This is a genomic window from Chryseobacterium sp. II3a, from assembly GCF_057815135.1.
Genome location: NZ_JBYPZJ010000006.1, coordinates 173,015 through 230,685, shown reverse-complemented (window position 1 = coordinate 230,685; position 57,671 = coordinate 173,015). Strand labels below are relative to the sequence as shown.

Here is a 57,671-nt window from a genome sequence, read left to right as displayed (position 1 = left end):
TATTCTCTTGGTATTTGCTGTAGGGATGGAAATGTATGCCGAAATTGAAAAAGGGATCCGTATACCACAGAAGTATGCCAGTTCAGGACTTATGGCTACCACTATATCGGAAAACTTTCACTTACTGGGATTATTGATCGCTGCTTATTTTCTTAATGATCTTTATTGGAGATCGAAATCATCAGGATTCTCACTCATTGAAAACAGTACTTTTTTTTCAAAAAATAAACTAATCGGCCATTTTATTTCAATAAGTGTTCTACTCTTCTTCTTTACAGGAATTTTAATTGGGGAAGGTCTTATTTTTCAAGCTGCTTATCAGTATTTTCATTTGGATTGGAATGCCTATTCTGCAGTTTTCCTTTTCAATACCTTTCCATTGATTTTGTTTTCAGGATTTATCCTGTTCATCAATGATAGAATTCCACACAAATTTATCGCATTAGGACTATCTGTTGCAGCTGTTTTTATATTTGCAGGTCCTGTTTCCGGAAAGATTCTTCCTTATCCGGTTTTAAGAATATTTTCAGACTTTAAAGGAAGTTACAGTGATTTTAATGGATATGGAATCTATGAAAAAGCTTTTGGACAAAGACTTTTATTTGGAACCGGAATTATTGCTTTATTGTGGTGGATTAATTCCTTTATCAAGTTAAAAAAAATATCTGTTCTACAATCTGTCTTTATTGTTATTCTACTTATTTCAGGCATGATTTCCGGAAACTATTTCATGAAAGGATATATTCCTAAAGATGATGAAAAAGAAATCTTAAGTTCTGCTCAATATGAAAAGAATTTCCGGAAGTATGAAAGCCTTCCACAGCCTGATATAAAGGATATTACAACTGAAATTAGGCTGTATCCATCAAAAAACACCTATGAAATCATTGGCCATTATACCCTTAAAAACCAGACGGATAAACCCATTGATAAAATTCTTGTCAATTTTAATGCAGATCTGAAGCTGGAAACTGCTGTTTTCAAATCGGATTCTGAAATCATAGCGGTTACCGGAAATACCACCGAAGTTTTATTAGAACATGCTTTAAAACCTAATGACACGGCTACTCTCGAGTTCAAAATATCCTATCAATGGTTCGCCGTAAACGGACATGAGTCTTTTAGTGCCATTATTGAGAACGGTTCTTTTATGAGAATCAGCAGGTATTATCCAACTATTGGGTATCAAAAAGATTTTGAAATTCAGGATGAAAAACTCCGCAGCCAATATCAATTGGGAGCACTAAGAAAAATAAAAAAACCTGAAGATCCTGAAGTCTTCAAAAAGGATTTTATCAATCTCAATATGACAATTTCAACCGAAAAAGATCAGACTGCAATAGGAACCGGGGATCTGGTAAAGAAATGGACAACATCAGACCGTAATTATTTCCACTATCAGGCAGAAAATATTCCTTTCCGTTTTGCGGTTTCTTCAGCTGAATATGAAGTAAAAAGTATTAATTATAAAGGTATTGATATCCATATTTTTTACCATAAAAATCATTTTGAAAATGTAGATCATCTTCTGAAAAACGCTCAGCTTACTTTGGATTACTGCCAGGAGAATTTTGGAAAATATCCATTCAAAACCATCAATTTTGCTGAAATATCATCTTTCACCAGAGGTTTTGCAGCAACAGCTTACCCGTCCACTATTTTTATGCCTGAAGACATGGTTTTCCACGCCAATATAAAAGCTGATCAAAAACAGGATGTCATTAATGAACTGGCAGGACATGAACTTTCCCATCTTTGGTGGGGAAACAGCCAGATTAATCCTGATGACAGAGAAGGTTCCGTAATGCTCACCGAAACTCTTGCCATGTACACCGAAATGATGCTCTATAAAAAAATGCACGGAAAAGCCAAAATGATGGAAAGATTACAGGTTCACCAGCAAATCTACGATAACGAAAAAGGGTTATCCGAAAACCCTCCTATTTACAGGGCAACCGGAGATGTCCCCCATATTTCCTACTCCAAAGGAGCGGTTGCTATGGTAACATTGAGTGATCTGATCGGAGAAGATAAAGTAAATACAGCATTGAAAAGCTTCCTTATCCATAATCCATATCCTAAAAAGCCAACTTCTTTAGATCTGCTAAAGGAATTCTATAAAGTATCTCCGAATGATGCTGTCCGAAAACAGATTGATAGGTTATTTAAACATCCTTGATTTTCTATTTGATAAGGATTGTCTTTCTAAGTCTTTATTATTGCTTTTCCTTGTGTTATAAATCCATTTTAACCAAGTGTGTTTTTCTGGTTAAAGTCTTTCAATTCAAAATAACAGTTTTCACAAATTAGTTTTATCGCAGCAAATTTTTCAGATTCTTCATTCCAGCCATTATATTCAATTCTGACTTTTTCACATTCACTACACCATGCTTGAAAGTCATCATCTTCATCCAGTTCCATTCCCTGATAAGTTTCAAATGCTTCTTCAAAACCTTTTGGGGTTTCAAGATTTAGATGATGGCAAACAAACGCAGGTCTTGAATAGCCATGACTACAACAATCAACTGTTTTTTGTTTTAACTTTTTTATTTCCGGTGAAAATTTATCAATAAAATTTGTAATCAACATAAATATTTTCAAGTTATCAGTATTGACTTTATAAACACCTATACCATTTACAAAATTTAAGCAGATTGAAGATAATTCCCAACCATCATATTCATCACTTGAAAAAGTTCCATTATAAAGTTTTTCATAATTATTTTCAGTGCCAAATTCTTTAACTATCAAAAGTTCTTTTTTATTTTTTTCAATGGAATGCTTATTAAACCAACTCCACATCCATGTTTCTGATTTTAAAGAATAAGTACCTACAGGAATGTATCTAAAATAGATCTCATCGTCATCATTGTTGTACAACCTTAAAAGTTCGGTTTCACTGTCATAAAACCAGTTTGCATAAGAATCAATTTCAAAAGTTTCTTTAAACTTCTCTTGAATCTGAATTAAATTATCAAAACTTTGCTTGTTGTATTGTTCGTAATTCATTTTGTGTTTATTATTCTTTTAATTATTGGGGAGAGTCTGGAACGTCATCACTCGATTTTGCCCAACGTATTGGATAGCCATTTTTAGTTTCTTTTAAATCGGTACGTTCCATTTTTATCAAATCACTTTTTATATAATACTTATCTTTCTCTTTGTAAATAACCGCTAAAGGATTTGTAGCTGTTTGATTATTATCAAAAATATATAACTTATTGTCTGTGGATTTGTAGTTAATTTTATGATTAAATTGAATATCTCCACTAAATCCAAATTCATTATTGTCCTTAGAAATATTTATGTAGTAGTTTCCTTGTTTTTCGCTGTCAATCTTATAAGGATAAAGCCAGTAAATACCATCCCAATTTATTTTTTGCGTTATCAATGAGTTCTTAGATAAGTCTTCTACTTTTTCTTTATCTTTTTTAAATACTACTACATAATTTTTTGAGGAATCAAGATCTTTAATATCAATAATTATAGATTTATAATCTGGAATCGTAATCAGATCTTTTTCTAAATCTAAGCTAAGTAGATGATTATTATCAATTTTTTTAATCTTGGAATAATTTTCATAGTCTGCAGGACAACAAGATTTCAAATCATTCTCTGTCATACTTCCGTAATATTTTATAAAAGTATTATATGATTGATTATAAATTTTTTGTTTATTCATTTTTACAAAATTTTGAAACCCAATATCATTGTAAATCTTTTCAAATAAGGGAAGAATTGATCCTGAATTTATTTTTTTTGAAATAATATAATTTATAGGTAAATAATTTGATTCTTTTTCATTTCCCATAAAATTAAAACCAGCATTATATTTTACATTAATATCAGTCTTATGATTACTTAGAACTTTTATGTTTTTTCCATCAATATTATCTGACTCTAAAAATTGCTTAGTAATATAGATTGTATCATGCTTGTTTATAACTTCATAGTCTTCATTAATGCTTTCATCTATGGATGTTAGTTCACCAATTGATACATTCAAATCATTATTAATTTTAATGTTTAAATAATTTTTTGACTCTGTTGGGAGTTTTCCAGATGATTGATTAATTTCTTTCTGATTATTTTTTTGGCAGCTAAATATTGAAAAAAAACCAATTAATAAGCCGATTAAATATTTCATTACTTTATTATTTTAACATTTAAAGATACAACTGTTTCTAATTTTATATTATTTAAGCCTAAATGACCGTGATCATTGTGAGCTGGTACAGCTGGATTTACACCGTATTTTTTATATTCCGACATTCCTGTTGCATAATTTTTTTGAAAACCATATTTATATGCTATAGCAAAAAAGGTTGCATTTTTATCTTTATCAAAAGTACTAGATGTATTGGTTCCATGAAAACTTTTCCCTGATTTATTTAAGTATCTAAAGTCAATATTTTGACCTGATTGTTTACCTAAGTGTCCGTGTCCTTTATGATGCTTTGAACCTTCTTCCCATGGATCGCTACCATTTGAAGAAGACATATCCCCAAGATGAATCTCCCATCCCTTATCATTAATTTCATTAATTACACCAAATAATGCAGCAGCAGTTTCTGGTTTAAGATAATGATCTCCTTCCCCGACTACTTCTATACTAGATTTACCACCTTTGTCAGCTGTTCCATATCTGTTAAATCCTTGGCCTGAATCAGGAAATCTAACTACTCCAGACTTATTTTTATTTAATGTACCAATTTTTTTAAATTCACTGCTTCCTTCTTTAGTTTGGACGTAATAATCTATGGTTGTGTTTGATTCTATATACTTAATACTGCCATCTCTATATGCATAATATCCCGCATTTGCCTTTTCATTTGTTGTTTTATTATCATTTATTTCTGCACATGAGAATGATTTAACTCTATTTTCTTTTCCTAATTCTTTCCAATATTTTAAGCGGGGGCGAAGTTCTCCTTTTGTGATCTCTCCGTTTGCTCTATTTGAATCTTTTTTTAATCGATTTATTGCTATTTTTTCATTCTCATCATAATACTCATATTCTGCACTTTTATTTTTATCATAAAAATCATTTTTATTTTTTTTGTCTCGGGCTAAACTATAACATACAAAACTATCAGCTTGCCCTACAGCGGCTGGACACCAAATTGTCATGTACATATCTAATGAATCTTTTATATTTTTTTTATATTTCTCCATCCACATTTTGAAATATAATTTGACATAGTCCAATTGTTTAACAGGTGTTAAATCTTTAAGATAGTCTTTAGTTATATTTTTACCGCCATTATATCCTGTCTCATTCATTGCTGTAATAGCTCCATATTTACCACTTGTGAATTGAACTAAGCCTGTTGCATTTGGATACCCCTTGTTTGATAAAAAAGAATGTTGGGTTTCAAGAGCCATACAAGTCATTAATTCATTAGCCATTTCAATTTTCCTACTTTCCCCCCATAAGTCAGAGCAAATTTGTACCACCTTTTTTCTAAACTCACAACTTACTTTTCCTCCCCAAACTAGATCTTTATATTGTTCTTTACAAATACATGTGGTTGTGGCTTTTCCTTGTTTGGGTTGATCTACAGCAGTTGCAGAATTACCACTTGGAACTTCTGTAGGTGTGGCATCAGCACTCACAGGCATGATGGCAGATTTTACAGAAGTATCATTGTGTATTACTTCTATAAAATAATCCTGTTTTGCGCTATCACTACCGCCATCATTGCCTTCGATAAACATTTTTTTTGTTAAAACAATCCAGATGAAATTTTTGTCATAAAGCAATTCATAATCTTTCTCAAAAATCGGATCATTAGTCCATCTGATATTGTCTTCCTCCCATATTTTCACCTTCACTTTTTTATTCTTCATATCCTTTGCCGTAATCTTCATGAATACGGTTGTCCCTACTTTCGAGGAATGAAGTTTGTTTCCAGCTTTATCCACAAATTCAGCACTCAGTATCTTTCCTTGTGGATCATCACTTTTTTTTCCGCCTGTGGTGACTGGGAATTTTGCTGAATTTCCATCAGGTTTAGGTTTGGGTTTCTCTGGAACCGGAGTTGTTTTAGGCTTTGCTGGTGAGGGAGTATGCCCTTTAGGAGCCTCTCTTTTTCTTGGAAGTTCTGGATTATAAGTAGGGTTAACTACATTAATATTAGGACTTGCTTTTTGTATATGTTTACTAACCACATCAGCCGTTACGTAATATTCATGAGTGGGTCCCTCACTTTTATCACCTGATGCAGTTCGTGCATTAGCAATCAGTACAGCCATTGTATAAAAAGGTAATCTGAAAACAGCTTCTGCCATTCCTTTTTCATTCACTCTGCTAAGAACAGGAACAGGGTTTATTTTATTCAGAGCATTTACTGTGGGATTGTGTCCTTCTCCCTGGGCATCATCTTCCCAAAGGGTAAAAGCAATATTCATCCCGAACATTTCTACACAATAGGCTCTTGCAATAATGGTATCTTTATAGCTTAACTTTTTACCTTTTGGAATAGGTTTATAATTGGCATCCAGAAGTTCCACCCTGGTTATTTTAGGTTCTTTAGCCCGTTGCGGATGGACAATAAGTTCTCCTTTATCGTTTCCTTGCTGTACGACAATTTTTATCCCTTTATGCAGCAAACTTTTCTGTCCAAAAATATAAGGAACCATTTGCCCCTCTTTATCACTTCCTCCTTTTCTCCAACCTGTTTTGGTCTGTACCATCACTTCCCAATGTGCTTTGGGTACTTGCAAAGTGTTTTTAATAGGTTGTAAAGGATTCAGCCAGCCATTTATTGCAGCAACAGAATACATTTCCTGTTTTCCGATCACAGGCTTGTCATTTCCGATAATTGTTAATTTTCCCATATTTGTGTGTAGTGTTTATTCGCAGATATTCAAATCTTCTTCCTGTTCCTCCTGAAATTCTTTGTAATCAAGCAGTGGATTAATATTTTGTTGTTGTTTTGGATCTGCATTTCTGACATTCTGCTGGGTTATCTCCGCAATTTGCCCATGTTCTTTTATCGTAATTTTCCCTCCCGTTGTACACATCAATTCAGAAAGTTCAGTAATACAACTTTTGTTCATGACTTTTGTCTTCTCATAAGGTTTTTGCCATTTTCCTGCGGGAGCAAAAGCACAAGGCAGATAACCTCCTGAACTGGGCTTCAGCTTACATTGTCCGAAGCTAGGGCCAGGTGGATTAAACTGTACGTCATCCTCTGTCACTGCTAAATAATCTGCTTGTCCTTCTTTATGATTCCAGTAATGTTTCTGGTGCGAGGTTACTTTAAACTGTGGAAACTGATTGCCTTGATTGCACTGGGCTTTTCCTTTTTGGATCACGAAATATTTACCATCGTGAGGGGAAGTATTTTCTGACATCGTATTGTGATTTTGGTGGTTATCAAATGTAATAATTATCTGTAATTCTTTCTAATAAAAAATCTTCTCTTTGGATATTTTCATGCTCGAAATATTGAAATCCTGCTTCAATTTTATAGAGTGACAAATTTTCCCGGTTAAAAAAATATTCAGCGAAATGTTCACAATCTATAGGCTCTTTTTCTATATCTGTCTTATCATCAAACCTGGAATCTCTAAAGTATAGATCTTCCAAATTTCGGTTATCAGAAGAAATTCCTTTTTGCTGAATCCTTACCCGTTCATCATCTAAAATATCTTTTGCCAACAAGGTATTTTGGAATTCAAACCTTATTGGCTGAGCATCAAAGATCCAGGGACAAAAATCATAATAAACATTCGAGTCCGTCCAGTTCCCTAATTTCGTCCTATAGAATATCCCAAACATAAAAAAGCTAAATAGTGTATTTCTAAACTTTTGAGAAAGGATTTCTGGATTTTCAATGATACCTTTCATCTTTTCAATATAATCAGAAGAATATGGATCTGGAAAAAAGTTCTTTATGGAATCCAATTCAGAAACAATATCTTCTGTTTTCTTTGTCAGTACAATATCAATAAGTTTTCCTTCTGGATTTATACGATATTGGATTGGATAGATAGCCTCTATGCACATTTTCGCAAGGGTATCCACTTTGGTATCTGAAGTATCCTCATTTTTTCTGAAATCAAACGTTGAAAAGAGAAAATGGTAGTGCTCATTTTTAATTCCTTCAAAATCTAGTCTTACTTTGTTTTCATACTTTGCAAGAATTGTCTCATCTGAATAGGTAGTCTGAGTAATTTGATAAGTTCCCTCACAGAGTTTAAAGTCAAAGGGAAATTTCCCTTTAACTGGCAAATCATAAAAGCTTTGATTATGGTCTCTGATTTTTTTGTTGAGCTCAAGGATTTCTGAAGATGATGGGATATACAATTTCATTCCTTGAACGATATCACCATCAAAGCGTTCTGAGAAAGAACAGTGCTGATTGTGATAGTACTTTAAATACTCCGGGTTCTCGAGTTGTATCTCATGACAAAGGTCAACAAGGGATTGCCCTTCTTTTACATAATAAATTATCATTTGAATCTGTGTTTTTATAATACAATGATAAGTAAAATCATTCAATAAAAACATAGGTATTTTCCCCATAGTTTGAATTAATATTTCTTCATTTCATTCCATTACAATACATTATGATATAAAAGTTGTAATCCAATCTATTTTCCTGATTGAATTAATTTCATTCCAATCAGGTGAACAAATGAAACTATACTCAATGGTTCCCTAGTGTTGTAATATCTTATGATTTGACAAAGAAAAGCAATCTGGAAGTAAACCTGAACAGAAGGATTACAAGACCAAGTTATAACCAATTGAATCCATTTAGAGTATCTAAATTTTTAGAGCTGTTGAGAAACGCTAAGATTTTTGAAATATTTTCTATGAATGCGCAAGATTCTATGTTAACCTGCAAGGATTTTATCTCTGATCCAATTGATTATGATTAAATTCTCTCGCAGATTGTGCAAATAACGCAGGTACTTTTAACAACCATGAATGCACGAGTTATTTGCTTGCAAATAAATTCTATATGGTTAAAATTAAAATGTTATTTAACCCATATTGAAACATATAAAAAACAAAAAACCCCTCAAATTGAGGGATTTCTTTATATCTAAGAATAATTCTTATGCTTCAGAAGAAGGTTCCTGATTTTCTACAGGTCTTTCACCTTGTGGTCTATCTTGTCCTTCCGGTCTTCTTTGTCCTTCCGGTCTTCTCTGTCCATCTGGTCTTCTTTGACCTTGTGGTCTATCTTGCCCTTCTGGTCTTCCTTGTCCTTCTGGTCTTGGAGGTCTTGGTAAAAGAACTTTACGGGAAAGCTTCATTTTCTTACGATCATCATACCCCATAAATTTAACTTCTACTTCATCACCTTCAGCATAAGGAACTTTATCTAAACGAGCCCATTCAATTTCTGAAATATGAAGTAATCCTTCTGTTCCTTTAGCAATCGCAACGAAAGCTCCGAAATCCATTACTTTCACTACTTTCCCTTTGTAAACTTCACCTACAACCGGTACGAAAGTAATTTCATTGATCTTCGCAATAGCAGCATTGATTTTCTCTCTGTCTGTTCCTGCAATTTCGATACGTCCGATTTCTCCGATTTCTTCAATCGCAATAACTGTATCAGTATCTTTTTGTAATTGTTGGATAATTTTTCCACCAGGCCCGATTACAGCACCAATGAAGTCTTTAGCGATCTCCATTACTACCATCTTCGGTGCGTGAGGTTTCACGTCTGTTCTAGGTGCAGCAATTGTTTCAGTGATTTTATTTAGGATGTGTAATCTGCCGTCTTTAGCCTGCATCAAAGCTTTCTCCATGATATCCATAGAAAGTCCCTGAATTTTGATATCCATCTGACAAGCAGTGATACCGTCTGCAGTACCTGTTACTTTAAAGTCCATGTCTCCAAGGTGATCTTCATCTCCTAAGATATCAGAAAGTACAGTAAATTTACCTGACTTTGTATCAGTAATTAATCCCATTGCAATACCAGAAACCGGTTTTGTAATCTGAACCCCTGCATCCATTAGTGCTAGTGTACCTGCACAAACAGTTGCCATTGAAGACGAACCGTTAGATTCAAGGATGTCAGAAACGATTCTGATTGTATATGGATTTTCTGCTGGAATAACAGCTGTTAAAGCTCTCTGTGCTAAGTTTCCGTGTCCTACTTCTCTTCTTGAAGTTCCTCTTAAAGGTCTTGCTTCACCTGTAGAGAATGGAGGGAAGTTATAGTGTAAGAAGAATCTTTCGTCGTGCTGCGTAATTACGCTGTCGATCATGTTAGCATCCTTTACAGAACCTAAAGTTACAGCAGTTAAAGACTGAGTCTCTCCTCTGGTGAAGATTGCTGAACCGTGAGCTCCCGGAAGGTAATCGATTTCTGACCAGATCGGACGGATCGTTTGCGGATCACGACCATCTAGACGGATATTGTCTTCAAGGATCATCTGACGCATAGCTTCTTTCTCTACGTCATGGTAATATACTTTTACGAAAGGAGTTACTCTTGCCAATTCTTCTTCGTTTTCAGCATATTGTGCTAAGAATTCTTCACGAATTGCTTTGAATTTATCTCCTCTTTCTTCTTTATTAGATGGAGTCTTTGCTACTTCATATACTTTGTCATAGCATTCTTTCCATACTTTTTCACGAATTTCCTCATCGTGATCTTCGTGGCTGTATTCTCTCTTAGGGAAAGCTTTTCCTACTTTTTCAGCTAATCTTTCCTGAGCTTCGATCTGCTTTTTGATCTCTGCATGAGCGAAATTGATAGCTTCAAGCATTTCCTGCTCAGAAATCTCTTTCATTTCACCTTCTACCATTACGATGGAGTCTTTAGTAGCTCCCACCATAATATCAATATCAGATTTTAATAGGTTTTCATAGCTTGGGTTAACGGCTAATTGTCCGTCAATTCTTACGACTCTTGCTTCAGACATTGGTCCGTTGAAAGGAATATCTGTAATTGCAATAGCTGCAGAAGCTGCCAAACCTGCTAAAGCTTCAGGCATTACTTCTTTATCGTAAGAAATTAATGAGATCATCACCTGTACTTCCGCGTGGAAATCTTCAGGGAAAAGAGGACGTAATACTCTGTCCACTAATCTCATCGTAAGCACTTCATCATCAGATGGTTTTGCTTCTCTACGGAAGAAATTTCCAGGAATTCTTCCACCTGCATAAAACTTTTCTCTATAATCTACTGTTAATGGTAAAAAGTCTACACCAGGATTTGCTTCTTTGTTGGCTACAACAGTTGCTAGTAGCATTGTTCCACCACATTTCACCACTACAGATCCGTCAGCCTGCTTAGCCAGCTTTCCCGTTTCAATAGTGATTTCCCTTCCGTCTGCAAGGGTAATCGTTTCTGTAAACGCTTGAGGTATACTCATATAATTTGCTTCTTTATACTCCGTATTGAGTATGATTAATATTTAAACTCTTTAAATTTTCGTTTGCAAAGGTACTATATAATAATGATATATTAAATTTTTCAATTGCATAAATAGACTGTCAAAATACAAAAATTTGGCTTTCAGTTTTATGAATGTCTCAAAAATTAACATTAATCATTCAAACACCTTTATTATTTATCAAAATAATACACATTTTTTCACGATATTGTATTGAAAAATCCTGCTGTTTTTGTATTATTGTCTCAAAAAATGAAAATAATAGTATACGATGATGAAAAGTATACATTTCATTATAAAAAACATTAAAATAATTGCAAAACCATAGGCTGATCCCTATATTTGCCCTACTTCGCCAAATACAATGCTGTAGGCAAAAAAGCGAAGGAAGATTTCTTCCTTACACAATAAATAAATGTTTATGAATAATAAAGAAGTACCATCTCAAAGCAGGAATTATACGGTTCCATTGATTACCATCACCCTGCTTTTTTTTATGTGGGGATTCATTACTTGTATGAATGACATCCTGATCCCTTACCTGAAACAACTATTCAATCTCACCTTTTTCGAATCTATGCTGGTACAGTTCTGCTTCTTTGGAGCTTACTTTATCGGATCTTTGATTTATTTTCTGATCTCTATTTCTCAAGGGGATCCCATTAATCAAGTCGGATATAAAAAAGGAATTCTTTTCGGAATTGGTTTAGCGGCATTAGGCTGCATCCTGTTTTATCCGGCAGCAACATTCTCTTACTATCCTTTATTCCTTGGAGCATTATTTATTTTAGGATTAGGATTTACTGTATTGCAAATTACGGCCAATGCATACGTTTCTTTGCTTGGTTCAGAAGATTCTGCATCCAGCCGTTTAAACATGACCCAAGCTTTCAACGCTTTTGGAACAACCATTGCGCCTGTATTGGGAGGACATTTAATTTTCGAACTTTTTTCTGAGCCAGACGGAACCTTCAGTGCAGTTGCTACCAGAATACCTTATTTAATCTTCGCTGCTATTCTTTTATTGGTAGGGTTATTAATTTCAAGAGTAAAACTCCCTTCCTTTCAGATGGAAACAGAAGAAACCGTACAGGGTTGGGGTGCATTACAATTCAACCACTTAAAATTCGGAGTTTTTGCTATGTTTTGCTATGTTGGTGGTGAAGTAGCGGTAGGAAGTTTCATTATCAGTTTTCTTGAAGAAACTATGAAATTCAACGAAGCAATCAGTAAAAATTACCTTTCTTTATATTGGGGCGGAGCCATGATCGGGCGTTTCCTAGGAGCAATTTCGTTAAATCATTCTATTAGCCAGGCTAAAAAAGCAATATTTATGCTGGGTGCCGCAGCATTAGTCTTCCTTGTGATCTTCAGTATTGTTGACCTTAGCTTTGAACAAATCAGCTTCTTCTTAGTATTTATATTACTCAATTTTGCTGCATTTTTTGTGGGTAAAGCAGCACCGGCAAGAACCCTTTCCATCTTTGCGGCTATCAATGTCATTTTATTGATCTCCACCATGGTTAACCACGGCGAAATGGCGATGTACAGTGTTTTAGGAATCGGAATTTTTAATTCTATTATGTTCTCGAACATTTATACACTGGCAATTTCAGGATTAGGAAAATATACAAGCCAGGGTTCATCCTTAGTTGTTATGGCGATTTTGGGCGGAGCAATTGTTCCTATTTTCCAGGGACTTTTAGCAGATCAGTTTGGAGTACAGCATTCATTTATCATTCCTGTTTTCTGTTATCTGATCATTTTAATTTTCGGAGCATATTGCACGAAATATCTTAGTCATGTAGAGAGTACTGAAGCAAAATCAGGACATTAATACAATATAAAAATAAATTAAAAACAGGCTGTTTCATTTTTTGGAGCAGCCTGTTTTTTCCAGCATCTTTCTGTGTGACTACGTGGTAAACAATAATCATTTTATTTTTAAACCCCATAGTTACATAGCATAAAATCATTATTTTATGCGGGTATTCGTGGCATTAAATATGCTATTTTAAAATTTTATCGTAGATAAAATCCTTATGCCTTAAAAACAATTCCAACTCAAAAATCCTGGCAAACTAGCATTCTCCAACATTATTTTTGCCACAAATTTATTGTATTATGTTCTTAACAAAGAACAATATTTCACCTTCAAATACTCTCCGCGTGTAACTTTGTTTCTAAAATTCCGACTTACTTTATAGATCATGTAAATTTTCTATTCCGATGAAGACCCAATTAAAACTTGAATACACCGCTTTCTTAGTCCTTGGAGTTTTTGCTTTTGCACAAACAGGGTATTCTTGGTGGTGGTTTGCTGCTTTATTTCTTGCTCCCGATCTTTCTATGCTGGGTTATACTATCAATAATAAAATAGGTGCATTTTGTTATAACCTATTTCATCATCTTGGAGTAGCTATTATTGTTTATCTTCTCGGAATAACCTTATCCCTGCCCTATTTACAAATGATTGGAGCTATCTTATTTTCACACTCCGCTTTTGATAGAATATTAGGATATGGATTGAAATATCCGGATAGTTTTCAGAATACGCATTTAGGTAAGATTGGGAAAAAGGCGGAATAAGATGAGATTGTGAGAGACCGGCCACCTCAAAAAAAATCTTTGAATTCTCACCCCCCTTTCCAAAAGATGTGAATATACAGTCTCTCAATTGAAAATATGATTTTTAATGATTAGTACTCACTTTAGAAACTAAAGCAGAAAAATTCACGGCTTTGTATTCAATATAATGACAACAAAAAAGCAACCTCTTTCGAAGTTGCTTTATTTTGAAAATCTTTATAGATTATTTTCTTAGTCCTAATGCAGCAATAATTGCTCTATATCTTGCGATATCTTTTTTCTTAAGGTAATCTAGTAAACTTTTTCTCTTACCTACTAATTTCACTAGAGATCTCTCTGTGTTGAAATCGTGACGGTTAGCCTTTAAGTGCTGAGATAAGTGATTAATTCTGAAAGTGAAAAGAGCGATTTGTCCTTCTGCGCTTCCTGTGTCCTGTGCAGATTTCCCGTGTTGTGCGAAAATTTCCTGCTTTTTGTCTGTTGTTAAGTACATTCCAATATTGTTTAATGATTATTATGTAACGGGTGCAAAATTACAACTATTTTTTGAATCTGCAAACATTATTGATTTCATGAATCAAATTTGATAGAAAAAAATGTTAAAAATTTCTTAATAAATTTTATACAATTCAACGAAAAGGCAGTAATTTTGCATTCGAATTACAAATGAGAAAATTTATATTCTTTACAGCAGTTACTACTTTTTTATTCATTGGCTTTACCTCAGTAAAGGCACAGAAAAACGCCGATGACAAAATAAAGAAAGTTCTATACTTCAATCCTGAGGTAGAGCCTGATATTGATGAAATAAAAGAGCCTACCAATAACGCCTTCTTTGATGTTGTTTCTGATAGCTTCAGCAGCAGAAGAAACAAAATGCTGCGTGCAGAAGTTCAGGTTTCCTACGACAGTATAGATAAGCAAACCATCCTAGATTACTGCTCAAATAACGATGCTGATTTTGCCATTGTTTCCAAAGTGCGTTACTTCAAAGTTGGTTTTGGAAAATATGTGTTCTCTAATCAGGTGGTAGTAAGCATGAAACTTTTTGGAGCCGATGGAAATCTTGTGACAGAAACAGATCATGATACTTATCGTAAAAACATGCGTCTTCTGGGCTCTACGGTTAATTCGGTGAAAATTGGTACAGAAGGTGCCATCAAAGGTATTATTAAAAAACTAAGAAAACTTAAGCCTACAGAAGCAGAACTATAGCCTTTAAAAGTTCTAAATTCAATGGTAGACTACTCTTCTAATATATTATTCTATTAAAGCATTGTTTATGAGCAATCTTGCTTCATAAGTGAATCATCAATGATGGATGTATTTTCTTTTTTCCTTTTATTTCGATTCTCAAAATGAATTTGCTGTCTTTTCAAAACCCAAAGACATTTGATGATATATGGATCTATTGCTAAATGGTAAGGATTCTACCTTCGATAGAATCATCATTATTTACTTTTTATAAAATCTATTCTAAACCCACAAAGCGTTTACATTTAATTGATTTTCAGTTAAATATTTTCACTAATAGATGAATAATAAAAAATTATTTACTATTTTAGTCTGACAATAAAATCTAAATTATATGAAAAACTTAAAGAAAATCAGTAGAGAAGCCGCCAAACAAATCAATGGTGGAGCTATTGCAAGATGCAGCAATACAAGACCATGCACAATAGGATGGTGCTGTGAGGGTGTTTGTAGTCCGTACATGTGTCCTATAATAGATTAGAAAGACAACTACATTTAGCATCTGCTTTGCAGATGCTTTTTTATGACAGGAATTAAAAAAAATAACATAATAAACTGATTACCAATACAATATTTTCACCAATAGATGAATAATTGAAAATTATTTACTATTTTAGTCTGACAATAAAATCTAAATTATATGAAAAATTTAAAGAAGATCAGTAGAGAAGCCGCTAAGCAAATCAATGGCGGATTAATAGGAAAATGCAGCAGAACCAATCCATGTACTGTGGGCTGGTGTTGTAATGGTGTTTGCTCACCCCGTGCTTGTATTGAAAATTAGAATCATAAAAAACAAATCACATGAAAAATCTAAAGAAAATCAGTAGAGAAACCGCAAAACAAATTAATGGCGGAAAGATGGATAGATGCAGTGATATCAATCCATGTGCTGCAGGATGGTGCTGTAATGGAATTTGTTCACCATTTATTTGTATCGAATTCTAACATTATTAAACTAATTATTTAAAACAAATCACATGAAAAATTTAAAGAAAATTAACAGACAAGAGCAAAAACAAATTCAAGGCAGCGGAATTATTAAAAGATGCACGGAACATTTTGAATGTCCGGGAGGAGCATGCTGCCGAAATGTATGTGTTCTCAACCCTTGTGCAATGGAATAACTAGAAACTTTCAACGCCTATTTTAAGGCGTTTTTCATTCACACAAAACAATAAAAATCAAATACTTATTCCCATATAATCATTTTCACCAACAAATGAATAATTGGAAAATATTTATTATTTTAGTATAACAATTAAATCTAAAAACTATGAAAAACCTAAAGAAGATCAGTAGAGAAACTGCAAAGCAAATTAAGGGAGCGGGTCTTACAAGATGTACAGAACACTCACAATGTATTTTCGGAATGTGCTGCAAAGGGGTTTGTATGGAATATATCTGTTTTGAAGAGTAATTTGGAGTTTTAATGTAAAACAATTCTCATGAAAAATTCAAATCTTAAAAAGCTCAGCAGAAAAGAACAAACAGCCATAAAAGGAAGCCTGCAGATAAAAAAATGCAGAAATACCTATCCTAAATGTGATTATGGAGAATGTTGTATTGGAGGCATGTGCACTCCCTCTCCTATTTTAGAATGTGAACCTATTCTTGATTAAAAGGATATTTTTAAATTTAATTTTTAACATCCACCCCGGTGGGTGTTTTTTAATGCTGTTTTCCAAGTTTTAGACTTTAATAAATCCTTAAATTTCCCAGTTTATTACTCAGTCTTAAAAATTTGAATTATTTTTGCATATCCTAAAAATTTCACGTTTTGAATTCTAGAGACGAACTTATCTTCAATCCTGCCGATATTGCCGAAACTCTCAGCGAACTTCCAGCTGACGAGCGACTGCTCGCATTTCTGAAGGTTCCGAAAGAATACAAAGCAGAGGTTTTTTCTCATCTTGATCCGGATTTTCAAGAAGATACGATCAGAAGTATCGGAAGCGACGAGGTTTCCGAAATTCTGAACGCCATGACTCCTGATGACAGGACTGCCCTTTTTGAAGACTTTCCTGATGAACTGATTAAGTACTCCATCAATCATCTTAATCCACAGGAAAGGAGAATTGCCTTGAAGCTATTAGGCTATAATTCTGATTCTATCGCCCGTCTGATGACCCCTTATTACATCCAGATCCGTAAAGAATGGAGCGTAAAACGATGTCTTCAACAGATCAAAAAGGTAGGAAAAAGGGTGGAAACCATGAACTACCTGTATGTAGTGGATGAAAGAAACCGCCTGATTGATGACCTTGCTATTGGTACATTATTACTAGAAGAAGAAGATACTTTGGTATCTGATATTACAGATAATCACTTTGTAGCGATTACCACCACCACCTCAAAAGAGGATGCAGTAACGTATTTCGAAAAATATGACCGCGGCGCGTTACCAATTATTACAGAAGCTGGAGTTTTAGTAGGAATTGTAACCATTGATGACATCCTTGACCAGATTGAACAACAAAACACCGAGGATATCCAGAAGTTTGGGGGACTGGAAGCATTAGATCTTCCCTATACTCAAACTTCATGGACTGAAATGATTAAAAAAAGAGCAACCTGGCTGATCATTTTATTTGTTTCTGAAATGCTGACTGCTTCTGCAATGGGATATTTCGATAAAGAAATTGAAAAAGCAGTAGTTCTTGCCCTATTTGTTCCGTTAATTATTTCCAGTGGAGGTAACTCAGGATCACAGGCTGCAACACTGATTATCCGTGCAATGGCCCTTCAGGAGATCAATCTTAAAGACTGGTGGTATGTCATGAGAAAGGAAATCATCTCCGGATTGTGTTTGGGTGCTATTCTGGGACTTATCGGTTTTATCAGAATTATGCTATGGCAGAAAGTTGGCCTTTTTGATTATGGCCAATATTGGGTATATGTAGGACTCAGTGTATCTGTTTCTTTGATTGCGATTGTTCTGTGGGGAACTTTATCAGGTTCTATGATTCCGTTTGTTTTAAAGAAGTTAAAACTAGACCCTGCAACATCCTCTGCTCCATTTGTAGCAACCTTAGTAGATGTTACCGGATTAATCATCTATTTTACAGTAGCCGGATTTTTCTTAACCGGAAAACTTTTGTAATTTTAGGCATCATCTAACATGCCAATATGAAAATCGTTTCACTTGTACCCTCTATTACAGAGGCACTATTCGACTTAGGTCTTACTGAAAATGAAATCGTAGGAAGGACCAAATTCTGTATTCACCCTGAAAATCAAGTAAAAAATGTAACCATTATTGGTGGAACGAAAAATATAAATATTGATAAAATCAAAGCGCTCCAACCTGACTTGATCCTAGCCAATAAAGAAGAAAATATCAAAGAACAGGTAGAAGCTCTCATGGATGACTTCAAAGTCATGGTAACCAATGTGGAAACGATTGAAGATAATTATTACCTGCTCAAAAACCTTGGAAAACTTCTGGGAAAAGAAGAAAGAGCCCAGCTTTTCAATCTAAAAATCTACGAAATCCTTCATCAAACTAAACTTGATGCTCCGGTGAAAGCAGCTTATCTCATCTGGAAAAATCCTTATATGACAGTAGGTTCAGATACATTTATCCATAAAATAATGACCGAAATAGGTTTCGAAAACATTTTCAAAGATAAAATGCGGTATCCGGAAATTACCACTGAAGACCTGAAGAAAGCGGATGTGATCATGCTGTCTTCTGAACCCTTTCCATTTAAAGAAAAACATATTGAAGAACTACGGGCTTTTTATCCTGATAAAAAAATCATAATTGTAGATGGAGAAGCATTTTCATGGTATGGAACACATATTGCAAAATGTGAAAATTATTTTAAAGAACTGCTGACTGAAATTCAAATGATGCAGCAAAGCATAAACTCTAAACTTTAAACATTGAACTTTATATGTCTGGTACTGTTATATTATCTGAAGGAGTAGAATTTGATCATATTATACAGGAAGTCTCAAAGTATATCCATCTTTATGTAATGCCGTTCGGAAAGAAAGAACGAGCCTTTACACGCATCGATAAACGTGAAAACATGTATGGTGGAAACGGAACGGTTCATATGATACAAATGTTTGATCAGAAAGAACTGGCTAATAACCGTTTGGCAGCCTATATGGTTTTATTAAATAAAGGTGATGAATCCGGGTTTCATACTCATCATGAAAGAAACGAAGAAGAATTATACGTTGTAATACATGGAACTGGGGAATATCGGGAAAGAACCGGGACAAAAGGACCGGTCCGTAAAAAAATACTTCAGAAAGGAGATATCACCGCTATCAGATCCATAGGCTATCATTCCATAGAAAATACAGGAAATGAGCCTTTGATTATGTTTGTTATTACCACCAATAATCCATAAAAAAACTCCGGCCATACAAGCCGGAGTCTATATTTTCATTGAAGTTTCAATTACAGAATTTTGGAAACTTCATTACAAAGCCATTCCAGCAATTCACGGTCTTCTGCCGTAAAAGGATTAATGGTGTGAGAATCAATATCAATCTGACCGATGTTTTTCCCGTCTTTAAAGATTGGAACAACAATTTCAGCCTTGGTATCAATTGAACAGCTCAGATAATTACTTTCTTCATGCACATCAGGCACTACAAATGTTTCATTGGAAACCGCTACCTGTCCACAGATACCTTTTCCGTAAGGGATAATGGTATGATCTGTTGGAGCTCCTACGTATGGTCCTAAGATCAATTCATCTTTATCACCATTTTTAAAGTAGAAACCTGTCCAGTTGAAATAAGAAATTTCCTGATCCAGCAGGTGACAAACCTTTTCAAGTTTCTCTTCTGTATTATGTTTTGGACTTTCAAGAATAGAGGAAAGTCTTTTCTTTAATTCTGACATTATATTAATTTTTAAGAGAATTGTTTTAAAGGAAGTTCTTCTTTATATCCGAACATTCCACGCTCTTTGATCATTTCTGCTACACCTTCGGGAACCTGAGATTCCCAACCTTTGATACAGCCTGCTATTTTTCTTAAAATTTCTCTGGAATAAATTTCCAAAAACTCAGGATTGTAGTTTGTAATATCTACAATACGGTTGTTACGCATGAAATATTTATACAATTCCTTAAGGTTTTCTTCTACTTTAAGGTTAGTAGAATCTAATAACTGGTGGGTTTCAGGATCTTTATAAGGATACAGGTATACTCTCATTCCGTTTCGGAAAAACTTACCGAACGCTTCAAGAATTCCTCCCGAAAGATTCTGATAGTATTTTTCATCAAATACCATTAATAGGTTGTTTACCCCCATAGCAACTCCGATATTTCCGCTTGTGTAAGACGCGAAATAATCAATCAGTCTATAATATTCTGAGAAGTTTGAAATAATAACAGTATATCCTAATTTGCCTAGAATATCTACTCTATCCAGGAAGTCTCTTTCATCAATATCTCCATCTGCTCTCAGATTGGAAATGGTAATTTCAATAAGGACTTCTGTTTCTTCATGGGTACAGATTGCATCTTTCAGGAACATATCCATTCCGTTCTGAAGCATATCAATGTTCACCTTTGTTACAGGTCTGAAACTTCCTCTTACCGCAAAGATATTTTTCTTGTACAATACATCTGCGGGAAGCATATTGTTCCCTTGAGAATTGAAGATCACCGCATCAGTCATTCCGTTCTTCACCAACTGAAGAGACATCAATCTATTATCAACGTAAGAAAAAGCAGGTCCGCTGAAATCGATCATATCAATTTCAAGGTTGTCTTTTGCTACATCGTCGTATAAAGATTCTACTAAAGTTCTTGGATTGTCAAAGTAATTAAAAGCTCCGAAAATAAGGTTTACCCCTAGATTACCCAGTGTTTCCTGCTGAAGAGTAGCATCATTCTCATTGAATTTCACGTGAATGACAATCTCGTTGTAATCTTCATTTTCTTTAGTCTGAAAACGGATTCCCACCCAACCGTGGCCTTTTACTGTCTTGTCGAAGTTGATGGTGGTTACTGTATTGGCATAGGAAAAGAACTTTCTGTCCGGATTGTTATCTCTTGAAATTCTCTCTTCGATCAATGCTACTTCATACCGGAGCATTTTGCGAAGTCTGTTCTGGGTAACATACCTGTTTTTTACTTCTTTTCCGTAGATGGCATCACTAAAATCTTTGTCATAAGCAGACATCGCTTTAGCAATCGTACCGGAAGCTCCCCCTGCTCTAAAAAAGTGACGAACAGTCTCCTGCCCTGCTCCAATTTCTGCGAAAGTACCATAAATAGTAGGATCTAGATTAATTGTTAATGCTTTTTGTTTAGGAGTTAGTTTCTGATACATTAGGACATTAAATTTTTTGTAAATTTACCAAAATTAAACCAACCTCAAAACAAAATGAAGTTGAAATTTTTAGGAACCGGTACTTCCCAGGGTGTGCCCGTTATTGGCTGCACCTGCGAGGTGTGTATTTCCGAAAATCCAAAAGACAAACGTCTGCGCTCTTCCGTCATGGTAACAACGGATGAAAATAAAAAAATACTTATCGACTGTGGTCCAGACTTTCGGCAGCAAATGCTTACCAACCACGAACATACTGTAGATCTGGCGTTGATTACCCATGAGCATAATGACCATGTCATCGGTCTTGATGATATGCGCCCGCTTATTTTTAAAAGTGGAAAAGATGTACCACTCTACTGTTATTCGAGGGTAGCCCACGAAATTAAGAACCGCTTTCCTTATGCTTTTGCCGATGTAAGGTATCCCGGCGCTCCTGCTTTTGAGCTGCATGAAATTGAAAACAAACCATTCCAGGTTTTGGATACGGAAGTCACCCCTATTGAAGTGATCCATTTTAAAATAAGTGTCTTCGGATATAAATTTAAAAATCTGGCCTATATTACCGATGCAGGTTTTATTTCTGATACGGAAAAGGAAAAATTAAAGAATCTTGATGTTCTGATTTTAAACTGTATCAGGAAATTTGATCCACATCCGGCTCATTTTATCCTTCCCGATGTGATCAAACTGTTTGAAGAGCTAAAACCTAAAAAATTATTTTTAACTCATATCAGTCATCATTTAGGTGTGCATGATATTGAAGATAAACTACTTCCAGCCGGAATGCACCTTGCCTACGATGGTTTGGAAATCAATTTTTAAAACTTTTTTTCCAAAAAGCTTTTGAACATTGAAAAAAGTTCCTATATTTGCACACCAATTTGAAACAAACAACATGTTTGAAGTAAACATCAAGCCCAGGTGGCGGAATTGGTAGACGCGCTGGTCTCAAACACCAGTTCTTAGGAGTACCGGTTCGATCCCGGTCCTGGGTACAAAAAACCTCTGAAATCATTTGATTTTCAGAGGTTTTTGATTTTTAGTATCAGGAAACTGTTAAGTTCAAAAAAAAGACTGCCCTTTTAAGACAGTCTCATTTCAATAATTATCTACTTATTTGTCATGAATTTTCTTCCTTAAAGTATCAATCCCAAATCCTGTACATCCCTGAAACAAAAACAAGGTTAAAAACATCAGGTATAATGCCTGAGGCAGATAAAGGAAGTAGCTCAGCCATGTAAAAGGGTCCATTTCATATATTCCTGTTTCCGGCTTAATAGGATTCAGATCTTTAGGAATTGAATTCAGATCATGCGTGAATAAGGCCACTAATATAATAATGATTAAAAACACGGAACTTATTCGTGTCCAAAAACCCAGCATTAAAAATAGACCGAATATGCATTCACAAAAAGCTGTAAAATTGGCAGTAAACTGCGGGAAAGGAAATCCTATATTACTAATCGTATTCAACATATATCCTTGGAAAATAGGATGAAACAGCTTATTAAATCCTGCAATAAAGAAGAACAGGCCAATTAAAATCCTGCATATGATATAGATATTGGTACTGTTTTTTTCAAAGTTTGATATTATTTTTTTCATTTTAAAATTCTTTTTTGATTTCCTCATCATGGATATATGACTTTACCATGATCTTTAGAAAGTCATGTATTCCTGAATGAGATGATTATTGTATTGTCTGGAAAAATTATACTGTATAAGATACTTGCAATGGTACCTTATAAACAAAGTTAAATTTTAGGGGGAATCCAGATAGAATTAAAAAATGAACAATAAGGTAGATCATTGTACAAAAAGAATCGATCTTTGGATTCTTTACCCATAAATTTTTCAAATCCAAAAGAAGGAAAAGAAGCCGTAAAGAGTGAAAAATTTGAACAATAATTATTATTGCATTTTATCGGAGTTTTATTATTTTCTTCAAGATAAATCCTGTTACATTTCTGCTGAGAACCTGTTTGAAAACGTTGAAAAATATTTAAATCTATTGTGAAGCGTTTACTATCATCTGCTTTAAGAATAAACAAATGGGATAGTATTAAAAATAGACCTGCTATTTTTATATAGTACGATAAATCAGTGTATTTATAGGTAACCCGTCTTTCCACTGACACAAATATAGTAAAATATTAATGCCTGGTTTTTACAGATCAAGGTGACTTTCATCGTATCCGTTATTTGATTTCTTTTGTCATCATCATATTATTGTATCTTTAGGATCGTTTTAACACCAACACAGATCATAGTATGAAATATTTCGTTTCATTTATTTTTCTTTTATTCGCCATTGTCTGCAACAGTCAGAAAAAAACAAATTCCAATCATTCTGTAGAAAAAATCATCATTACAAAGAATGACTGCATGACTGGGGACTGTCCTACATATACGATCATTATTCATAAAAATGGGAAAGTTGAGCTGAATGCCCGAAGAAATATACCCAAGAACATGAATGGCGATTACACCTCAACGTTAGGTTACCTAGACTGGGAAGTGATCACTCACATGGATTTTACTACGCTAAAGAAGACTTATGGAAACATTCAGTATGCTGACTTTCCTTCCACCGATCTTGAAATTTATTTTTCTAAAGGAAAACCTAAAAAAGTACACGATCATGATAATCACGGTACTCCTGAGCTGATAAAACTATATGAACATATAGACCTTCTCTTCATTAAACTGCGCTGGAAAAAAGTAAAAAGGTGAATACAATCTTAGCTTTTCCTAAAAATAATTATATAAAAAAATTCCTGAGAATTACATCAGGAATTTCAAAGTCTTGTCTCATTAAAAAATCATCATTTGTGTTTCAGATCTTTAAAAGCGCAGAGATTAAGAACAGGAAATAAAGCAAACAGTACCATTAACACCTTATCTACTCTATTAAAAAAACATTCCTATTCTTAAAACTCTGCTTGATACTACACTTCTAAAAAATCCTGTTAATGTTCTTATTTTATATCGTCATTTTAAGTATAAGGCGGGAACTGGGGTTAGAAAGTAAAGATTACTTATTCATTTTGTGTTTTTTTTTATTGTTCCCGCCTAGAACCAACTCATATTGTTTCTATAATTAAGGACAAGCGATTACTCCACTTGTATTAAGACCTCCATCATTACCTACTGTAATTCTATGACAACCTCCATTATTATCTTTGATAATAAGTCCATTAGAAGAATTACTGATGTAAATATCTCCATCTACATGAAGTTTAGATTTCGGGACGTGTACTCCAATTCCTACATTTCTGTTGGTTGTAGGATCTGTAATAATCATGACCTCCTTACTTCTGTCATCTATACCTGTAGGATGTCCTCCTGTGTAAAAAGAGATTCCTTTGACTTCAGCATCCAGGATATAACTCATTCCACCTGCTGATTTTCCAGCCTCTGCATCTTCTATACTTGCAGCAAAGGCATAGTTTCCCATTACACTCCCCGAGCCATTTATGTTCGTAATGACCATATTATTACTGAACGCTGCATTTCCGAATCCGGCCGAATGAGCAATAAATATGGAAGGATTGGAGCCATCTTTTTGCCCTGTTCCAACAAAAAACCTTGAAGTCTGAAGATTTTCCCCTTCTACTCTCACCTGACGTGGATTGGGAAGAATAGTCATCACTTTCTTATTATTGGTTCTGAAATTAAATGCGACATTATTATTAGTTCCGACGGTCATTACAGAGCTTCCTGTATCATTTCCCTTTGTTCCCCATGCATCAGAAGGCATAAATACTTCCTGCGTCCAGCTGACGCCATCATAACCAAAAAAGCCTTGTTGGTCTGTATTGTATATGATAAGTCCTACTGTAGGATTTTTAACCTCACTCATCTGTACATTACTCATTCTGGGGAATAAAACCCCTTTATTGGTACTGCTTATTTCCAACATAGCATTTGTATCTGGATTTTGAATGCCAATGCCTATCTGTCCTGCTGCCAAGCCACTCCAAAAGAGGCCTATCAGTAATACTATTGTTTTCATTGTTTATCTATTTTAAGGACATGTAACACTTGCGGTACCTAAAGTTCCAGTATTGCTAACCGTAACTTTATAACAGCTTCCATTCGGTGATTTCATAATAACTCCTGATCCTACATTTGAAATATAAATATCTCCGCCTGCTACATTAAGTTTGGCTTTAGGAAGTGCAGGTACTGAAGTGCTGGGAACAAAACTCGGATAGCCGATATAAACATTTCTATTACCATTCCCGCCAATAATCATTGCATCTTTTGAGGTATCAGATTGTATGGAAGGATGCCCGCCAGTATAAAAAACCAATCCTTCATCATAGCCGCTAGATGCTACTTTTATGTATGCCATCCCTCCTGCAGAATTACCGCTATCTGCATTTCCTGCATTTGCTGCAAATGAATAATTTCCTAAAACCCGGGAAGAACCTGCAGAAAAATTACCTGTTATAATATTGACAGGATAAGCTGCTCCGGGACCACTATCTATTGCAGTCACAATTCCGGGATTGGCTGTTCCGGCATTCGATCTGTTTACAAACAGCCTGGGAGCACTAAAATTAGTTCCGTCAAGCCTTACCTGGCCTGTTTTCGTAATATATACAGCTGTCTGACCATTGGCTCTAAGGGTAAAATCTTGGTTATTAATCGTTCCTAAAAAATCAGTTGAAGGATTGGTATTGGAATTCCCATTCAGAGTCCATTTCAAATTTCCGAAAACGTCTTGTCCCCACTGAGAGCCATTATAACCAGAAAACTTATTAATGGGAGCCGTTTCATAAATCAATAACCCGTTTGCAGGATTGCTTATTGTATTTCGTTGTACTGTTGTCAAACGTGGCAAAAGAACACCTTTAGCTGTAGAACTCACCTCTAGCATCGAAGAGGGATCAGGAGAAGCAGTATTAATACCAACCTGCGCATTTAAAGTTCCAGTCATCAGCAAACACCACCCGGCAACATTATATAGTATTTTTTGTGTTTTTATCATATCATTTATTATGTTTTTAGTTTTTGGAGTTATCCTTAAATATGTCTCGATGGCACTTCAGCTAACATTCAAATTAAGAATAACACATTCCCCATTGTTATGAAAAAAGTGATCAGGGTTATTGTTGTATATCATCAGATTGTATGTTTTTTTACACGTGATTATATCTAAAAAAGATATCATCTCATGCTGAAATTCCGATGAAAAGAAAATCTGTAAAATGATTCCTTAGAGAGAAAATTCTCCATAGGAAAAAAAGAAATCGTTCATAATTTTTTTTGTGTTTTTAAAGAAAATTAACTCAATCATTGTGATGACAAAATTATTGTTCGTAGACAGAAAAAAAAATGACAGATATCTGTCATTTTTCATTAAATTTATTTTATAAAAACATAAAAAATTCAAACTTATAGCCATTCAAGAGGGAAATTTTATGAACAAAAGAGATGCGTAATCACAAACAAAACTGATTATCAATCATTTATAAATACACTCATAAAATAGTGACCGTGGCTATTACTTTGTTAAAAATTAAAACACAATGGAAAATAAAATCGTCCCAATTGACCGAGATCAGTTTTATAATTATTTTTTTCTTAATAAAGACAAAGAAATTACTGATTACCTTTCCTTTTACTCAACTACCATTGAAAGCATTAAGAACCTCTCAATCAGTCCTTACTTTTGGTTTATTACGCATAATACAGAAATGAAAACCAAAATTTTAAGTGATAATATAGAACATTTCACCCCTTTTAACAAAGAAGAATGGCTGGATTCGGATACTGATTTTTTTATCAATCTTTTTCATCCTGAAGACCGGTTTCATCTTATGGGAGCTTTTGAATTTTCAGCTAGGATGATCTTTATGATGGATGAAGACAAGAAAAAACACATTCGTTTCAATTTCTATGGGAGAATGCTGGATAAAAATAACAATTACCGCTGGATACTTCTTCAATCCCCTCTACAATACAGAAATATTAATAACGAAATAGAAAGTTCGCTGGTTGTTATTTATGATCTTTCTCATTTCCATATTCATAATCAACCCTTATTATCCATTATGGACTTTAGTAATAATGAGGTGCAATATTTTAAACATATCGAACAAAATATTAAACAGATTGAAGTGGAAAAACCTGTTATCACAAAACGGGAAAAAGAAATTCTGAGATTAATGGCAACAGGACTTAATTCTCCTGAAATAGCCTCTTCACTTTTTATTTCTTATCATACAGTAGAGAATCATAAAAGAAATTTACGCAGAAAAACGAATACCAAAACGTCTTCAGAGCTTATTGCTTTTACGATGACACACAGCCTTTTACTTATTTAACGATGCCCTTGTTGGGATTGATACTTAAAAATGATTTTCGGTTCTCTAAAAATAACAGATATCTGTCATTTTATATCTGTTATTTTCTTTGGAAATTGCATCCATGATCTATTCAGCCAGAATAGATAGATAATAAACAACCTCAATTATAGTATGAAGTATATCGTTTCATTAATCTTTATTTTATTGATTAATGCTTGTAACAGTCATAAAAATATGAATTTCTCTTCTGCAGCAGAGAAAATAACCATCACTAAAAATCCATGTTATGGATATTGTCCGGAATACACCTTTGTTATTCAAAATAATAAAACAGTTCTGCTAAATGCCAGAGGTAATATGAAAAACAATTTAAAGGGTAGTTATAGTGCTGTCATAACAAAAGATAAACTAGATGCTATCAAGGCTTTAGATTTCACATCAATGAAAGATTCTTATGGAGATCATGGGATTTCCGACCTGCCATCTACTAATATTGAAGTTAGTTTTTCAGGTAAAAAACCAAAGAAAATATATGATTATGGCAACCATGGAACTCCTGAACTTGAAAAATTGTATCAGCAGATAGACCAACTTATTGATACGTTACCATGGGTAAAAATTAAATAACCTGGGCTCAGGATAAGGAAGATAAGGATGAATGACTAAAAGAATGAAGCTAGATGGACCATACCACTGCTGGAGAGAGTCATAAATACGGTCTAAAAACGTGAATACAAAGTAATTGTTATCCTTTATAACTTCCATATTCTAGCTTTTTCAAAGTGTACTGTTCAGGGATGAAGAAATATTGCATGTTTTTATGATCAAATTTTTTATATCGATTTTCTACTTTTCCCTAAAAAATATGGATATTCTGACCTGAAATCAAGCCCTTGACATTTAATAATATCAAGGGTTTATTTTTAAAATGGACTTTAGAATATACCATTATTCCAATCTGAATATCATTTTTCCTTCATAAAAGCTATTTTGATGAAATGATATTCGAAATGCTCTCAGAAGTGAGCATAAATTCTTTGGAAGGGAAATTCTTATAAGACATTTGTTCAGTTTCATACCTAGTTTCTTTGCCTAATCCTACCTGAAATGAAGTTACCTTTTCATCATATCTGTTTCTATTGGTATCGATAAGCATTTCACGATCTGTAATAAGCCGGCTTTCAACATTAGTATGTTTTGTATATTTAAAAATACCTTTATTGGCAGACACCAGTTTTTTTTCTATTTCCAGATCACCTTCTGTGGATTCTTTTAAAAGATTCTGTAATATCCCTGCTTTATTATAGGTGAATTTCACATTCCATTTGTCAAGATAATCACTGGCCTGGCTTCTGTAAGATTCCATATAGCCTTTGATTATGCTGAAATCCTTATGTTTATATTTTCCATAGGATGCAATGTATTTTAAATCCTCAAGGTTGTATCCTGTCAGAAAATCCTCCAGAAAATCGATCAGATCAGTAATATTCAGATCTTCACCAACATTTTTCCGCAAGTATTTATAGTAGGAGTCATTGAGATAAAAAATATCTTTGTTCCCAATTATTATTTTTCTTTCTTTATCATCAAAAGCAATGGTAAGTTTGGTATCGTAACCTTCATTTTTATAATTCAGCAAAAGTAATTTCTGATTTTTTGTTAAGGTACAGATATTGGGTATTTTCTTTTCTGACAGCTGGGAATCATTAAAATCATAAAAAGCTATGCTGTCTTTTTTAGGGTTTGAGATATAAATAAGATGGTTCAGACTTACCTGATCATCTTTACTGATTTTTCTGTCATCAACATATTCTCCCTTATCGATAGTTTTGTTGACAATCTGCGTTATTGAATAGGATTTAGGTACCTGGGCACAGGCATTGACGTGAAATATCCCAAGGATAAGCAATATATATGCTAAATTTCTCATTGATTAAACTTTTACTTTTTTCCAAAATATCGTATATCCGGCAACACGGGTTGCTTCTAAGCCAAAAGACTGCTTCGTGGCATTCTTATAGTAAAAATCCCCCGTCGTCCAATAATCTTCTTTTGCAAAATCTGCATTCGGAATAGCATATACGGCTTTATTTTTTTCTTTTACGGTTTTGTGGGTATGATTCCCTTTATCACACTTATCATCATGAATTGAGTTGTATGCCAAAGTTGAGCCTCTTCTTCCTGTTACTTTACCAACAAAAGAATCGTACAGACTTTTACTTATTTTAATAGAGTCATATTCATCAAATTTATTATGCCCGTATTTTGTTTTACTATCAGGCTTTAAATCTGTGTCAATTCCCCAAGCCAAGAAGTCCTCTCCATCCCATTGTGTAGCATTATCAGTAGGATCATTTTTCACCTCATCGACATCTCTCAGAAGAGCATCAATGGCACCTGCTCTTGAATATAGGGAAATGGTATCTTTTTCAGAGGTTTTCATTTCAACTTTATCTTTGGCATCCACACTGGAGTAACTTGAATTTAATAATTCAAACATTGTTTTTCCAACTCTTTTTGCTTCGTTGTAGTTGGTGTGTGCTATATAAAGATACTCTTCTTTTTCGGATGACAGTCCTTCATGTTTAATAATATTACATACCTTCTGGAACTCACTGTGTTCAATCTTCAGTTTTTTAGGGCTTTTGTAAACATCTTCCTCTGAGCCTTTTCCTTCACAGGCATAGACGTCTGTTTCTTTTCCTATTTTCTGTCCTTTTACGCTACCCTCAAAAGTTCCATTATAATTATAAAAGTTACCATTTATCTTTTCTTTTGATTCCGGTACCGGGGCTCCCACAGCATCTACACTTTCCGGCTGATGGATCTGTCCGCTATCCGTAATGGTAATATCCACGCCTCCATAGGTACAGGGTATGGTACTTTTCTGCAGTAACACTGGCTGTTCCTGAGACAGGTAGGTTCCCACATCTTTCCAGTCTCTTACATTCATAACAGCAGAACAGAGAGCAGCAGCATTGGGACTTTTTTTACAGTTTCCCAAAAAAACAAGGCTCTTGGGTCCCCTCTCTTTTATGGTAGCAGTTTTCTTGTCCTGTATGGTAGGGGTATCATAATTTACCTTCATGGTTCCCTTGGGATTGGTACATAATACACATTCCAAAGCAGCGGTATCTATGACCACTTTCAATCCGGCATCGGTGTTATCTTTTTTTTCGTTTTCTGCACGCTTCTCCTCCATCTTCTTGCTATTGGCCGCTCTCAGTTCCTCACTATCCTGTGGAGTACCCGGTGGCTGAGCTTGCGGAGCTGGAGTCTGGTTCTGAGCTTCCGGTGCAACGCCTTCTTTATCTAATATATCCATAGTAGTGAATGTTTTAAATGAACATTGTGCTTTTTAATTTCTATAAAACCTTCTTCATACTGATCTCCTTTGCAGGTAAATACACCTCTGAAGTCACTGATATCAGTATGTTCCAGATTTTGAGCAGAAATCTTTAAAACCATTTGATCTCCTACTTTCACAGGAGTCATTATTTCTGTAAACCCTTCTGCTGACTCTCTTTTTCTTTTTGTTTCAAAGGATTGTAACAAACCATTAAAAAGTAATCCAAACATTTTATAACTTCCAAGAAAGTCAATCAGGTTAGCCTCATCTTCAAGCAGACTGCCTACCTGACTGAAATAATTATCAATAGCCTCTCCTTTATGGTTTTTTGATAATTCATTTTGGATTTTAAGCCACCTCATCCGCAGGAAAAGTAAATTGTCAACTGCTGTAATATTCCCTTCCTCATCTACCCTGCATTCTATTTCATCAAACAGATAGCTTATTTTTTTAATAAATTTTCCCATTGCATCTTCATCATCAGAAAAATCAAATTCTACCACCAAAAGCTGAAACCGATATTCTTCCTTTACTTTTCCAAGGTAGTAGACCTCAACCTGCCTGGCATAGTTTTTTGTGATTTTGTAGGCAGGATTTTTCTGTTCGATTACAATGGTTTCCAACCTGTATGTTTTCTGATGGAAGTTCTGCAATATATTGGATATCATATTTAATATATTCTTCTTTGATAATCGTTGTTGGGATCCATTCCCATCCAGTCTCTGTTGGCCGACCAGTGAAGGTATTGCTTACGGATAATCCGTAATAATGTTTGCGGATGATAAGCAGTAACTGTCACTTCTTCCAATGTTGTCGTTTTTATTTTGTTCCCGTTTTCATCCAGCTTTTCTTCAGGAGATTCTTGCGGAGCAGGTTCCTGTACAGGCTCAGGATGTAACAGTCTTTGTAATGCTTTCTCCTGTTTTTCTTTTTCAACCTGTTCATCTGATTTGAAATCCCATTTAGCATCATTCTCAAATACATAGCCATGTAAAAGATTTTTTGCATGAGGCAAATATTTATCATTTTCTATGGAAAAAGCAGTCTCTGTTTTCGTCATTAACTGGTGATTGTACAGATTTTCACCATGTTCTTCCATAAAATGCAGAGGGATATAGCTGTATTCCTTCCTTAGAAATCGGGTTCCGGTTATTTTACGGTACACCGCTCCCCAGGTAATGACATTCAGGAAGCCATTATTGATTTCGATCTGATCATCATCAAACCAATATTCATCAATCAGTTGTTGTCTCCGTTTATTGAGGAACCATACGGGTTTGTGATTGGAAGTTTCTATTTCATCCACTTTCTCTGTTCCGTTTTCATAAGCACCACCAATATCACAGTGTACTCCGGGAAATTCTTTTTCAATACTTCCCGGAAATTTCGTTAATGAAAAATTTTCCCGGTGCTCATTGGCTGCTGTAAAATGAACAGCCTTAAAGTAAGGTCCCGGGTTTTTGAGCTGTAACTGTTCTACATCATCTCCAAAATTGTATTTAGGTCCTAAAGCAGAATGCTTCATCCCTTCCCATCCTATACGTCTGAGCCCTCCCATATCACCAAATTCTTCATAAGAAGATACTGTATCATACACCCCGATAAAACGAACATCAAGATCTAAGTCTTCAAGTTGTTGTTCAGATAAAACTTTTTTACTTAAAAGATAATATCCCAGAAAACCAAATTTTGGAAGTTTACCATCTTTGATATATTTCGGATCTACTTCAATATCATCTTTATCTATCCAGATATCTCCATATTCAGGAATCGCTGTCGGGCCATAAGGAGAATTAACCTGGGTATATCCTATTATCTTTCTCGATTTTTTGATCTCAACATCTTTGGGTCTTTTATTTCCATTGATTTCGTAAGCAAAATTTCTTGCTGCAGCAGCTCCACGGCTAAACCCAAAAGTATCAATGGTAATTTTCATTAATTTTACTTTACCATTTGTCTCAGCAATAAGTTTTTTAATGCGGTCCGCGGTCATTTCACATCCTTTCCTCACTTTTCCCCGCACTCCGGTTTTACCGGACCCATATTGAAATCCATCATCTACATCCCTGTTATTATCCAGTGTTCCGATTCCTTCTACATAGACTCCATATGTTGTCTGTTGACAACATTTATACATTCTGGCAACATTGGTATAATCGTTACTAAAACTATTATCAACCCCCTTTTTATCCAACCATCCCTGATGGCTAGATTTAAGATACTGATGATATTCAGAGTTATCATCCAGCATCTTTTTCTTTTTCAGTCTTTCATATTCTTTTTCCTGTAAGATTCTTGTCTCTTTAATTGCCTTTTCTTTTTCCCTGATCTGATCATCCGTATCAGTACTGTTCATTTTATTCTTTCCATCCCTATACTCCATCCTTAATTCGCTGTTTTTCAAATTATTCAGAGTCCCATCAAAGAATACTCCGAATTCCAGATACAGCTCATCCAGAGGAGTTTTAGGATTGCCCGTGTTGTATACAAAAGTTTTTCCCATAGTTTTGTTTTTAGAAAACCTCTACTTTATCAGTCTTTATAAAGGCTTCTTTACCATTTTCACCTCTTAGCTTTATTGTGAAATAGCTGTTAGCCTCATTAACCTTAACGATAATGTCCGCCTTAGTTGAATCAGGATCATTACCAAACACTGCTTTAAAAGCTTCCAAACCTGAGTTTTCATTCAGGACACATTGAGCACCGTACATTTTATGATCCGCTCCTATATAGTCAAAAATAATTCTTCCCGGGATGGCTCTTTGTTCATTTACAGCCAATATGTTTTTTGCTGTGTCAAATTGTTCTTTTTCTCCATTAATTGTAGATATCTTAACATTGACTAATGAATTGAGCTTGGCATTTTCCGGCAGCTCGAAAACAGGTTTCCAGCTGTATCGGATTCTATAGGTATCCCATAAACCAAATGGAATAGCTTTTCCTTTATTTTTTTCTCTTACGTCTGCAGGGATAACTTTACCATTATTAAATACATCATTAAGGTAATCTTTCCTCCAGAAACGGTTCTGATGGCTATCCAACTGGGCAATTTCCGATTCCGGAATTGTTACTTTTTTAGCCTGATAGCGTCCTACTTCCTTCTGAACTCCAACGCCGGCTATCCACACTACCACTACACCTCCGGGAGCCATTCCAACACCAATTTCATCATAATTTAAATGTTCTGTCTCACCACTTCCATTTGTCACTTTTGTTTCATACCCTTTACTGAAGTATTCTTTAATTTTAGCAGTATCAATGGTAGTATCGATCATGTAAAATTGGTTTTCCATATAAGATATCCATACAAAATCCAGTCGGGAAGGAAGACTTTTAAAGCCATTTCCCATGCCATGATTGATTGAGCCCCAGGCACCATTTCCAGGGATCACCCCAAAGCCTAAACTTACCCATTCTCCTCCTTCACATTCTATCCCTCCTTTATATACTTCCATCGGATATCCCAGAGGAGCAGAGGTTCCTTCAGTCCATTCATATTTTGTCATAGTTTCAGTTTTTTTAGGAGCTTTTTTTTCCTGACACGACATCTGGGTAAAAAATAAAAAGCTTAATAGATATTTTAATATTTTATTCATTCTTACAATCTTAAAAAGTAATTATGTCCTCCGTTGCCATACATAATTAATTAATTTTTACACAACAATTTTTGTTTTCAAGAGCATAATCGGGGAACTATAATCAACAGGATCACGGATATGATGATAAAACCTATCCCCCCTGAATAGATACCGAATAATGTAAAATCACCTATTCCTTTTTTCTTCTTCTGAGCTGCTATTATAAATGGCAGAAAAAACAATACGGGCAAAAAAGCACCGCAGAGCCATACAGCCAGCCAGCCGCAATCACCGTCACCATACCCCGTAAGATCCATAACACTTAATGTAATGATACCAGTGAGGATGACAAAAACTACAGATAAGAACAGAGCAATAAGTCCTTTTTTCAACATACATTTATCCTTTATTCACTTTGGCATCTATTTTCCCTAACATTTTGGCCACTCCTGAGCTTTGTAACAAAATGTCACCATTCTTTGCTGTGTGAGTGGTTGTGGAAGTAGTTTCTTTTAAATCACCCGTTACATTGATGGTTTTATTTTCATTAATGGTCTGCTTATAATTTTTGGAAGTAAATTTATGATTGTTAATGATAGTAACAGCATTATCATTCCCAACGCTTGTCTTCATATCTTTACCAACATTGATGGTAAGATTTTCTCCTGCATTAAAAGTCATATTTTTGGGTGCAGTTACTATAATATTCCCTGCTCCATCCATAAAATAGGTATTTCCGCTCGGGTCAAGAATCGTTACACTTTTCTCATCATCATTCATCAGTACTTTGATTCCGCTTTTGGTCTGGATAGATCGCATATGATTGTTGATCCCGCCCCCTAGAGCTGTTCCTCCATGGAACATTCCTCCCATTACGAAAGGGCGATCCGGATGGTTGTGAACAAAACCTACCATCACCTGATCTCCTACTTCGGGAATGGCAACATACCCTCTGTTCTGGGTAACCTGCCCTGTCCCTCCTGCATCAGGGGTCATCATCCGTATAAAATTGGTAGTATCATGCAACTGCCAGTCAAATTTTACGGTAATTCTTCCCTGATTCAACGGGTCTGTATTGGAGATCACAGTAGCGATCTGCGGCTGTGCAACAGGAACAGTAAAATCCGGTGTAGGAATATATCCTGTATCAGAAGCAATGGCTTCAAACCTTCCGGAATAATGTCCCAAAGCATCTACTTCGTGAAGTACTTCCGTCATCATGAGTTTGGTAAAATAGGAGGTTTTATTGGTATCAGTTTTCCGCATATTGATATCTGCAACGCATCCTGGATATAAAAACGGAATAGTGGTTCCTCCGGAAACAGTAAAAACTTCTACAGCCTTACTTCCTGCCGTGCTGGTTTGGGAAATTACGACATCCATATCAGTTGCCGCTTTGATAGGTGCTACCTGTAATGAAGGGGTTTTAAATATCCCGTCATTATTCTTATATGCAGTTTTTGCCAGATTGCCGACATGTTTTATAGGAGTATCCCCTGAAGTAAGCTTAGCATTGGAACTGCTGTTGTAGCCATAGAAATGGGGCTTGATATGTACTGCTTTCAATTCAACATTCACATCAGAGACATTGCTTCCATAGATCAGCTCCAGGGCCTTATTCTGCGGAGGCATATTTCCGAAATGCAGAACTTCACCGTCATAATAGAACTGTTCCCCGTAAGCTTCTGCCATTCTGCAGAGATAATTGTAATGCGTTTCGTTATACTGGGCACTGTAAAGGATCTGTGAAGATGCCTTGGCATTTATGCTGACATCAAATTTACTGTTTTCTATTCCCTGTCTGATCACGTCTGTGGCAATGATCCCCATATTAACAGGTTTTTCTCCACCAAAACTTTGGGTATGAGGAGCTCCGTCCAATAAAATTGTAGGACTGTGCCCTTTTAAAACGATATTTCCAAGGCTATGGTTTTCCTGGCTGAACCCTACTCTTGTAATGACTCCCACAAAAGTTCTTTCCGGACTTCCCTCTACATCTTTATATTTAAATACTACCGTTAAACGTTTTCCTAGAAACTGTTGAGCTTCCTCCAGGTCATGATTTTGTGCTCCTCCTAAAGTATCATGGGCCAGTGTCAGTTCAAATTCATGATGTTTTTTTACGCTTTGCTGCAAACGGAAATGTTTGAAGTGCTTTATCATTTTGCCTTCAATCACAATATCCAGCTTCACCACACGGTTGATTCCAGGAATATGATTCTCCGAAATCTTTTCGGAATTCGAGATATTTTTATTCATATTATGTAAGGTGTTTGGTAAGGTGCTATTAAAAAAATACATTCAAAAATAGCAGACCTTTATATAAAGTTATAAATTTTTAACAATATAAAGTGTATTTCCAATACTTTATTCTTTAAATCACAATCATTAACAAAATAATTTTTGTACTTCCGTTTGATACTATAAAAAATGATCAGAGCCAAAAAAACAGAACAGTATCTATTGTACTATTCTGTTTTATATGTAATTGAATTTTTAATAGACCTGATTCTTACGCTGTAGGCCAAGCACCATGGTAAGAAGAATTTCCTAGATCAATTTGTTCTGCACTTACAACAAAAGTGATATACATACTGTTTTCATCCACGGCATCGAAGTCTACTTCGTGCTGGATCACATATCCATTCTGCCACTTTAATGTCGTTAATGTTCCTTCTTCGTGAGATTTGTTGAAAGTAATTTCTCCCACTGTAGGTTTGTACTTTCCGTTCAGTAAGCTTTCAAGAATGTCTGACTTTTCTGTAGCTTCAACTGTAATTTTGATAAGAGCATTAGAAGGATCTGATGCTACACGTCCTGAAACGTCTGTAGATCTTGATACGCTGTAATTAAGCTTTAATAGTTTTTGTCCTTCTCCGTTGTTGAATTTTAAAATTCCTCTTGAATTTCTTTCTGCCATGATCGTAAATTTTAATCGTTAATATTTTGTGATTTGTTGTTTTATATCACCAAATATAGATCTAATTATAAGAGTACCCTACAATCTGACAAGAAATTTCAAAAAGTGTAGTAATACTACGACTAACACTTGTTAGGTTTTATATACACTGAAAATCATCAACTTATCACACATTCCTTTCTAATACTATATTAGAAACTTATATCGTATCAGGATACATTTACCCCGAAAAGATGTCCTACCAAAGCCGTGATTCCCATAGCTACTGTTCCCCAGAAACAGATTCTCAGCACAGCAATTTTAATGCTTGAGCCACCCGCCTGAGCAGAAATTGCTCCTAAAAGCATCAGAAATATAATGGAAAAGCCATATTGAAAATATACCATCTGTTTAATAGGTGCTAAAAGTGAAACTGTAAATGGCAATAATGCACCTACTGCAAAAGAACCAAATGATGCAATAGCAGCCTGTAGAGGTTTTGCCTGGGTAATTTCATTAATTCCGAGCTCATCACGGGCATGGGCTTCCAGTGCATTATGTTCTGTAAGCTCAATGGCAACTTGCATAGCTGTTTCTTTCGTACACCCTCTTTTTTCATATACTTTAGCCAATTCCCGTAGTTCTATTTCCGGCATTTCTTCCAGTTCCCGTTTCTCCCTCATCAGATCTGCTTTTTCAGTGTCCTCTTGTGAACTTACCGAGACGTATTCCCCGGCAGCCATAGACATGGCTCCAGCAATCATTCCTGCCAGAGCAGCCAGAATGATGATGTTCCGTTCAGGTTCTGCAGCAGCCACACCAATGACTATACTTGTAGTAGATAATAATCCGTCGTTAGCCCCCAAAACAGCTGCCCGAAGCCAGCCAACCCTGTTTACATAATGTTTCTCCAACTGATGATGCATATCTTTTTATTTTGATAGTAGGCTAAAGTTACCAAATGTTTCATCAAGAATCATTTTAAATTATTATGCTTTTTTACATCTCAGCTTAAAGAAGATAAAGGATATTGAGTTTTAAACTTAATAAAATCTTCGAGAGCATATTCCGGACAGGCACCTTCCTGCGAAGTGATAAATGCCCCAAGAGATACAGCCTGAACCATAGTTTCATGAACGGAGCTTCCTGTTGCTAATCTTTTGGAAAGGAACCCTGCTAAAAATGAATCTCCGCTCCCCACAGTATCTTTTATAGTAACAGGGATTGTTGGATATAAATAAAACTGATCCTTATTAGCATAAAGAGCACCCTTACTTCCTTTGGAGATAATGATTTCTTCAAGATCAAACTTATCCTGCAGGTATTTTATACCATCCTCTTCATTAGTGTAAGCTTTCCCTAAAAAGTCCAGCATCATGCGCATTTCTGCTTTATTGAATTTGGCAAGATGAGTTTTATGAAGTAAATCTTTAATCATCCCTACTTCATAATAAGGCTCTCTGATATTGATATCAAGAACATTGTAACTACTGATTTCAAGCAATTCAAATAATGTTTTTCTTGTTTTTTCGTTACGTGCTGCCAGTGTTCCGAATACTAAAGCATCTGTTGAGTTGATAATATCCCGATTTTCCGCAGTTGCTCCGATAAAATCCCACGCGACTCCTTCTACAATATCATAATGTGCATCATTATTTTCATCTACAGTAGCAATTACGGTACTTGTTGGATGTTGATCATTTATTTGAACATAATCCGTAGGAATATTCCAGCTTTTCATTTTTTTCAGCAAATCGTGTCCAAGCTGATCATCTCCTACGCTGCTTATCATATTAACATCCATCCCCATTTTAGAAAGGTGATAAGCTACATTAAAAGGAGCACCTCCTATTCTTTTTTGTTCTCCGGGAAAAATATCCCATAGAATTTCTCCAAAACAGACTGCTTTATTATTTTTATCTTCCATTATATAAAAGTAATTAAATGTATTGAGTTTATAAAAGTTTAATCTTTTGAATTGTATTGATTTAGAATGAATAGGCCTGTACTGAAAACTGAAGAAATGCATTATTGTTGACAGGGTTCCACATTCCCCATATGCCGATAGGAATTTTAAATCCCTGAATGGTAAAACTTTTTGAAACCATAAGACTGATCTCATTGAATCCCGATTCTTTAGCAAAAAAATTATTCTCTTCTTCCCTGTTGTTCAATGCAAAACCATATCCTACTCTGCCCCGGACTTCAAGGTCATTTTTTTTATACACGGGATATTCTCCGGAAACAAAGGAAGAATATTTGTTCTCTGTATTTTCAATGTTTCGGTCTCTGCCAAAAACCACAGTATTCCAACTGAGTATTAAAGGAAATTGATCACTTATCGTATAATAGGATCTCAGATCCCAAAAACGACCGGTTTTCCGCGCGGAATAATTAAAAAACTCTTTATTATTATAGGCAGCTTCAGGTGAAAAGTTATAAATATCCCATAATTCTAAAACAAGATGCTTATTCTTATATCCAATATAGTTATTAAATTCTTTATAAGAACCATCCACATTACCGCCCGCCCAGAATCCTGCATAAAAATGTTTGTAGTCCAAATGTAAATCTCCTGTATAAATAAAACCTGCTGAGACTTCAATTCCACGCCATAAATGACTGTTTCGAAGCTGTAACGCTGAATGTATTTCCTGTGCCTTTAAAAAAGATACCAGAGTACAGGAAAAGAGTAGTAAATAGATTTTTAACATGATCAAAGTATTTTTTAAAGGTTATAATTATCCTATATCCGATACTAGCATACAGGATAATTGATAGATTGAAAAAAAATATATGATTAGTGAATAAGGTCTTTTTCTCTTATACGCGATCCGAAGAGCGCATAAGTTAACATAAGCAATTCGCAGATTACCGTGAGCCACCAGGTCCATCTCCACGAACCTAAAATATCAGCCAGACCACCCTGAATAAGAGTAAATACAGCTCCTCCAAATACAGCCGAAATAAAAATTCCGGAAGCTTTTGAAGTATATTTGTGAAGTCCTTTTATCGAAAGGGTGTAAATACAACTCCACATCGAAGAATGAAGAAGGCCTATTGCTACCAAAAACCATAGATTTTGCGTAATCATTGATATTAAAGCAAGAAGGGCAGCAAGTATCGTTGTGGTGACCAGCTGTGTTCTTGCAGAAATTTTACTGAAAAAGCTTGATACAGCTCTTCCTACAAGAAAGCCGCCCCAATATAATGTTGACAATAATGCATGAATTCCAAGATCCAACCCTCCCACAATAATATCTGTTTTTCCGAAAAATGTAATCGGATGACCGGAATCTACCAGTTCAAAGGCATATAAATTAATATTAGCTCCTATCGCCACCTCTGTTCCTACATAAAAAAAGATGGCCAAAACACCTAATACAAAATGTCTGAATGACCAGATGCTTCTATCCAGTTTTTCTTCACCAACAATTCTGGTATGGGCAAGATCAGGAAGATGCAGCCTCTTGGTGATCATCATTACCGTTACTATACAAACGATAAGAACTGAAAGGGGAAGCAGAAGTTGTCTGATCTCTATATTTTCAATGGAAATCCCGCTAAACATTACTACGGTCACAAAAAAAGGTGCGGAAGTAGTTCCTATAGAATTAATTGCAGTCAGAATATTCAGACGCTGAACCGGCTGTGTTCCTTTCAGTTCATATGACGCAGCATAAGGGTTTACAACAACCTGAATAATGGCAGCAGAAGTCCCCATTAAATAAGATCCAATGACAAAAATGATAAATCCAAAAGGAATAACGGCGTCCTTTATATTGAATTTCGCATCCGGATACTGACTTCCAAACCACGATGAACATAAATACATGAAAAGCCCGGAAATCATAAATAAAAGCCCCCTCAGAATTGTATTTTTATATCCAAAGGCATTGACCCATCTGCTGCCCAATGTTCCATTCAGAAGATATCCTAAAAAGAAGAAAAAAGAAATTAAAGTAGTAAATGTATTTTTAAGACTCCCTGCATGGCTCAAAAAGGTGAATTTAAGAGGCGCCTGAAGCTGTTCATTCACCGTAGTCAAAAAACCTACAATGAAATATATAAACGTAATAATTGCAAACGGCAATATCGGATTATTCGTTTTATGATCGGAGGAAGTTATATTTGGATTGATTTGCATGGCATATTATTTTGTGATTGATTGTAATACTGAAGCGATCCCTGCATCTTTAATCTCCTCTACAAACCGGATATATAATTTCATAAATTGTTCAGAATCTTTCAGAAGTACTCCTTTAAAAGCAGATAATTCGAGAAAGTCATGTGAGTTTTCACTGCTGATAAGCTTTTTATCATCCTCCGTTAGCCAGGGTTCTCCTATTTCAAAAATATTACCCTGATCATCTGTTTTGTATTTAAGATAATGCCTGTAGGCTGCGATAAGAAAAGCAGGGTTCGTAAGATCTGCCTGTGTCTTTATCATTTTATCAAGATTAGGAATGATATATACCGGAAACTTTGAAACGCCGTCAAAACATAAGCGGCTTACCTGGTCACTTACACTATGATTGGCAAACCTTTCGATAAGGGTTTCTTTATATTTCTGGAGATCCGTATTTTCAGGGGCAGGAACAAAAGGAGTAATGTCCCTATCCATAAAAATTCTTATAAATTTCACAAGATTTTTATCTCCCATAGCCTGATCTACTTTACGGTATCCCATCAGAAATGCCGGATAAGATAATAAGGTGTGGGAAGCATTCAATAGGCTTAGTTTCATATTTTCAAATGCTGTTACATCATTTGTAAATTCTACTCCTACTCTTTCCCAGGCAGGCCTTCCAGCTATAAAATGATCTTCTATGACCCATTGTACAAAGTCTTCACAGTACACGGGTGCATTATCATTTGTTCCATTCAGCTTGTTTAATCTTTCAACATCTTCAGGAGTGGTAGCAGGTGTAATTCGATCTACCATACTGTTAGGAAAAGTAACATTCCGCTCTACCCAGGCTGCCAGTTCCTTATCCTGAGCTCTAATAAAAGTCATAAAAGCTTTTTTTGCTGTATTTCCATTGTGTTGAAGATTATCACATGACAGTATAGTGATGGCATCTCCACCTAGCAATTTTCTTTGACGCAGCCCTTCAGCAATGAAACCAAAGACCGTAGCCGGAATAGTCGGTTTGTTAAGATCATGTTTTATTTTTTCGTCATCAAGGATAAACTCACCTGTTTCTTTATCAAGGTTATATCCGCCTTCAGTGATTGTTAAAGTGATTAATCTGATAGCATTATCAGCGATCTTTCTCACCACAGCCTCCGGATCTTCAACTCCCCAGATAAGTTCACTTAGTGATCCTATTTTATAAACCTCATCTTTTCCATTTCTACCACAAACAGTGAGTGAATAATTAAGATTCTGAGCTCTCAGGTTTTGCACAATCTTTTCATCTGAAGGTAATAAACATACTCCACAAATTCCCCAGTTCTGTTGATCTTCATCATTCAACAATATATTGGTATAAAATTGCTGATGTGCCCTATGAAAATTCCCTACTCCGATATGTACAATTCCCGAACGAATATCAGAAGCTTCATAATGATAATAAACCATACCTATAAATATAAAATTGTTAACAGATTAATTAATTTGTTAAATCTATATTAACAGATAATTAATTAAACAGTTTTTTCACAAAATTTAAATTGGGAACGTTCCCAAAAATCAGGGAACGTTCCCAATTGCCTATTTTTTTATTATTTTTAGCGAAAAAACATGACCGATGAGGCGTATTACGATTAAAGATCTGTCTAAATTTTTGTCATTATCTACCTCTACCATCTCCAGAGCGCTTCTTAATGATAAAAACGTAAATGAAGAAACAAGAAAAAGGGTCTTGGATGCGGCGGAAAAACTGGGTTATAAACCGAACCTAACCGCTTTAAATTTACAATCCGGACAATCCAAAACTGTAGGATTTGTGGTTCCGGAAATGATTACCCCATTTTCATCCAAAGTGCTGAAAGGGATTCAGAATATTCTGTATCCACTTGGGTATAGAATCATTATTACACAGTCAGATGAAGATCCGCTTATTGAAAGAAAAAACCTCCAGCTCATGGAAGAGTTTAATGTTGATGCTATTATTATCAATCTTTGTCATGAAACTCAAAACAATGATATGTATCAACATATTATGAATCAGGGAATACCACTCATCTTCTTTGATCGAATTCCTCATTCCTCACTGGATGTCTCAAAAGTAATTATTGATGATTATATTAAATCGTCATTAATGGTGGAATATCTTATTAAAACAGGAAGAAAAAGAATTGTTCATATGATGGGACCTGCAGGTATTCAAAATGCCGTAGAAAGAATGAATGGCTATAAACGTATTCTTATGAAATACAATATTTTTGATGAAAACCTGGTTGTGCACACAGAAGGAATGACTTTTGAACATGGAAAAAAAGCGATCAAGCAGCTCTTAACCAGAAATATACAGTTTGACAGTGTTTTTGCATTTAGTGATACATTAGCAATGGGAGCTATGAATTTTCTTCTCGAACAAAAAATCAATATTCCTGATGAGGTTTCCATAGCCAGTTTTTCAGCAACTGAATTGTCATCCATGGTATATCCACAACTGACCAGTGTACAACAGCCCTTGGAAAAAATGGGCGAAGCTGCGGCTGCATTGGCATTGGAAAAAATCAAAGATCGTACAGCTCCGAGCAAAACTGTTTTAATGGATGCAGAACTTGTGTACAGAGCTTCAACTTAAAAGATTATTCTTAATTACTTATAAAGCTTTCATGAATTTCTTTTTAGAGATTTCATTATTTTGAGCTTTATTTTTCACCCTTTGTACTTCGGTATTTTACATAGATACTTTAATATAAAGCATAACACTAAAAAGACAAAATAGACACCTAATTCTCTATGATTCAGAGAATAGATCAATTGAACACCATTGTTCTGATTGGAAAATCCTATTTTATTATCTTTGCAGGAATGAATTTATTATATATCAATTGGGATGTAAATCCTGAAATCGTCAATATTTTAGGTGTTTCGATTAAATACTACGGACTGTTATTTCTTTCAGGGCTAGTTTTATGTTTTAATATTGTAAAAAACATTTATAAAAAAGAAAATCTCAGTCCACAGGCACACGATGCTCTGTTTTCATATGCGCTTATCGGAATATTAGTCGGTGCTAGACTGGGACATTGTTTATTTTATGATTTTGATTATTATTCCCAGCATCCGCTTGAAATTTTCTTACCCATCCAGAGAGGTCCGGATGGTGCTTACCACTTTACTGGTTTTGCAGGACTTGCGAGTCATGGAGGAGGAATTGGTTTGATGATTATGCTGCTGATCTATGCCAGAAAGTTTAAAATTCCATTAATGACTGTTTTGGATGCCATTGCGATTGTTCTTCCATTAGGAGGTGTTTTTATCAGACTTGCCAACCTTATGAACTCGGAAATCATCGGAACACCTACGAATGTTCCATGGGCTTTTATCTTCCATCAGGTAGATCAGCTTCCGAGGCATCCGGCTCAGCTATATGAGGCTATTTCCTATCTTATTATTTTCCTTCTTGTTTATCTTATTTATAAGAAAGATATCTTCCAAATCGGAAAAGGGTTCTATTTTGGGATCAGTATTCTTTTAATCTTTATCATGAGAATTCTGATTGAATTTATAAAAGTAGATCAGGTAGAATTTGAACACGGAATGAGCTTAAATATGGGACAGTTACTAAGTATTCCTTTTGTTCTTCTGGGACTGTTCTTTATCATCAAAAGTATATTGGAAAAAAGGAAAATGAAAACTGTATAGTTTTTTCTTTAGATCATAAAAAAACTCACTGAAAAATAACTTTCAGTGAGTTTTTTTTAAATAAGTTCTTCAATTATCTTGTTGTATACCCACCATTGGCAAAAATCGTTTGTCCTGTGATCCACCAACCGTCAGTGACTAAAAACTCTACCAATGGAGCAATATCCTTGATATCGGTAAGCCCACCCAATGCGGATGCTGATTTGTGGTAAGCTACTGCATCTTCTGTTTCCTGACCATAAAAGAAAGGAGTATCCATTGGGCCAGGCGCTACAGCCGTTACAGAAATTCCTCTGGCCCCAAATTCCTTAGAAGCAGCTCTTGTAAAATGCTCTACCGGTGCTTTTGCTCCTGCATATGTTGAATACAATCCTGTATAAGCTGCCAGTAATGAAGTCACAATTGTACAGATTTTACCGTGGTCATTTATTTTTTTACCAGCTTCCTGTAAAAAAAAGTAGGCCGATTTTGAGTTCACATTGAACATGGTATCATATTCAGCTTCCGTAGTCTCTGAAAATGGTTTTTTCAATACCATTCCTACAGTATTGATTGCAATGTCCACTCCGCCAAAACGGGAAATGGTTTCATCAAAAAATTTAGCGATATTATCTACTTTGGTAAGGTCTCCCTGAAATAAAAATGCTTCAGCGCCTAAAGCCTGAACTTCTGCCAGTGTTTTTTCACTTTCGGCTCTTGAACTTTCACTGTTATAGTGAATCGCCAGTTTTGCTCCTTTTGCAGCAAAATCTTTGCTTAGTAATCCGCCCAGGTTTTTACCACCTCCGGCTATTAAAACAACTTTTCCGTTTACATCTTGTGTTGACATTTTTTAAATTTTTAATTGTTGATGAAACAAAGATGAACAATATTGATGGTCTCAACATGGTGAATTTTTCGGAAATTTAAGATGAGCTTCCATTTTGAGCTTAAAAATATCATAAAATTTACATAAACATATTTTTCTCAATATCATATTATCTGCCAGAGAGATAGAGTTTAGATACGGTTTGAAACATTAAACAAATGCTTAACTTTTCCAGCTTAAGTGAATTTTAGGCACAGCATTTGATGCTTTCCCACCCGTATTAACACACACCATTTCATTCTTAATATATTTTTTTAAATCCTCAGCTTACTGGGGATTTTTTGTAAAAATCATCCAATATGTCTTTATCATTCTGGGAATAAGATTGTCCGGGCTGGTTTCAATAAAATCCATTTCTGATAATCAATCATTTAAAAACAGATTTATTCATTTTATTGTTGTATATTTGCATATTATTAGCCAAAGTCACTACTTTGTTTTCTGTGACGACTTAGAATATACGTATTCAGTCTTTGCTTTTTGAGCAGCCATATTTTTAACTTTTATTTTTCTACCCAGAACAATACTTGTCGGAATTTTAAAGCTCTGTATGATTAGGAAACCCCAACAGGAAACATCGACGGACTTTAAGGTCTAAGGCAGACCAGAGTGAACAATACAATTTATAGAAACTAAATACTAAAAATAATTTATGGCAGATTCTTTTTCTAAAAAGGAAAATTTCAAGAAAAAAATTCAAAAGCAAAAAGAAAAGGCGCTAAGACGCGAAGAACGTAAAACGAACAACAACAAAGGAGCGGAGGACGTATTCATGTATGTAGATGAATTCGGAAGATTAACTTCTACTCCACCAGAACAAAGACAGGAAGTAAACCTTGATGATATTCAATTAGGGGCTGCTCCTATTATTGAGGAAGATCCAAGAAAAACAGGGATCGTTACCTTCCTTAGTGAAAAAGGATATGGTTTCATCACTGAAGACAATTCTAAAGAAAACATTTTCTTCCACAATAATAACTGTGTAGAACCGGTAAAGAAAGGAAACAAAGTTTCTTTTGAAAAGGAAAAATCTCCAAAAGGATTTTCTGCAGTTGAGATTCAGATTGTTAAATAAGATCAATACATACTGCATTATATTGCAGATATATTTTTTTAAATTATACAGAAGAGACCGTCTTAAAGAGGGTCTCTTTTTTCATGTATACTATCCAAAAGCAAAAGAAGCTGCCTCTTACTGAGACAGCTTCTTTCTTCGTCGTAAAAATAAAAAATGGCCGGTTTACAAACCGAAAAAGTCATAAGATATTTGTTAATTCAATTTTCCGCCTAATGCTTTAAACAACAAAACATTATTTCTTGTATTCTGATGCTGAAACTGCAGCAGATCAAGCTCTGCTGTCAATTTACTTTTCTGTGAATTAATCAGTTCAAAATAATTTGCATATCCAGTCAGATAAAGATCATTGGAAACTTCAACTCCGCGATCCAGAAAACCTACTTCTTCTGATTTTAATTTTAAAACTTTCTCGTAGATCTTAGTCTGTTTCAAAATAGATTGAAGCTCATTGAATGCAGTGGTAATGCTCTTCTGATAATTTAAAAAAGCAATTTCCTGTTCTTTACTGGCTACTTTAAATTCATATTTCAGCTGCCCTTTATTAAAAACAGGAACCATTAATCCGCCCAAAAGCTGCCCTGCCAAGGAACTGGGTTTGAAAAATGTTTCCACAGAAAAGGAATTCATCCCGATTCCGGCTCCAAGGTCAATTTTAGGATAAAAAGCAGCTCTTGCCGCCTTTGCATCTGCCTGAGAAGCCTCCAGGACATAGTAATTGGCTGCTACATCCGGTCTTGAATGAATAACCGCTTCTACATTAATGGTTTTGTTTAAAACATCCATATTCGTAGGCATAAGTACTTTGCCACGTTTCACGTCTCCGCCATAACTTCCGGTTAAAGTGGTGATCGCTTGTTCAACAGTCACAATTTCTACCTTTATGTGCTCTATCTCTGCCAGCCAGTTATTATTCTGTGCTTTGAACTGCTGTACGGCAAGCTCGGTAGCTTTTCCCACTTCACGTTGTGCCAGGACAATTTCAAAGGCTCTCTGCTGAAGATTGTAGTTCTTCTGGTAAATGGCCAGACGATTATCTAAAGCAACCAACTGGTAATATAGATTGGCAATATCCGTGAAAAGCTCTACCTGAAGCAGTCTTAATCCTTCCGTAGAAGCCAGATATTTTTTCTGGGCAGCAATCTTCTTATTTTTCAGCTTACCCCAGGCATCAATTTCCCAGCTGCTTCTTGCACCTACCCAATAATTAGGGGTAAAGTCACGGTTGATCTTCTGCTCTTCCGTAATATTAGGTGAAAGATTGGTATCGTAATTTCCCACTCCTTCCATGGTATATTTTCCATAGCGGTTTCCGGCAACTTCTGCTCCTACTTCAAGAGAAGGCAAAAGATCCATTTTTGATCTCTGTAGAAAGCTATTGGCAATTTCTACTCTTTGCTGGGCAATCTGAAAATCAGGATTGGCCTGTACTACTTTATCAAAAAGCTCTAATAAATGAGCATCGGTAAAATAGGCTTTCAGATCAAATTGCTGAAATTCTCCTGAGCTGGCAGTTTTTGCCGGTATTTCCGGAAGTGTCTGAGCCTTTTTGATATCAGCCACCTTTGGAACAGCGCATGAAACCAAGCTTAAGGCCGCTATTCCGTATAATATATGTCTATGGTTTAATCTTTTCATCTTTCTTCTTATTTTCAAGTTTCGCAAAGAATATATACAGCCCCGGAATCACTACCAATCCGAAAATAGTTCCGATCAACATTCCTCCTGCTGCTGCCGTACCAATGGAACGGTTACCGATTGCTCCTGCTCCAGACGCAATACACAACGGAATAAGTCCTGCTACAAAAGCAAAGGAAGTCATCAGAATAGGTCTAAGACGTTGTCTGGCACCTTCAATAGCAGCCGGAACAATATCATATCCCTGCTTATTTCTGGCCACCGCAAATTCTACGATCAGAATGGCATTTTTTGCCAAAAGCCCAATCAGCATGACCAAAGCTACCTGCGCATAAATGTTATTATCCAATCCTGCCATTACCAAAGCAATATAAGACCCGAAGATTCCTGTTGGAAGGCTTAATAATACTGGCATTGGAAGAAGGAAGCTTTCATATTGAGCCGCTAATAGAAGATACACAAACAATAGACAAATCAGGAAAATATACACGGTTTGATTTCCTGATAAGATCTCTTCTCTTGTCATCCCTGACCATTCAATATCAAAACCTCTCGGAAGGGTCTCTTTGGCTACACGTTCTACCGCTGCAATGGCATCACCGGAGCTGTAACCATCTGCCGGCTCCCCATTAATCATAGCCGACATATACATATTATACCTGGTTAATACTTCTGGTCCATATACCTTTTCAATGGTAATAAATGTTGAAAAAGGAACCATTTCTCCTTTATCGTTTTTCAGATATAAATTCAGGATACTTTCAGGGGTATCTCTGTGTTCCGGACTTGCCTGAACCATCACTTTATACATCTGGCTGAAACGGATAAAATTGGTCGCATAATAAGATCCCAGCATGGTTTGTAAGGTAGACATCGCATTGTCTACAGAGATACCTTTCTTCGCTGCCATATCATAATCCACATTAATCATATATTGTGGGAAAGTGGCATCAAAGCTGGTAAAGTTGTTCTGCAGTTCAGGAGCTTCATTTAGCTTTTTGACAAAATTTTTGGTGATTTTATCGGTATTTTCAATGGTTCCTCCTGTCCTGTCCAGCATACGCAATTCAAAACCACTGGTATTACCAAATCCTGGAACGGTAGGTGGAGCAAAGATCTCAATCTGTGCATCGGCTATTCCTTTTGTTTTTTCAGAAAGCTCTGTAATCAGATCATTAACTGAAATGGATCTTTCTTTCCAATCTTTAAGGTTGATCATCGCCATTCCATAAGATGACCCTGCAATCTCTGTTACAATACTGTATCCAGCCAGGGTTGTTACGTTTTCCACTCCCTTTATTTTCTTTGCAATACCCGTTACTTCATCCAATACCTTTTCCATTCTTTCTACGGTTGCTCCCTGCGGAGTGGTAACACTTACATATACCATTCCCTGGTCTTCCATTGGAATAAATCCGGTTGGAAGGAATTTACTTGTGACAAAGGTTAATCCTATAAATAAGAACAATAAACCGAAAGTAACTGTGGTTCTTGTCGCAAATTTTGATAGAATCCCAACATAGCCATTAGTCAATCTTTCAAAGCCCGTATTGAAACTCTGGAAAGCCCTGTCAATAATGGTTTTCTTTTTATTGTGATCATGAGGTTTCAAAATAATGGCACACAATGCCGGAGTAAGCGTCAATGCATTCACCCCTGAAATCACAATACTGATGGCCAGCGTTAATGAAAACTGACGGTAAAAAACTCCCACCGGGCCATCCAAAAATGCCACGGGAATAAATACCGCAGACATTACAATCGTGATTGCTACTACTGCGCCTGCAATTTCTTTTGTAGCACTAATGGTAGCATCCATCGCGTTCATCCCTTCTTCCATCTTTACATGGACTGCTTCCACGACGACAATGGCATTATCCACCACAATTCCAATGGCCAATACCAAAGCGAATAATGTCAACAGGTTTACTGAGAAATCCATCATATTCATAAAGGCAAAGGTTCCAATCAATGCTACAGGAACCGCCAATACCGGAATTAACGTAGACCGCCAGTCCTGAAGGAAAATAAATACTACAATTCCTACCAGGATAAAAGCTTCAATTAAGGTTGTTAATACTGCACTGATAGAAGCATCAAGGAATCTGGAAACATCGTAGGCCATATTGAATTCCATTCCGGGTGGGAATGAAGTACCTTTTAGCTCTTCCATTTTAGCTTTTACACTTTCAATTACTTCGGAGGCATTGGATCCAGGTCGCTGTTTCATCATAATAGATGCAGAAGGTCTACCATCAGTTTTGGAAACCATTCCGTAGTTCATTGCTCCAAATTCTACCTTCGCAATATCCTTAAGCTTTAAAATTGTTCCATCTACATCAGATCTGATTGGAACTTCTTCATACTGCTTAGGCTCAAAGAATTTCCCTTTATACTTGATTACATACTGAAGCTGACTGGAGGTTTTTCCTGAAGTCTCTCCTACTTTTCCTGGTGCCGCTGAAATATTCTGCTTTTGTAATGATGTGATCACTTCATCAGCTGAAATAGTATAGGCTGCCATCTTCTGCGGATCAAGCCATACTCTCATGGAGTATTCTTTCTGCCCCATGATCTCCGCACGTCCTACTCCATCAATACGTTTAAGCTCCTGAAGAACGTTGATATCTGTAAAGTTATAAATGAACTGCTCATCCTGGCTAGGGTCTGTACTCGTAATGTTGAGGTACATCAGCATACTATTTACCTCCTTTTCAGTAGTTACTCCGGCACGGATTACTTCTTCGGGAAGCTCATCCAGGATGGTTGTTACCCTGTTCTGAACGTTTACTGCTGCTACATCAGGGTCTGTTCCTACTTCAAAGAAAACCTGGATCAAGGTAAGCCCGTCATTGGAAGTTACCGTTGACATGTACGTCATTCCCGGTACTCCATTAATAGCTCGTTCCAACGGAAGTGCTACTGCATTAGCTGATACTTCTGCGTTCGCTCCGGTATATTTTGCTGTTACCGTTACTGAAGGTGGTACAATATCCGGAAACTGGGTAATCGGCATCTTCAATAATGCCATAATTCCCAGCAATACAAATAATATGGAAATAACCAACGAAAGAACCTTTCGTCTTATAAACATCTCTACCATAATAAGTTGATTTAAAGATTATGAAAGGTTAATACTTCTTTTTAATTTTAATAATATCACCATCCTTTAGGGACTGAGTACCTTCATAAATGATTAAATCTCCTTTTTTAAGACCACTTTCCACCATATAAGAATCTCTCAATGTGCTTCCGATCTTAATGTTTGTCATTTTCACTTTATTCTGCTTATCTACTACAAAAACATAGGTTTTATCCTGAATAGAGAATGTAGATTTTTGAGGAATCAAAATAGCATTATCCTGATTCTCGGAAATAATAAGCTTCCCTGATGTACCATGCTTAATCAGGTGATCAGGGTTAGGGAAAAGAGCCTTATAACGGATAGATCCTGTAGTTCTGTCGATTTCTCCTTCAGCGGTCTTTAAGGCACCATTAAACTGATAATTCACACCGTTTGGCAGCGTTAATTCAATCTTCTGATGATTTCCGATTTTGTCATTGGCCAACAATTCAAAATATAGGTTTTCCGGGATCGAAAAGTAAGCATACACCTCATTAAGCTGGGATAAAGTGGTGAGTAATGTTCCGTTTTCAACTAAGCTTCCGTCTTTATGCGGAATAACGTCAATAACTCCATCAAAAGGGGCTGTGATCTTTGTAAAACTTACCTTCTGAAGTACAGCTCTTTTTTCAGCATCTGCAAAAGCATGTTTTGCCTGAGCGGACGAAAGCTTGGCTTTTACCAGTTCCAGTTCATTATTGGCTACAAATTTTTTAGCATGAAGGCTCTGGATCTGCTTAAGTTCGACCTCGGCAATACGAACATCAGCCTGAGTTTGTTTCAAAGCTGCATTAGCTTTCAAAAGTTCCATCTGTAGCTCGGCATCATTGATTTTGAATAAAGGCTGTCCCTGATGAACAAATTGTCCTTCATTCACATAAATATGCTGAATAATTCCACCGATTCTGGACCGCATCTCCACATTCTTTTTAGCCTGGATATCGGTCACAAACTGATTGCTCACTAAGGTATCTTTTTCCTTGATTTCCAGTACGGGAACTTCTTTTTCTTTTTGATTGTTCTTTTCCTTGTCTTTATTGCATGACACTGCGAATAATATTGCAAAGCTGCAAATTATTACATTTTTAAAATACATTTTCGAATGTTTAGGTTATAAAATTTTCGTTAAAATAATCTGAAATTCAATAACTTAAACTAGTATAATTGGAGGAGATGGAGAAAGGATTTCACTCCACAGATCGTGGAAACTGCAATCTCAGGAAGTATGATTTTTGGAGCAGCTTTCAAAACTGCTGAAAAATCTCCTGCCGCAGGATCATCCTTACGTATCGAATGTTTTACAATTTTAGACGCTGCAGGCAATGCATGCGTGTTCATATCTGCTTCTTCGTAAACATCCAGTAAATGGATATTGTTTACATGAGGAATATGAGGAATATTTTGCAGTGATTTCTCTGCCCAATTCGAATTGAAAAGGGTAAAAACCAGCATGATATAGAAATAGAAAAATGACCTCAGACTTGCCATGTCAACAGAATACTTAGTTTTTTAAGTAAAAACGATAGTGCTGCAAAAATAGGAAATTTTGATGAGTTTTCTTTCCTTTAATTGTTAAAAAAACTTAAACAATGCTGATAAAATCACGTTTTTTGATGATTGATGAGATTCTTCCTCCACCAGAGCAGCAAAGTTCTTATTTATTTTTCATCTCGCAGATTGATCAAATATAGCAGATAATAATTCTATACAATCCATGGGATCTGCGGGAAATAATATTGAGATTCTTCCTGTGTCAGAATGACAAAGACCATGTTTATTTTTTATCCCAATGATTGGGCTAATCCGGCTGATAACTAATATGTAAAATCTGCAAAATCTGTGGGATTTGCGAGAAATCATTTTGAGATTCTCCTTCATCAGAAGAACAGACAACAAACAGTATATTTAACTCTTTTAAAACAACCTGCTCAGAACTCTTAAGCGATAATCAAAAATGTATTCCAATTTCTTTTTCACAAATAAAGAATGTGCAAATTCTCCCAAGAATCCCATAGGAAGCTCATAATCTATAGTATCTTTCATCAATACACCTTCTTCGTTAGAAATGAACTCGTGGTGATGGTTCCACAGCTTGTAAGGTCCTTTTCTTTGGAAATCTATGAAACTTTTCTGAAAATCAACATGTATAATCTCAGTCTGCCATTTCATTTTAATTCCAAACAATGGAGAAACATAGTAATCAATGAGCATGCCTTCATAGATTTCGTCATCTTCCATTTCTGTAAGTACAGTGAAACCCATATCTTTCGGGGTGATTTCTGAAAGATTATTAGCTGAGGAAAAGAATTTCCAGGCAGTTTCTATATCACAGTTCAATTGTTGTTCACGGAAAAGCGTATGTTTCATCTTACTTCTTTTTAATAATATACTACATCAGAACAGGCTTCCTTGAATTATCTTTCTTCTTATTACAAAAATAAGAGAGAATAATTTCATGTTTATTTATAATGCTGGAAAATTCCAAAATCAGAAGGGGTCCAAAGGGCGGCCTTTTGTCCTGCAGCCTTCAATGCATCATTGCTCCAGGTATTGCAGGTATATAAGAAACTGTATGTTCCTCTGGCATCATAAAATGCGTCATTATCACCATATACCGCATTGGTAGGAATCAACATAAATTTTCCATTCTGATCTCTATCGAATTTATCTTCTACAAACTTGATTAAATTCTGATACTGGCTTCTGCTTATCATGATCATTTTACAATCTTCACCTTCTTTCATAGCATAATAATAAGTACAGTGCATGGCTGAATCGCTTAACCAAAAAGCGGCTTTCACTGCTGTTGAAAATTTCAGATCAGCCCAGGTTGGCGTATCCAGATAAAATCCTTTATCTCCCCATCCTATTCCGATATATCGGTAATCTGTTTTTTTGGATTTGGTATCTGCAAAGGGAATCATCAGGCTCCAGTCCTTCAGATCATTCTTTACGGGCATAACAATATCGGTGTGAACACCATTGGTATAAATGTAAATCGGAATATCTTTTTTCTCTCCATCATCTTTAGCTGAAACCGAAATAAATGGGATTAAAAGTCCCAGGAGAACATAAACAATAACAATTCCCAGAATGACTCCCAGAATTTTCAGCACGTAAATTAATATGGTTTTCACAGTCATGTTTTTGAATAAAATTTAATATATAATTTTTCGTAAAAGTATTTGTTTTAATCGAAAAAATGGCTATATTTAATTACGAAATATTCACAAATATGCGTAAAAATACCAAATCCCAGAAAAGATTTAAAGTAAGAGTAAAAACTGCTCCAAAAAGAATACAAAAAAAACGTTGATTTTCGGTGAGACTTTGATCTCCTGAGAATCAATTTTTCTTTTTAGGAAAGGCTTTTTAAACAGTTTATTCAGTTAAATCTATACCTCCTTAGCATTGAAAATCTAAGGAATGGTCGATTATCAGCTTTTGTTTGGAGTTTTAAAAATTCCCAAAGCAGGAATCATCACCAAATATTTAAGCAAAAATCAGTCTGAAGGCCGCTGTAAAAATTCAATATTTCTCTTCAGACCAGCAAATTTAGTCCTTTTCACGGGTGATTTCTTGAAGATCTCGGAGAAAATTTCCTGGGTAAGTTCTTTCCATTCTCCTTTTTTGAAATTCTTCAAAGCTTCATTGGGTTTGAATCTGCTCTGCTGATGAGGGGCAGAAAAACGATTCCAGGGGCATACATCCTGGCATATATCACAACCAAACATCCAGTCTTCCATTTTATTTTTGAAATGATCCGGAATATCATTTTTCAGTTCTATGGTAGCATAAGAAATGCATTTACTTCCGTCAATGATCTTTTCCGAAACGATGGCATCGGTAGGACAGGCATCGATACATTTTCTGCAGGTTCCGCAATGATCTGTGGTTTCATGATCAGCTATAAGTTCCAGATCACAAATGATTTCAGCCAAGAAATAAAAAGATCCGTTTTGCTTGGTAATCAGATTTGCATTTTTCCCCACCCATCCAATTCCTGATTTTCTGGCCCAGCTTCTCTCCAGTACCGGTGCAGAGTCTACAAACACCCTGAATCCGAATTCACCGATTTCCTCTTGCAATTCGGCGACCATTTCCCGAAGAATTTCTTTAATGACTTCATGGTAATCTTCGGCGTAAGCATATTTTGATATTTTAAAATTCTCCAGAATGGAGATCTTTTCTTCAGGAAAATAATTGTAGGAAAGTGAAATTACAGATTTGGAACCTTCTACCAGTAATCTGGGATCAAGCCTCTTATCGAAATGATTTTCCATATACTTCATTTCTCCATGGCAGTTGTTTTTCAACCATTGTTCAAGGCGTGGAGCATCTTCCTCTAAAAAATCTGCTTTAGATATACCACAACTCTGGAATCCAAAGCTTTTAGCCTTGGATTTTATCAGTTCGGAATATTTTTCAGCACCAGCGTTCATTAATTTCACACTGCAAAATTAAGATTATTTTATCAATCTTTAATTTTTGTCATCTTTATCCTCTATGTTCTTAATACCGCATTCTTTCTTAAATTTATACTTTCATTAAGATTTTTTTCAAAAAAAAATTACGTAATTTCGTCTATAATTTAATGTTTAAAACAAACAACTATGTCTTTAATAGAAGTAATACAATCTGGAAATTATGAATTGATCGATGTTCGTGAGCCTATGGAGCTTGAAATGGACGGAAATATAGATGGTGCTAAAAATATTCCACTGGGTGAAGTAGAAGACAGACAGGATGAAATCCTTTCTATTGAAAAGCCGGTAATCTTGTTCTGCAGAAGTGGAAACAGAAGTGGAAAAGCATTAGAATATCTAAACGCTCAAGGATTAAAGGACGGTCATAACGGCGGAGGCTGGGCTGAGCTAAAGGCTGTACTTGAAGCAAACAGAGGAACTTTTTAAAAGTTCCTTTTTTTATATCTTTTTATTATGAATCTAAAAGATCAATTTGAGCAGCTTTGTGCACCTTTTACCAAGGATACTGACCTAGTCAATATCCTATGGAAAGAGATTGAAACAAAGTATACCGAAAAAGGAAGATATTACCATAACCTATTTCATCTTGAAAATATGTTCAGGGAGCTTGATGCTGTAAAAAACTATATTACTGATGGTACTGCAGTTTCTTTTTCTGTTTTCTATCATGATATTTTTTATAATGCAAGCTCCAAATCCAATGAGGAAAAAAGTGCTGCAAAAGCTACTGAAAGACTTGCCGAGCTGGGTTTAGAGCAAAGTAATATCAAGACTATTTCGGATCAGATTCTGGCTACTAAACTTCATGAACAATCAGAAGATGAAGATACCAATTATCTTTTGGATGCAGATCTTTCCATTCTTGGGAAAGATTTTGAAACATATATGGATTATACCCATACAATAAGGAAAGAGTATTCTATCTATCCTGATCTGCTTTATAAACCCGGCCGAAAAAAGGTTCTTAAGCATTTTCTGGAACTCAACAG

The 57,671-nt window shown here is 35.4% G+C and carries 55 protein-coding genes, 1 tRNA gene and 1 pseudogene (2 of these 57 running past the window's edge); 24 read left to right on the top strand and 33 right to left on the bottom strand.

Annotation, left to right across the window (positions count from 1 at the left end; all coding sequences use genetic code 11):
- Positions 1 to 2,179 carry the 3' portion of an ABC transporter permease/M1 family aminopeptidase gene (locus AC3HD6_RS15970; protein ID WP_488897230.1) on the top strand. It extends 992 nt beyond the left edge of the window, so the window shows 2,179 of its 3,171 coding nt (coding positions 993-3,171); the start codon falls outside the window, past its left edge; it ends in the stop codon at positions 2,177 to 2,179.
- A 68-nt stretch (positions 2,180 to 2,247) separates the two neighbouring features.
- Here the strand turns inward: AC3HD6_RS15970 and AC3HD6_RS15965 are convergent, their stop codons facing one another.
- The 5 genes from AC3HD6_RS15965 to AC3HD6_RS15945 form a co-directional block, all read right to left on the bottom strand.
- Complete coding sequence (locus tag AC3HD6_RS15965; RefSeq protein ID WP_488897229.1) at positions 2,248 to 3,009, bottom strand: DUF6882 domain-containing protein; 762 nt, start codon at positions 3,007 to 3,009, stop codon at positions 2,248 to 2,250.
- A gap of 22 nt (positions 3,010 to 3,031) precedes the next feature.
- Entirely contained in the window at positions 3,032 to 4,147 is a 1,116-nt protein-coding gene (locus AC3HD6_RS15960; RefSeq protein WP_488897228.1) for a hypothetical protein, read from the bottom strand.
- Positions 4,147 to 6,642, bottom strand: coding sequence for a hypothetical protein (locus AC3HD6_RS15955; RefSeq protein WP_488897227.1), 2,496 nt, complete (start codon positions 6,640 to 6,642; stop codon positions 4,147 to 4,149). Before AC3HD6_RS15955 ends, AC3HD6_RS15960 begins: the two co-directional genes overlap by 1 nt.
- A 213-nt stretch (positions 6,643 to 6,855) precedes the next feature.
- The gene (locus AC3HD6_RS15950) at positions 6,856 to 7,359 is read right to left on the bottom strand and encodes a DUF4280 domain-containing protein (protein WP_488897226.1); all 504 of its coding nucleotides are present in this window, start codon (positions 7,357 to 7,359) and stop codon (positions 6,856 to 6,858) included.
- A 22-nt stretch (positions 7,360 to 7,381) separates the two neighbouring features.
- Complete coding sequence (locus AC3HD6_RS15945; protein ID WP_488897225.1) at positions 7,382 to 8,464, bottom strand: hypothetical protein; 1,083 nt, start codon at positions 8,462 to 8,464, stop codon at positions 7,382 to 7,384.
- Between the two features lie 197 nt (positions 8,465 to 8,661).
- Between AC3HD6_RS15945 and AC3HD6_RS15940 the strand changes: the two are divergent.
- Positions 8,662 to 8,892 (top strand): annotated as a pseudogene (locus tag AC3HD6_RS15940) (outer membrane beta-barrel protein); the annotation flags it as partial.
- A 180-nt stretch (positions 8,893 to 9,072) separates the two neighbouring features.
- Here AC3HD6_RS15940 and AC3HD6_RS15935 read toward each other — a convergent pair.
- Positions 9,073 to 11,352 carry a polyribonucleotide nucleotidyltransferase gene (locus tag AC3HD6_RS15935; RefSeq protein ID WP_488897224.1) on the bottom strand — a complete coding sequence of 760 codons (2,280 nt, stop codon included), beginning with the start codon at positions 11,350 to 11,352 and terminating at the stop codon, positions 9,073 to 9,075.
- A gap of 442 nt (positions 11,353 to 11,794) precedes the next feature.
- Here AC3HD6_RS15935 and AC3HD6_RS15930 point away from each other — a divergent pair, with 442 nt between their 5' ends.
- Positions 11,795 to 13,210, top strand: coding sequence for a sugar MFS transporter (locus AC3HD6_RS15930; protein ID WP_488897223.1), 1,416 nt, complete (start codon positions 11,795 to 11,797; stop codon positions 13,208 to 13,210).
- A 392-nt stretch (positions 13,211 to 13,602) separates the two neighbouring features.
- Positions 13,603 to 13,962, top strand: a complete 360-nt coding sequence (locus AC3HD6_RS15925; RefSeq protein ID WP_488897222.1) for a DUF4260 domain-containing protein — start codon at positions 13,603 to 13,605, stop codon at positions 13,960 to 13,962.
- A gap of 223 nt (positions 13,963 to 14,185) precedes the next feature.
- Here AC3HD6_RS15925 and rpsO read toward each other — a convergent pair whose 3' ends face one another.
- The gene (rpsO, locus tag AC3HD6_RS15920) at positions 14,186 to 14,455 is read right to left on the bottom strand and encodes a 30S ribosomal protein S15 (RefSeq protein ID WP_045494446.1); all 270 of its coding nucleotides are present in this window, start codon (positions 14,453 to 14,455) and stop codon (positions 14,186 to 14,188) included.
- A 173-nt stretch (positions 14,456 to 14,628) separates the two neighbouring features.
- Here rpsO and AC3HD6_RS15915 point away from each other — a divergent pair, with 173 nt between their 5' ends.
- From AC3HD6_RS15915 to AC3HD6_RS15870, 10 genes are all read left to right on the top strand, one after another.
- Positions 14,629 to 15,177 (top strand): pyruvate decarboxylase, encoded by a 549-nt coding sequence (locus AC3HD6_RS15915; RefSeq protein WP_488897221.1) that lies wholly within the window; start codon positions 14,629 to 14,631, stop codon positions 15,175 to 15,177.
- A gap of 373 nt (positions 15,178 to 15,550) precedes the next feature.
- A complete protein-coding gene (locus tag AC3HD6_RS15910) occupies positions 15,551 to 15,697 on the top strand; it encodes a bacteriocin-like protein (RefSeq protein ID WP_488897220.1) in 147 nt (48 codons plus the stop codon).
- A 159-nt stretch (positions 15,698 to 15,856) separates the two neighbouring features.
- Complete coding sequence (locus AC3HD6_RS15905) at positions 15,857 to 16,000, top strand: bacteriocin-like protein (RefSeq protein ID WP_410493993.1); 144 nt, start codon at positions 15,857 to 15,859, stop codon at positions 15,998 to 16,000.
- Positions 16,001 to 16,020: 20 nt separating this feature from the next.
- Positions 16,021 to 16,164, top strand: coding sequence for a bacteriocin-like protein (locus tag AC3HD6_RS15900; protein WP_488897219.1), 144 nt, complete (start codon positions 16,021 to 16,023; stop codon positions 16,162 to 16,164).
- Between the two features lie 32 nt (positions 16,165 to 16,196).
- Complete coding sequence (locus AC3HD6_RS15895; RefSeq protein WP_488897218.1) at positions 16,197 to 16,343, top strand: bacteriocin-like protein; 147 nt, start codon at positions 16,197 to 16,199, stop codon at positions 16,341 to 16,343.
- A 149-nt stretch (positions 16,344 to 16,492) separates the two neighbouring features.
- A complete protein-coding gene (locus AC3HD6_RS15890) occupies positions 16,493 to 16,636 on the top strand; it encodes a bacteriocin-like protein (RefSeq protein WP_165601924.1) in 144 nt (47 codons plus the stop codon).
- Between the two features lie 28 nt (positions 16,637 to 16,664).
- Positions 16,665 to 16,838, top strand: a complete 174-nt coding sequence (locus AC3HD6_RS15885; RefSeq protein WP_488897217.1) for a hypothetical protein — start codon at positions 16,665 to 16,667, stop codon at positions 16,836 to 16,838.
- A gap of 158 nt (positions 16,839 to 16,996) precedes the next feature.
- Positions 16,997 to 18,319, top strand: coding sequence for a magnesium transporter (gene mgtE, locus AC3HD6_RS15880; protein WP_068942060.1), 1,323 nt, complete (start codon positions 16,997 to 16,999; stop codon positions 18,317 to 18,319).
- Between the two features lie 26 nt (positions 18,320 to 18,345).
- On the top strand, positions 18,346 to 19,101 hold the full coding sequence (locus AC3HD6_RS15875) for an ABC transporter substrate-binding protein (RefSeq protein ID WP_488897216.1): 756 nt from the start codon (positions 18,346 to 18,348) through the stop codon (positions 19,099 to 19,101).
- Between the two features lie 14 nt (positions 19,102 to 19,115).
- On the top strand, positions 19,116 to 19,583 hold the full coding sequence (locus AC3HD6_RS15870; protein WP_488897215.1) for a cupin domain-containing protein: 468 nt from the start codon (positions 19,116 to 19,118) through the stop codon (positions 19,581 to 19,583).
- 50 nt (positions 19,584 to 19,633) lie between these two features.
- Here the strand turns inward: AC3HD6_RS15870 and AC3HD6_RS15865 are convergent, their stop codons facing one another.
- Together AC3HD6_RS15865 and AC3HD6_RS15860 are read right to left on the bottom strand one after the other, a co-directional pair.
- A complete protein-coding gene (locus tag AC3HD6_RS15865; protein WP_045494431.1) occupies positions 19,634 to 20,083 on the bottom strand; it encodes a GAF domain-containing protein in 450 nt (149 codons plus the stop codon).
- Between the two features lie 11 nt (positions 20,084 to 20,094).
- Positions 20,095 to 21,522 carry a TonB-dependent receptor gene (locus tag AC3HD6_RS15860; protein WP_488897214.1) on the bottom strand — a complete coding sequence of 476 codons (1,428 nt, stop codon included), beginning with the start codon at positions 21,520 to 21,522 and terminating at the stop codon, positions 20,095 to 20,097.
- A 54-nt stretch (positions 21,523 to 21,576) separates the two neighbouring features.
- Here AC3HD6_RS15860 and AC3HD6_RS15855 point away from each other — a divergent pair, with 54 nt between their 5' ends.
- Together AC3HD6_RS15855 and AC3HD6_RS15850 are read left to right on the top strand one after the other, a co-directional pair.
- A complete protein-coding gene (locus AC3HD6_RS15855; protein ID WP_488897213.1) occupies positions 21,577 to 22,344 on the top strand; it encodes an MBL fold metallo-hydrolase in 768 nt (255 codons plus the stop codon).
- A 93-nt stretch (positions 22,345 to 22,437) separates the two neighbouring features.
- A tRNA-Leu gene (locus AC3HD6_RS15850) sits at positions 22,438 to 22,517 on the top strand.
- Positions 22,518 to 22,635: 118 nt separating this feature from the next.
- Here AC3HD6_RS15850 and AC3HD6_RS15845 read toward each other — a convergent pair.
- Positions 22,636 to 23,127 carry a DoxX family protein gene (locus tag AC3HD6_RS15845; RefSeq protein WP_488897212.1) on the bottom strand — a complete coding sequence of 164 codons (492 nt, stop codon included), beginning with the start codon at positions 23,125 to 23,127 and terminating at the stop codon, positions 22,636 to 22,638.
- Positions 23,128 to 23,793: 666 nt separating this feature from the next.
- Between AC3HD6_RS15845 and AC3HD6_RS15840 the strand changes: the two genes are divergently transcribed.
- Positions 23,794 to 24,255 (top strand): DUF6438 domain-containing protein, encoded by a 462-nt coding sequence (locus AC3HD6_RS15840; RefSeq protein WP_488897211.1) that lies wholly within the window; start codon positions 23,794 to 23,796, stop codon positions 24,253 to 24,255.
- A 367-nt stretch (positions 24,256 to 24,622) separates the two neighbouring features.
- On the opposite strand, the gene AC3HD6_RS15835 is transcribed toward AC3HD6_RS15840, so the two are convergent.
- Positions 24,623 to 25,537, bottom strand: coding sequence for a hypothetical protein (locus tag AC3HD6_RS15835; RefSeq protein ID WP_488897210.1), 915 nt, complete (start codon positions 25,535 to 25,537; stop codon positions 24,623 to 24,625).
- A gap of 12 nt (positions 25,538 to 25,549) precedes the next feature.
- Positions 25,550 to 26,518 (bottom strand): hypothetical protein, encoded by a 969-nt coding sequence (locus AC3HD6_RS15830; RefSeq protein ID WP_488897209.1) that lies wholly within the window; start codon positions 26,516 to 26,518, stop codon positions 25,550 to 25,552.
- A 541-nt stretch (positions 26,519 to 27,059) separates the two neighbouring features.
- On the opposite strand from AC3HD6_RS15830, the gene AC3HD6_RS15825 reads away from it, so the two are divergent.
- Both AC3HD6_RS15825 and AC3HD6_RS15820 read left to right on the top strand, forming a co-directional pair.
- On the top strand, positions 27,060 to 27,857 hold the full coding sequence (locus tag AC3HD6_RS15825; RefSeq protein WP_488897208.1) for a LuxR C-terminal-related transcriptional regulator: 798 nt from the start codon (positions 27,060 to 27,062) through the stop codon (positions 27,855 to 27,857).
- 153 nt (positions 27,858 to 28,010) lie between these two features.
- Positions 28,011 to 28,466, top strand: a complete 456-nt coding sequence (locus AC3HD6_RS15820; RefSeq protein WP_488897207.1) for a DUF6438 domain-containing protein — start codon at positions 28,011 to 28,013, stop codon at positions 28,464 to 28,466.
- 358 nt (positions 28,467 to 28,824) lie between these two features.
- On the opposite strand, the gene AC3HD6_RS15815 is transcribed toward AC3HD6_RS15820, so the two are convergent.
- The 13 genes from AC3HD6_RS15815 to AC3HD6_RS15755 form a co-directional block, all read right to left on the bottom strand.
- Positions 28,825 to 29,769 carry a hypothetical protein gene (locus AC3HD6_RS15815; protein ID WP_488897206.1) on the bottom strand — a complete coding sequence of 315 codons (945 nt, stop codon included), beginning with the start codon at positions 29,767 to 29,769 and terminating at the stop codon, positions 28,825 to 28,827.
- A gap of 3 nt (positions 29,770 to 29,772) precedes the next feature.
- Positions 29,773 to 31,164 (bottom strand): DUF4280 domain-containing protein, encoded by a 1,392-nt coding sequence (locus AC3HD6_RS15810; protein ID WP_488897205.1) that lies wholly within the window; start codon positions 31,162 to 31,164, stop codon positions 29,773 to 29,775.
- Positions 31,152 to 31,856, bottom strand: a complete 705-nt coding sequence (locus AC3HD6_RS15805) for a hypothetical protein (RefSeq protein ID WP_488897204.1) — start codon at positions 31,854 to 31,856, stop codon at positions 31,152 to 31,154. The genes AC3HD6_RS15810 and AC3HD6_RS15805 overlap by 13 nt, the downstream gene beginning before the upstream one ends.
- 2 nt (positions 31,857 to 31,858) lie before the next feature.
- Entirely contained in the window at positions 31,859 to 33,691 is a 1,833-nt protein-coding gene (locus AC3HD6_RS15800; protein ID WP_488897203.1) for a phospholipase effector Tle1 domain-containing protein, read from the bottom strand.
- Between the two features lie 10 nt (positions 33,692 to 33,701).
- Positions 33,702 to 34,736: a DUF2931 family protein gene (locus AC3HD6_RS15795; RefSeq protein ID WP_488897304.1), complete on the bottom strand. Its 1,035-nt coding sequence runs from the start codon at positions 34,734 to 34,736 to the stop codon at positions 33,702 to 33,704.
- A gap of 125 nt (positions 34,737 to 34,861) precedes the next feature.
- Positions 34,862 to 35,161 (bottom strand): hypothetical protein, encoded by a 300-nt coding sequence (locus tag AC3HD6_RS15790; RefSeq protein WP_488897202.1) that lies wholly within the window; start codon positions 35,159 to 35,161, stop codon positions 34,862 to 34,864.
- 4 nt (positions 35,162 to 35,165) lie between these two features.
- Positions 35,166 to 37,025: a type VI secretion system Vgr family protein gene (locus AC3HD6_RS15785; RefSeq protein ID WP_488897201.1), complete on the bottom strand. Its 1,860-nt coding sequence runs from the start codon at positions 37,023 to 37,025 to the stop codon at positions 35,166 to 35,168.
- Positions 37,026 to 37,278: 253 nt separating this feature from the next.
- Positions 37,279 to 37,686, bottom strand: coding sequence for a type VI secretion system tube protein TssD (tssD, locus tag AC3HD6_RS15780; protein ID WP_068941927.1), 408 nt, complete (start codon positions 37,684 to 37,686; stop codon positions 37,279 to 37,281).
- Between the two features lie 209 nt (positions 37,687 to 37,895).
- The gene (locus AC3HD6_RS15775) at positions 37,896 to 38,591 is read right to left on the bottom strand and encodes a VIT1/CCC1 transporter family protein (RefSeq protein ID WP_488897200.1); all 696 of its coding nucleotides are present in this window, start codon (positions 38,589 to 38,591) and stop codon (positions 37,896 to 37,898) included.
- A gap of 80 nt (positions 38,592 to 38,671) precedes the next feature.
- A complete protein-coding gene (locus AC3HD6_RS15770; protein ID WP_488897199.1) occupies positions 38,672 to 39,592 on the bottom strand; it encodes a carbohydrate kinase family protein in 921 nt (306 codons plus the stop codon).
- Positions 39,593 to 39,653: 61 nt separating this feature from the next.
- Positions 39,654 to 40,379 (bottom strand): hypothetical protein, encoded by a 726-nt coding sequence (locus AC3HD6_RS15765; protein WP_488897198.1) that lies wholly within the window; start codon positions 40,377 to 40,379, stop codon positions 39,654 to 39,656.
- Between the two features lie 86 nt (positions 40,380 to 40,465).
- The gene (locus tag AC3HD6_RS15760) at positions 40,466 to 41,812 is read right to left on the bottom strand and encodes an MFS transporter (protein WP_488897197.1); all 1,347 of its coding nucleotides are present in this window, start codon (positions 41,810 to 41,812) and stop codon (positions 40,466 to 40,468) included.
- A gap of 6 nt (positions 41,813 to 41,818) precedes the next feature.
- Positions 41,819 to 43,249 carry a mannitol dehydrogenase family protein gene (locus AC3HD6_RS15755; protein WP_488897196.1) on the bottom strand — a complete coding sequence of 477 codons (1,431 nt, stop codon included), beginning with the start codon at positions 43,247 to 43,249 and terminating at the stop codon, positions 41,819 to 41,821.
- Positions 43,250 to 43,418: 169 nt separating this feature from the next.
- Here AC3HD6_RS15755 and AC3HD6_RS15750 point away from each other — a divergent pair, with 169 nt between their 5' ends.
- Together AC3HD6_RS15750 and lgt are read left to right on the top strand one after the other, a co-directional pair.
- Positions 43,419 to 44,423, top strand: a complete 1,005-nt coding sequence (locus tag AC3HD6_RS15750) for a LacI family DNA-binding transcriptional regulator (protein ID WP_488897195.1) — start codon at positions 43,419 to 43,421, stop codon at positions 44,421 to 44,423.
- Positions 44,424 to 44,653: 230 nt separating this feature from the next.
- Positions 44,654 to 45,490: a prolipoprotein diacylglyceryl transferase gene (gene lgt / locus AC3HD6_RS15745; RefSeq protein ID WP_488897303.1), complete on the top strand. Its 837-nt coding sequence runs from the start codon at positions 44,654 to 44,656 to the stop codon at positions 45,488 to 45,490.
- A 73-nt stretch (positions 45,491 to 45,563) separates the two neighbouring features.
- On the opposite strand, the gene AC3HD6_RS15740 is transcribed toward lgt, so the two are convergent.
- Positions 45,564 to 46,319, bottom strand: coding sequence for an SDR family oxidoreductase (locus AC3HD6_RS15740; protein ID WP_488897194.1), 756 nt, complete (start codon positions 46,317 to 46,319; stop codon positions 45,564 to 45,566).
- Positions 46,320 to 47,010: 691 nt separating this feature from the next.
- Between AC3HD6_RS15740 and AC3HD6_RS15735 the strand changes: the two genes are divergently transcribed.
- Positions 47,011 to 47,433: a cold shock domain-containing protein gene (locus AC3HD6_RS15735; RefSeq protein WP_047420468.1), complete on the top strand. Its 423-nt coding sequence runs from the start codon at positions 47,011 to 47,013 to the stop codon at positions 47,431 to 47,433.
- A gap of 195 nt (positions 47,434 to 47,628) precedes the next feature.
- Here AC3HD6_RS15735 and AC3HD6_RS15730 read toward each other — a convergent pair whose 3' ends face one another.
- The 7 genes from AC3HD6_RS15730 to queG all read right to left on the bottom strand — a co-directional run bounded on the left by AC3HD6_RS15730 (position 47,629) and on the right by queG (position 56,637).
- Positions 47,629 to 49,071, bottom strand: coding sequence for a TolC family protein (locus tag AC3HD6_RS15730; protein ID WP_488897193.1), 1,443 nt, complete (start codon positions 49,069 to 49,071; stop codon positions 47,629 to 47,631).
- Entirely contained in the window at positions 49,052 to 52,174 is a 3,123-nt protein-coding gene (locus AC3HD6_RS15725) for an efflux RND transporter permease subunit (RefSeq protein WP_488897192.1), read from the bottom strand. The genes AC3HD6_RS15730 and AC3HD6_RS15725 overlap by 20 nt, the downstream gene beginning before the upstream one ends.
- A gap of 28 nt (positions 52,175 to 52,202) precedes the next feature.
- Entirely contained in the window at positions 52,203 to 53,291 is a 1,089-nt protein-coding gene (locus AC3HD6_RS15720; protein ID WP_488897191.1) for an efflux RND transporter periplasmic adaptor subunit, read from the bottom strand.
- 59 nt (positions 53,292 to 53,350) lie between these two features.
- Positions 53,351 to 53,683: a hypothetical protein gene (locus tag AC3HD6_RS15715; protein WP_488897190.1), complete on the bottom strand. Its 333-nt coding sequence runs from the start codon at positions 53,681 to 53,683 to the stop codon at positions 53,351 to 53,353.
- Positions 53,684 to 54,109: 426 nt separating this feature from the next.
- Complete coding sequence (locus AC3HD6_RS15710) at positions 54,110 to 54,562, bottom strand: SRPBCC family protein (RefSeq protein ID WP_488897189.1); 453 nt, start codon at positions 54,560 to 54,562, stop codon at positions 54,110 to 54,112.
- 92 nt (positions 54,563 to 54,654) lie between these two features.
- Entirely contained in the window at positions 54,655 to 55,332 is a 678-nt protein-coding gene (locus tag AC3HD6_RS15705; RefSeq protein WP_488897188.1) for a TIGR02117 family protein, read from the bottom strand.
- A 366-nt stretch (positions 55,333 to 55,698) separates the two neighbouring features.
- Complete coding sequence (gene queG / locus AC3HD6_RS15700) at positions 55,699 to 56,637, bottom strand: tRNA epoxyqueuosine(34) reductase QueG (protein WP_488897302.1); 939 nt, start codon at positions 56,635 to 56,637, stop codon at positions 55,699 to 55,701.
- Positions 56,638 to 56,808: 171 nt separating this feature from the next.
- On the opposite strand from queG, the gene AC3HD6_RS15695 reads away from it, so the two are divergent.
- The gene (locus AC3HD6_RS15695; RefSeq protein ID WP_068941897.1) at positions 56,809 to 57,108 is read left to right on the top strand and encodes a rhodanese-like domain-containing protein; all 300 of its coding nucleotides are present in this window, start codon (positions 56,809 to 56,811) and stop codon (positions 57,106 to 57,108) included.
- 27 nt (positions 57,109 to 57,135) lie between these two features.
- Positions 57,136 to 57,671 carry the 5' portion of an HD domain-containing protein gene (locus AC3HD6_RS15690; RefSeq protein ID WP_488897187.1) on the top strand. The gene runs 82 nt beyond the window's last position, so 536 of the gene's 618 nt are visible here — the first part of the coding sequence; its start codon is at positions 57,136 to 57,138; its stop codon lies beyond the right edge, outside the window.

What these genes read in the sequence shown, in the direction of transcription:
- AC3HD6_RS15965 (WP_488897229.1), bottom strand. Translation starts at nt 3,009, where the DNA reads ATGAATTACGAACAATACAACAAGCAAAGTTTTGATAATTTAATTCAG.
- AC3HD6_RS15960 (WP_488897228.1), bottom strand. Translation starts at nt 4,147, where the DNA reads ATGAAATATTTAATCGGCTTATTAATTGGTTTTTTTTCAATATTTAGC.
- AC3HD6_RS15955 (WP_488897227.1), bottom strand. Translation starts at nt 6,642, where the DNA reads ATGGTTCCTTATATTTTTGGACAGAAAAGTTTGCTGCATAAAGGGATA.
- AC3HD6_RS15950 (WP_488897226.1), bottom strand. Translation starts at nt 7,359, where the DNA reads ATGTCAGAAAATACTTCCCCTCACGATGGTAAATATTTCGTGATCCAA.
- AC3HD6_RS15945 (WP_488897225.1), bottom strand. Translation starts at nt 8,464, where the DNA reads ATGATAATTTATTATGTAAAAGAAGGGCAATCCCTTGTTGACCTTTGT.
- AC3HD6_RS15935 (WP_488897224.1), bottom strand. Translation starts at nt 11,352, where the DNA reads ATGAGTATACCTCAAGCGTTTACAGAAACGATTACCCTTGCAGACGGA.
- AC3HD6_RS15930 (WP_488897223.1), top strand. Translation starts at nt 11,795, where the DNA reads ATGAATAATAAAGAAGTACCATCTCAAAGCAGGAATTATACGGTTCCA.
- AC3HD6_RS15925 (WP_488897222.1), top strand. Translation starts at nt 13,603, where the DNA reads ATGAAGACCCAATTAAAACTTGAATACACCGCTTTCTTAGTCCTTGGA.
- rpsO (WP_045494446.1), bottom strand. Translation starts at nt 14,455, where the DNA reads ATGTACTTAACAACAGACAAAAAGCAGGAAATTTTCGCACAACACGGG.
- AC3HD6_RS15915 (WP_488897221.1), top strand. Translation starts at nt 14,629, where the DNA reads ATGAGAAAATTTATATTCTTTACAGCAGTTACTACTTTTTTATTCATT.
- AC3HD6_RS15910 (WP_488897220.1), top strand. Translation starts at nt 15,551, where the DNA reads ATGAAAAACTTAAAGAAAATCAGTAGAGAAGCCGCCAAACAAATCAAT.
- AC3HD6_RS15905 (WP_410493993.1), top strand. Translation starts at nt 15,857, where the DNA reads ATGAAAAATTTAAAGAAGATCAGTAGAGAAGCCGCTAAGCAAATCAAT.
- AC3HD6_RS15900 (WP_488897219.1), top strand. Translation starts at nt 16,021, where the DNA reads ATGAAAAATCTAAAGAAAATCAGTAGAGAAACCGCAAAACAAATTAAT.
- AC3HD6_RS15895 (WP_488897218.1), top strand. Translation starts at nt 16,197, where the DNA reads ATGAAAAATTTAAAGAAAATTAACAGACAAGAGCAAAAACAAATTCAA.
- AC3HD6_RS15890 (WP_165601924.1), top strand. Translation starts at nt 16,493, where the DNA reads ATGAAAAACCTAAAGAAGATCAGTAGAGAAACTGCAAAGCAAATTAAG.
- AC3HD6_RS15885 (WP_488897217.1), top strand. Translation starts at nt 16,665, where the DNA reads ATGAAAAATTCAAATCTTAAAAAGCTCAGCAGAAAAGAACAAACAGCC.
- AC3HD6_RS15875 (WP_488897216.1), top strand. Translation starts at nt 18,346, where the DNA reads ATGAAAATCGTTTCACTTGTACCCTCTATTACAGAGGCACTATTCGAC.
- AC3HD6_RS15870 (WP_488897215.1), top strand. Translation starts at nt 19,116, where the DNA reads ATGTCTGGTACTGTTATATTATCTGAAGGAGTAGAATTTGATCATATT.
- AC3HD6_RS15865 (WP_045494431.1), bottom strand. Translation starts at nt 20,083, where the DNA reads ATGTCAGAATTAAAGAAAAGACTTTCCTCTATTCTTGAAAGTCCAAAA.
- AC3HD6_RS15860 (WP_488897214.1), bottom strand. Translation starts at nt 21,522, where the DNA reads ATGTATCAGAAACTAACTCCTAAACAAAAAGCATTAACAATTAATCTA.
- AC3HD6_RS15855 (WP_488897213.1), top strand. Translation starts at nt 21,577, where the DNA reads ATGAAGTTGAAATTTTTAGGAACCGGTACTTCCCAGGGTGTGCCCGTT.
- AC3HD6_RS15845 (WP_488897212.1), bottom strand. Translation starts at nt 23,127, where the DNA reads ATGAAAAAAATAATATCAAACTTTGAAAAAAACAGTACCAATATCTAT.
- AC3HD6_RS15840 (WP_488897211.1), top strand. Translation starts at nt 23,794, where the DNA reads ATGAAATATTTCGTTTCATTTATTTTTCTTTTATTCGCCATTGTCTGC.
- AC3HD6_RS15835 (WP_488897210.1), bottom strand. Translation starts at nt 25,537, where the DNA reads ATGAAAACAATAGTATTACTGATAGGCCTCTTTTGGAGTGGCTTGGCA.
- AC3HD6_RS15830 (WP_488897209.1), bottom strand. Translation starts at nt 26,518, where the DNA reads ATGATAAAAACACAAAAAATACTATATAATGTTGCCGGGTGGTGTTTG.
- AC3HD6_RS15825 (WP_488897208.1), top strand. Translation starts at nt 27,060, where the DNA reads ATGGAAAATAAAATCGTCCCAATTGACCGAGATCAGTTTTATAATTAT.
- AC3HD6_RS15820 (WP_488897207.1), top strand. Translation starts at nt 28,011, where the DNA reads ATGAAGTATATCGTTTCATTAATCTTTATTTTATTGATTAATGCTTGT.
- AC3HD6_RS15815 (WP_488897206.1), bottom strand. Translation starts at nt 29,769, where the DNA reads ATGAGAAATTTAGCATATATATTGCTTATCCTTGGGATATTTCACGTC.
- AC3HD6_RS15810 (WP_488897205.1), bottom strand. Translation starts at nt 31,164, where the DNA reads ATGGATATATTAGATAAAGAAGGCGTTGCACCGGAAGCTCAGAACCAG.
- AC3HD6_RS15805 (WP_488897204.1), bottom strand. Translation starts at nt 31,856, where the DNA reads ATGATATCCAATATATTGCAGAACTTCCATCAGAAAACATACAGGTTG.
- AC3HD6_RS15800 (WP_488897203.1), bottom strand. Translation starts at nt 33,691, where the DNA reads ATGGGAAAAACTTTTGTATACAACACGGGCAATCCTAAAACTCCTCTG.
- AC3HD6_RS15795 (WP_488897304.1), bottom strand. Translation starts at nt 34,736, where the DNA reads ATGTCGTGTCAGGAAAAAAAAGCTCCTAAAAAAACTGAAACTATGACA.
- AC3HD6_RS15790 (WP_488897202.1), bottom strand. Translation starts at nt 35,161, where the DNA reads ATGTTGAAAAAAGGACTTATTGCTCTGTTCTTATCTGTAGTTTTTGTC.
- AC3HD6_RS15785 (WP_488897201.1), bottom strand. Translation starts at nt 37,025, where the DNA reads ATGAATAAAAATATCTCGAATTCCGAAAAGATTTCGGAGAATCATATT.
- tssD (WP_068941927.1), bottom strand. Translation starts at nt 37,686, where the DNA reads ATGGCAGAAAGAAATTCAAGAGGAATTTTAAAATTCAACAACGGAGAA.
- AC3HD6_RS15775 (WP_488897200.1), bottom strand. Translation starts at nt 38,591, where the DNA reads ATGCATCATCAGTTGGAGAAACATTATGTAAACAGGGTTGGCTGGCTT.
- AC3HD6_RS15770 (WP_488897199.1), bottom strand. Translation starts at nt 39,592, where the DNA reads ATGGAAGATAAAAATAATAAAGCAGTCTGTTTTGGAGAAATTCTATGG.
- AC3HD6_RS15765 (WP_488897198.1), bottom strand. Translation starts at nt 40,379, where the DNA reads ATGTTAAAAATCTATTTACTACTCTTTTCCTGTACTCTGGTATCTTTT.
- AC3HD6_RS15760 (WP_488897197.1), bottom strand. Translation starts at nt 41,812, where the DNA reads ATGCAAATCAATCCAAATATAACTTCCTCCGATCATAAAACGAATAAT.
- AC3HD6_RS15755 (WP_488897196.1), bottom strand. Translation starts at nt 43,249, where the DNA reads ATGGTTTATTATCATTATGAAGCTTCTGATATTCGTTCGGGAATTGTA.
- AC3HD6_RS15750 (WP_488897195.1), top strand. Translation starts at nt 43,419, where the DNA reads ATGAGGCGTATTACGATTAAAGATCTGTCTAAATTTTTGTCATTATCT.
- lgt (WP_488897303.1), top strand. Translation starts at nt 44,654, where the DNA reads ATGAATTTATTATATATCAATTGGGATGTAAATCCTGAAATCGTCAAT.
- AC3HD6_RS15740 (WP_488897194.1), bottom strand. Translation starts at nt 46,319, where the DNA reads ATGTCAACACAAGATGTAAACGGAAAAGTTGTTTTAATAGCCGGAGGT.
- AC3HD6_RS15735 (WP_047420468.1), top strand. Translation starts at nt 47,011, where the DNA reads ATGGCAGATTCTTTTTCTAAAAAGGAAAATTTCAAGAAAAAAATTCAA.
- AC3HD6_RS15730 (WP_488897193.1), bottom strand. Translation starts at nt 49,071, where the DNA reads ATGAAAAGATTAAACCATAGACATATATTATACGGAATAGCGGCCTTA.
- AC3HD6_RS15725 (WP_488897192.1), bottom strand. Translation starts at nt 52,174, where the DNA reads ATGGTAGAGATGTTTATAAGACGAAAGGTTCTTTCGTTGGTTATTTCC.
- AC3HD6_RS15720 (WP_488897191.1), bottom strand. Translation starts at nt 53,291, where the DNA reads ATGTATTTTAAAAATGTAATAATTTGCAGCTTTGCAATATTATTCGCA.
- AC3HD6_RS15715 (WP_488897190.1), bottom strand. Translation starts at nt 53,683, where the DNA reads ATGGCAAGTCTGAGGTCATTTTTCTATTTCTATATCATGCTGGTTTTT.
- AC3HD6_RS15710 (WP_488897189.1), bottom strand. Translation starts at nt 54,562, where the DNA reads ATGAAACATACGCTTTTCCGTGAACAACAATTGAACTGTGATATAGAA.
- queG (WP_488897302.1), bottom strand. Translation starts at nt 56,637, where the DNA reads ATGAACGCTGGTGCTGAAAAATATTCCGAACTGATAAAATCCAAGGCT.
- AC3HD6_RS15695 (WP_068941897.1), top strand. Translation starts at nt 56,809, where the DNA reads ATGTCTTTAATAGAAGTAATACAATCTGGAAATTATGAATTGATCGAT.